The sequence below is a fragment of the Nonomuraea salmonea genome (genome assembly GCF_042428605.1).
GTDB classification, from domain to species: Bacteria; Actinomycetota; Actinomycetes; order Streptosporangiales; family Streptosporangiaceae; genus Nonomuraea; species Nonomuraea salmonea.
Genome location: NZ_JBHMCF010000036.1, coordinates 338734 through 384927, shown reverse-complemented (window position 1 = coordinate 384927; position 46194 = coordinate 338734). Strand labels below are relative to the sequence as shown.

The 46194-nt window shown below is 70.6% G+C and carries 45 protein-coding genes and 1 rRNA gene (1 of these 46 only partly in view); 35 read left to right on the top strand and 11 right to left on the bottom strand.

What is annotated here, in order from left to right:
* Positions 1 to 131: 131 nt before the first annotated feature.
* Positions 132 to 248, top strand: a 5S ribosomal RNA gene (rrf, locus tag ACFFR3_RS31425).
* 299 nt (positions 249 to 547) lie between these two features.
* Here the strand turns inward: rrf and ACFFR3_RS31420 are convergent.
* Entirely contained in the window at positions 548 to 1309 is a 762-nt protein-coding gene (locus tag ACFFR3_RS31420) for an SAM-dependent methyltransferase (protein ID WP_379484304.1), read from the bottom strand.
* An 80-nt stretch (positions 1310 to 1389) separates the two neighbouring features.
* Positions 1390 to 2958, bottom strand: coding sequence for a hypothetical protein (locus ACFFR3_RS31415; protein WP_345386197.1), 1569 nt, complete (start codon positions 2956 to 2958; stop codon positions 1390 to 1392).
* On the opposite strand from ACFFR3_RS31415, the gene ACFFR3_RS31410 reads away from it, so the two are divergent.
* On the top strand, positions 2863 to 3999 hold the full coding sequence (locus ACFFR3_RS31410; RefSeq protein WP_379484303.1) for a hypothetical protein: 1137 nt from the start codon (positions 2863 to 2865) through the stop codon (positions 3997 to 3999). The two genes, ACFFR3_RS31415 and ACFFR3_RS31410, sit on opposite strands and share 96 nt — an antisense overlap.
* A 201-nt stretch (positions 4000 to 4200) precedes the next feature.
* Here ACFFR3_RS31410 and ACFFR3_RS31405 read toward each other — a convergent pair whose 3' ends face one another.
* Complete coding sequence (locus tag ACFFR3_RS31405; RefSeq protein WP_345386193.1) at positions 4201 to 5127, bottom strand: MBL fold metallo-hydrolase; 927 nt, start codon at positions 5125 to 5127, stop codon at positions 4201 to 4203.
* A gap of 110 nt (positions 5128 to 5237) precedes the next feature.
* Here ACFFR3_RS31405 and ACFFR3_RS31400 point away from each other — a divergent pair, with 110 nt between their 5' ends.
* The gene (locus ACFFR3_RS31400; protein WP_345386190.1) at positions 5238 to 5651 is read left to right on the top strand and encodes a single-stranded DNA-binding protein; all 414 of its coding nucleotides are present in this window, start codon (positions 5238 to 5240) and stop codon (positions 5649 to 5651) included.
* Between the two features lie 1062 nt (positions 5652 to 6713).
* Positions 6714 to 7022 carry a hypothetical protein gene (locus ACFFR3_RS31395; protein WP_379484302.1) on the top strand — a complete coding sequence of 103 codons (309 nt, stop codon included), beginning with the start codon at positions 6714 to 6716 and terminating at the stop codon, positions 7020 to 7022.
* A 154-nt stretch (positions 7023 to 7176) separates the two neighbouring features.
* Here ACFFR3_RS31395 and ACFFR3_RS31390 read toward each other — a convergent pair whose 3' ends face one another.
* Positions 7177 to 8496, bottom strand: coding sequence for a DUF1015 family protein (locus tag ACFFR3_RS31390; protein WP_379484301.1), 1320 nt, complete (start codon positions 8494 to 8496; stop codon positions 7177 to 7179).
* A gap of 120 nt (positions 8497 to 8616) precedes the next feature.
* On the opposite strand from ACFFR3_RS31390, the gene ACFFR3_RS31385 reads away from it, so the two are divergent.
* Entirely contained in the window at positions 8617 to 9039 is a 423-nt protein-coding gene (locus ACFFR3_RS31385; protein ID WP_364381161.1) for a tetratricopeptide repeat protein, read from the top strand.
* Between the two features lie 72 nt (positions 9040 to 9111).
* Entirely contained in the window at positions 9112 to 10083 is a 972-nt protein-coding gene (locus tag ACFFR3_RS31380) for an HAD-IIA family hydrolase (RefSeq protein ID WP_379484300.1), read from the top strand.
* Between the two features lie 205 nt (positions 10084 to 10288).
* Here the strand turns inward: ACFFR3_RS31380 and ACFFR3_RS31375 are convergent, their stop codons facing one another.
* Complete coding sequence (locus tag ACFFR3_RS31375; RefSeq protein ID WP_355431882.1) at positions 10289 to 10636, bottom strand: SCP2 sterol-binding domain-containing protein; 348 nt, start codon at positions 10634 to 10636, stop codon at positions 10289 to 10291.
* A 126-nt stretch (positions 10637 to 10762) separates the two neighbouring features.
* On the opposite strand from ACFFR3_RS31375, the gene ACFFR3_RS31370 reads away from it, so the two are divergent.
* From ACFFR3_RS31370 to ACFFR3_RS31310, 13 genes are all read left to right on the top strand, one after another.
* Positions 10763 to 11002, top strand: a complete 240-nt coding sequence (locus tag ACFFR3_RS31370; protein WP_345386186.1) for a hypothetical protein — start codon at positions 10763 to 10765, stop codon at positions 11000 to 11002.
* Positions 10999 to 11811: a TlyA family RNA methyltransferase gene (locus ACFFR3_RS31365; protein WP_379484299.1), complete on the top strand. Its 813-nt coding sequence runs from the start codon at positions 10999 to 11001 to the stop codon at positions 11809 to 11811. The genes ACFFR3_RS31370 and ACFFR3_RS31365 overlap by 4 nt, the downstream gene beginning before the upstream one ends.
* Complete coding sequence (locus tag ACFFR3_RS31360) at positions 11808 to 12707, top strand: NAD kinase (RefSeq protein ID WP_345386184.1); 900 nt, start codon at positions 11808 to 11810, stop codon at positions 12705 to 12707. The genes ACFFR3_RS31365 and ACFFR3_RS31360 overlap by 4 nt, the downstream gene beginning before the upstream one ends.
* A gap of 102 nt (positions 12708 to 12809) precedes the next feature.
* Positions 12810 to 14519, top strand: coding sequence for a DNA repair protein RecN (recN, locus tag ACFFR3_RS31355; protein WP_364381151.1), 1710 nt, complete (start codon positions 12810 to 12812; stop codon positions 14517 to 14519).
* A 73-nt stretch (positions 14520 to 14592) separates the two neighbouring features.
* Positions 14593 to 15789 carry a putative cytokinetic ring protein SteA gene (gene steA, locus ACFFR3_RS31350; RefSeq protein WP_345386182.1) on the top strand — a complete coding sequence of 399 codons (1197 nt, stop codon included), beginning with the start codon at positions 14593 to 14595 and terminating at the stop codon, positions 15787 to 15789.
* Positions 15786 to 16763, top strand: coding sequence for a copper transporter (locus ACFFR3_RS31345; protein ID WP_364381145.1), 978 nt, complete (start codon positions 15786 to 15788; stop codon positions 16761 to 16763). The genes steA and ACFFR3_RS31345 overlap by 4 nt, the downstream gene beginning before the upstream one ends.
* Position 16764: 1 nt before the next feature.
* Positions 16765 to 17625, top strand: a complete 861-nt coding sequence (locus ACFFR3_RS31340) for a hypothetical protein (protein WP_345386181.1) — start codon at positions 16765 to 16767, stop codon at positions 17623 to 17625.
* Between the two features lie 73 nt (positions 17626 to 17698).
* Complete coding sequence (gene murJ / locus ACFFR3_RS31335) at positions 17699 to 19294, top strand: murein biosynthesis integral membrane protein MurJ (RefSeq protein WP_379484298.1); 1596 nt, start codon at positions 17699 to 17701, stop codon at positions 19292 to 19294.
* A gap of 59 nt (positions 19295 to 19353) precedes the next feature.
* Positions 19354 to 20412, top strand: coding sequence for a glycosyltransferase family 4 protein (locus tag ACFFR3_RS31330; protein WP_379484297.1), 1059 nt, complete (start codon positions 19354 to 19356; stop codon positions 20410 to 20412).
* Between the two features lie 366 nt (positions 20413 to 20778).
* On the top strand, positions 20779 to 21762 hold the full coding sequence (locus ACFFR3_RS31325) for a TerC family protein (RefSeq protein WP_364381133.1): 984 nt from the start codon (positions 20779 to 20781) through the stop codon (positions 21760 to 21762).
* 138 nt (positions 21763 to 21900) lie between these two features.
* Positions 21901 to 22512: a phosphatidylserine decarboxylase gene (locus tag ACFFR3_RS31320; RefSeq protein ID WP_379484296.1), complete on the top strand. Its 612-nt coding sequence runs from the start codon at positions 21901 to 21903 to the stop codon at positions 22510 to 22512.
* Positions 22499 to 23326 carry a CDP-diacylglycerol--serine O-phosphatidyltransferase gene (gene pssA, locus ACFFR3_RS31315; protein WP_364381129.1) on the top strand — a complete coding sequence of 276 codons (828 nt, stop codon included), beginning with the start codon at positions 22499 to 22501 and terminating at the stop codon, positions 23324 to 23326. Before ACFFR3_RS31320 ends, pssA begins: the two co-directional genes overlap by 14 nt.
* 58 nt (positions 23327 to 23384) lie before the next feature.
* Positions 23385 to 23657 (top strand): hypothetical protein, encoded by a 273-nt coding sequence (locus ACFFR3_RS31310; RefSeq protein WP_345386173.1) that lies wholly within the window; start codon positions 23385 to 23387, stop codon positions 23655 to 23657.
* 12 nt (positions 23658 to 23669) lie between these two features.
* Here ACFFR3_RS31310 and ACFFR3_RS31305 read toward each other — a convergent pair whose 3' ends face one another.
* Both ACFFR3_RS31305 and ACFFR3_RS31300 read right to left on the bottom strand, forming a co-directional pair.
* Positions 23670 to 24326 carry an MBL fold metallo-hydrolase gene (locus tag ACFFR3_RS31305; RefSeq protein WP_345386171.1) on the bottom strand — a complete coding sequence of 219 codons (657 nt, stop codon included), beginning with the start codon at positions 24324 to 24326 and terminating at the stop codon, positions 23670 to 23672.
* Positions 24323 to 25135 carry a maleylpyruvate isomerase family mycothiol-dependent enzyme gene (locus ACFFR3_RS31300; protein ID WP_379484295.1) on the bottom strand — a complete coding sequence of 271 codons (813 nt, stop codon included), beginning with the start codon at positions 25133 to 25135 and terminating at the stop codon, positions 24323 to 24325. The genes ACFFR3_RS31305 and ACFFR3_RS31300 overlap by 4 nt, the downstream gene beginning before the upstream one ends.
* Positions 25136 to 25351: 216 nt before the next feature.
* On the opposite strand from ACFFR3_RS31300, the gene uvrA reads away from it, so the two are divergent.
* Entirely contained in the window at positions 25352 to 28192 is a 2841-nt protein-coding gene (uvrA, locus tag ACFFR3_RS31295) for an excinuclease ABC subunit UvrA (protein WP_364381121.1), read from the top strand.
* 229 nt (positions 28193 to 28421) lie between these two features.
* On the opposite strand, the gene ACFFR3_RS31290 is transcribed toward uvrA, so the two are convergent.
* Entirely contained in the window at positions 28422 to 29087 is a 666-nt protein-coding gene (locus tag ACFFR3_RS31290; RefSeq protein ID WP_379484294.1) for a DUF2306 domain-containing protein, read from the bottom strand.
* A gap of 374 nt (positions 29088 to 29461) precedes the next feature.
* Between ACFFR3_RS31290 and ACFFR3_RS31285 the strand changes: the two genes are divergently transcribed.
* The 7 genes from ACFFR3_RS31285 to whiA all read left to right on the top strand — a co-directional run bounded on the left by ACFFR3_RS31285 (position 29462) and on the right by whiA (position 36011).
* Positions 29462 to 29872 carry a Rieske (2Fe-2S) protein gene (locus ACFFR3_RS31285; protein ID WP_379484293.1) on the top strand — a complete coding sequence of 137 codons (411 nt, stop codon included), beginning with the start codon at positions 29462 to 29464 and terminating at the stop codon, positions 29870 to 29872.
* Between the two features lie 132 nt (positions 29873 to 30004).
* Complete coding sequence (locus ACFFR3_RS31280; protein ID WP_364381112.1) at positions 30005 to 30463, top strand: Rieske (2Fe-2S) protein; 459 nt, start codon at positions 30005 to 30007, stop codon at positions 30461 to 30463.
* Positions 30464 to 30509: 46 nt separating this feature from the next.
* A complete protein-coding gene (locus ACFFR3_RS31275; protein WP_345386159.1) occupies positions 30510 to 30989 on the top strand; it encodes a Rieske (2Fe-2S) protein in 480 nt (159 codons plus the stop codon).
* Between the two features lie 115 nt (positions 30990 to 31104).
* The gene (gene uvrC / locus ACFFR3_RS31270; protein WP_364381109.1) at positions 31105 to 33033 is read left to right on the top strand and encodes an excinuclease ABC subunit UvrC; all 1929 of its coding nucleotides are present in this window, start codon (positions 31105 to 31107) and stop codon (positions 33031 to 33033) included.
* A gap of 64 nt (positions 33034 to 33097) precedes the next feature.
* Complete coding sequence (rapZ, locus tag ACFFR3_RS31265) at positions 33098 to 33964, top strand: RNase adapter RapZ (protein ID WP_364381106.1); 867 nt, start codon at positions 33098 to 33100, stop codon at positions 33962 to 33964.
* A gap of 23 nt (positions 33965 to 33987) precedes the next feature.
* Positions 33988 to 34959, top strand: a complete 972-nt coding sequence (locus ACFFR3_RS31260; protein ID WP_364574621.1) for a gluconeogenesis factor YvcK family protein — start codon at positions 33988 to 33990, stop codon at positions 34957 to 34959.
* Between the two features lie 71 nt (positions 34960 to 35030).
* Positions 35031 to 36011 (top strand): DNA-binding protein WhiA, encoded by a 981-nt coding sequence (gene whiA / locus ACFFR3_RS31255; protein WP_026214667.1) that lies wholly within the window; start codon positions 35031 to 35033, stop codon positions 36009 to 36011.
* A gap of 58 nt (positions 36012 to 36069) precedes the next feature.
* Here the strand turns inward: whiA and ACFFR3_RS31250 are convergent, their stop codons facing one another.
* Positions 36070 to 36711, bottom strand: coding sequence for a hypothetical protein (locus tag ACFFR3_RS31250; protein ID WP_379484292.1), 642 nt, complete (start codon positions 36709 to 36711; stop codon positions 36070 to 36072).
* A 184-nt stretch (positions 36712 to 36895) separates the two neighbouring features.
* On the opposite strand from ACFFR3_RS31250, the gene gap reads away from it, so the two are divergent.
* The 5 genes from gap (at position 36896) to ACFFR3_RS31225 (ending at position 40686) form a co-directional block, all read left to right on the top strand.
* On the top strand, positions 36896 to 37900 hold the full coding sequence (gene gap, locus ACFFR3_RS31245) for a type I glyceraldehyde-3-phosphate dehydrogenase (RefSeq protein WP_345386153.1): 1005 nt from the start codon (positions 36896 to 36898) through the stop codon (positions 37898 to 37900).
* A 67-nt stretch (positions 37901 to 37967) separates the two neighbouring features.
* Entirely contained in the window at positions 37968 to 39155 is a 1188-nt protein-coding gene (locus ACFFR3_RS31240; RefSeq protein WP_364381194.1) for a phosphoglycerate kinase, read from the top strand.
* 3 nt (positions 39156 to 39158) lie between these two features.
* Positions 39159 to 39938, top strand: coding sequence for a triose-phosphate isomerase (gene tpiA, locus ACFFR3_RS31235; RefSeq protein WP_379484291.1), 780 nt, complete (start codon positions 39159 to 39161; stop codon positions 39936 to 39938).
* Positions 39939 to 40037: 99 nt separating this feature from the next.
* Positions 40038 to 40268, top strand: a complete 231-nt coding sequence (secG, locus tag ACFFR3_RS31230) for a preprotein translocase subunit SecG (RefSeq protein ID WP_345386151.1) — start codon at positions 40038 to 40040, stop codon at positions 40266 to 40268.
* Between the two features lie 73 nt (positions 40269 to 40341).
* Positions 40342 to 40686, top strand: a complete 345-nt coding sequence (locus tag ACFFR3_RS31225; protein WP_355421780.1) for an RNA polymerase-binding protein RbpA — start codon at positions 40342 to 40344, stop codon at positions 40684 to 40686.
* A gap of 50 nt (positions 40687 to 40736) precedes the next feature.
* On the opposite strand, the gene ACFFR3_RS31220 is transcribed toward ACFFR3_RS31225, so the two are convergent.
* Positions 40737 to 42338, bottom strand: coding sequence for an amidohydrolase (locus tag ACFFR3_RS31220; RefSeq protein WP_379484290.1), 1602 nt, complete (start codon positions 42336 to 42338; stop codon positions 40737 to 40739).
* A 161-nt stretch (positions 42339 to 42499) separates the two neighbouring features.
* Here ACFFR3_RS31220 and ACFFR3_RS31215 point away from each other — a divergent pair, with 161 nt between their 5' ends.
* A complete protein-coding gene (locus ACFFR3_RS31215) occupies positions 42500 to 43522 on the top strand; it encodes a GNAT family N-acetyltransferase (RefSeq protein WP_364381090.1) in 1023 nt (340 codons plus the stop codon).
* A 53-nt stretch (positions 43523 to 43575) separates the two neighbouring features.
* The gene (locus tag ACFFR3_RS31210) at positions 43576 to 44790 is read left to right on the top strand and encodes an ROK family protein (protein WP_379484289.1); all 1215 of its coding nucleotides are present in this window, start codon (positions 43576 to 43578) and stop codon (positions 44788 to 44790) included.
* 16 nt (positions 44791 to 44806) lie between these two features.
* On the opposite strand, the gene ACFFR3_RS31205 is transcribed toward ACFFR3_RS31210, so the two are convergent.
* Positions 44807 to 45418, bottom strand: a complete 612-nt coding sequence (locus ACFFR3_RS31205) for a Clp protease N-terminal domain-containing protein (RefSeq protein WP_465263758.1) — start codon at positions 45416 to 45418, stop codon at positions 44807 to 44809.
* 73 nt (positions 45419 to 45491) lie between these two features.
* Between ACFFR3_RS31205 and ACFFR3_RS31200 the strand changes: the two genes are divergently transcribed.
* Positions 45492 to 46194 carry the 5' portion of a hypothetical protein gene (locus ACFFR3_RS31200; protein WP_345386147.1) on the top strand. Its footprint extends 89 nt past the window's final position, so 703 of the gene's 792 nt are visible here — the first part of the coding sequence; its start codon is at positions 45492 to 45494; its stop codon lies beyond the right edge, outside the window.

The window sequence follows — 46194 nt, the reverse complement described above, 5'->3', positions numbered from 1 at the left end:
CGGTAACGTGTGGAGCTGACCGGTACTAATAGGCCGAGGACTTGACCACAAAGCAAACCCCCTTGGGGGGTGTCTTGCTCGCGTCCACTAGGCAATTCTGAGACAGCAAGCAGTGTGCTGTTTCGCAGGGTTGCGGCGGTTATGGCGGGAAGGAAACACCCGGTTACATTCCGAACCCGGAAGTTAAGCTTCCCAGCGCCGATGGTACTGCACTCGGGAGGGTGTGGGAGAGTAGGTCACCGCCGCACAAACTTTCAGAGAAAGGGTCTCAACACCAGGTTCTGGTGTTGGGGCCCTTTCCGCATGTCCGGACCCCCTTTTTTCTTCCGCATGCCCCGGGGTCTTTGGGGGCTGAGGTCTTTTCGGGTGGTGTCGGCGGAGGCATCACATGATCGTCCCGATGCACATAGCGTGCCGTCAGAAGGGCGTCCGGCTCAGTCTTCATATACCGATCTTGGACGCCCTTCGCGTGTGCCTGCAGACGATCAGCGATTTTCACATCAACGCTCTAGGCCCCGGTCGGTATTCGGTCGGGGCCTTTTTGCGTTCAGGTGGGGTTTTCGTCTGTGGGGAGAGGGCGGAGGACGAAGACGCCCCAGCCGAGGTAGTGGCGGCCATACTCCAGGTGGGAGCGGCGGGAGCGGGTCAGGAAGTCGCGCATTGCCGGGACGTCCGGGTCGTCGGGGTTGTCGCGGAGCCAGTCGCTGACCGCCCACCATTGCGGGGCCACGTAACGATCCCAGCTGTCAGGGTCGGCCAGGACCATTTCCAGGAGTTCGAAGCCGGCCTCTTCGGCGCGGTCGGCCGTACCGATCAATGAGGTGAACTCGTCCGCGCCGATCTGCAGAGCGGCGCGAGCCTCGGGCGGCGGGGGAGAGGTCCAGTAGCAGTCGCCCACCAGCACGATGCCGCCAGGGCGCAACGAGCGGCGCATCAGGGACAGCGTGCCCTGGAGGCCGCCGCCGATCCAGGTGGCGCCGATGCAGGACACGACGTCGTACGAGTTGGGAACGTCCATGTACGTACTCGCGTCGGCCTCCACGAAGTTGACCCGGTCGGCGACAGACAGTTCTTCCGCGCGGTTTTTGGCGGCGTCGAGAAACACCTTGCTGATGTCGACGCCCAGGCCCTCGATTGCGTATTCGGCCGCCCAGCGGGAAAGGAGTTCGCCCTTTCCGCAGGCCAGGTCGAGGATGCGGGTGCCGGGGGTGAAACCGCAGATCTCGCCGAGCAGGCGGAGTTTGTCGTCCGTCAGGGGGTTCAGAATTTGGTTGCGGGATCCAGCGATTTCGTGGAAGCGCAGTGACATGCCGAGCAGTCTCGCTGACGGTGTGCTCGCGAGCCACTCATTATCGGATTGCGGCAGGCTCGTGGACGTTCCGAGGCTTGCTAGGCTGGGAGGACACCGGGCCACCCCAGGGGTGGCCTTCGTCGCGTAAGGCCCGCAGGCGGGCGGCGACCAGCCACGGTGGACCGTCGTTGAGAGTCCGCTGGGTGAGCCAACGAAATGGACCAGAAGTGAACAGAGATAACGGATCGGACGGCGGACAGCGCGAGCGCGGCGACTACGGGGACAGGCGCTCCGGCGGAGGGGGCAGAAGCGGCGGGTACGGATCCCGCGGGCGTGACTCCGGCGGCGACCGTCCGTTCCGTTCCGACGACAGGTCGCGCTACGGCAACCGCGGTGACCGTGGGCCGAGGCGCGACGACTCCCGAGACGACCGCGGTGGACGCCGCGACGGCGACGATCGTCGTTCCTACCAGGACCGTGATGATCGGGGTCCGCGTCGTGAGTACGGGTCCCGGGATGACCGCGGTCCTCGCCGCGAGGGCGGGTTCCGCGACGATCGTGGTCCTCGGCGTGAAGGGGACGATCGTCGTTCCTACCGGGATCGGGATGATCGTGGGCCGCGTCGTGAGGGTGGTTACCGGGATGACCGGGGTCCGCGTCGCGAAGATGGCAGCCGGGATGATCGGGGTCCGCGCCGTGAGGGTGGGTTCCGGGATGATCGGGGTCCGCGCCGTGAGGGTGGGTTCCGGGATGATCGGGGTCCGCGTCGTGAGTACGGGTCCCGGGACGATCGAGGTCCTCGCCGTGAGGGTGGGTTCCGGGATGACCGGGGTCCGCGTCGGGATGATCGTGGTCCTCGGCGTGAAGGGGAAGATCGTCGTCCCTTCCGGGATCGGGATGATCGTGGGCCGCGCCGCGAGGGCGGTTACGGGGATCGGCGTGAGGGCGGTTACTCGCCGCGTCGTGAGGGTGGCTTCCGGGATGATCGGGGGCCGCGCCGTGAAGGCGGCTACCGCGATGACCGTGGTCCTCGCCGTGAGGGTGGTTACCGGGATGACCGTGGTCCGCGTCGCGAAGGTGGGTTCCGGGATGATCGGGGTCCGCGTCGCGAAGGTGGGTTCCGTGATGATCGGGGTCCTCGCCGTGAGGGTGGGTTCCGGGATGACCGGGGTCCGCGTCGGGATGATCGTGGTCCTCGGCGTGAAGGGGAAGATCGTCGTCCCTTCCGGGATCGGGATGATCGTGGGCCGCGTCGCGAGGGCGGTTACGGGGATCGGCGTGAGGGCGGGTTCCGAGATGATCGCGGTCCTCGGCGTGAAGGGGACGATCGTCGTCCCTCCCGGGACCGGGACGATCGTGGGCCGCGTCGCGAGGGCGGCTACGGCGGCCGGCGCGAAGGTGGTTACGGCGACCGCCGCGAAGGCCCGCAGCGTGACCGAGGACGTGGCGACTCCCGTCCGTTCTCGCGTGACAGCCGTCGTGACGACGGCCCCGCAGGCACTCGCGCCCGCTACGGCAGGAGCGACCGCGACGCCGCCCCTGAGGCGCCGCAGCGGGAGAGGCTGCCCGAGGTGGCGCCCGACATCACCGTCGACGAGCTCGACAAGGAGGTGCTGGAGGAGCTGGGTTCGCTCCCCGGCGACCTCGCCGACCTGGTCGGACGGCACCTCGTCGCGGCCGAGCGGGCCCTCGAGGAGGACGACCCCGACAGGGCGCACGAGCACACCAAGGTGGCGCGCCGGTTCGCGGCGCGCATCGGCGTCGTACGCGAGGCGGCGGGCATCGTCGCCTATCGTGCCGGGCACTACTCCGAGGCGCTGAGCGACCTGCGGGCGGCCAGGAGGATGACGGGGTCGGAGGCGTACCTGCCGGTCATGGCCGACTGCGAGCGCGGTCTCGGTCGTCCCGAGCGGGCCATCGACCTCGTACGCTCCCCTGAAGCCGAACGCCTCGACCGGGCCGGGCGCATCGAGCTGACCATCGTCGAGTCCGGCGCCCGCCGTGACCTCGGCCAGCACGACGCCGCGGTCATCACGCTGCAGCGGCTGCCCGAGCTGCGTGACCCGCAGCCGCGGCCGTGGTCGGCACGGCTGGCGTTCGCATACGCGGACGCACTGGCCGAAGCCGGGCACCAGGAGGCGGCGACCGACTGGTTCGGGCGGGCGATGGCGTTCGACGAGGACGGCGAGACGGACGCGGCCGAGCGGTACGCGGAGCTGACCGGGTCCGTCATCGAGGACGTCGAAGAGGACTACGACTACGAGGACGACTTCGACGACGCCGGCGCCGTCGAGACCGGGACCGCTGCGGAGGCGGACGAGGACACGGACGACGACGCGGCGCTCGCCGAGGCCGGTGACCTGCTGGGTGCGGAGGCCGTGGCCGAGGAGGGCGCGGAGGACGTACCGGAGGAGACCGTGTTCGAGGCTCCTGAAGCGGTCGGATCGGCTGAGGTCGAAGAGGACTCCGTGAATGAGGACTCTGGAGATGAGGACTCCGGAGACGAGGACGACTCCGCGGTCGGCGAGGTCGCCGGAAGCGGCGAGGACTCAGCCGCCTCGGCCGCCTCGGGCTCCGAGGCGGGCGGTGAGCCTGAGCCTGTGGTTGAGGCTAAGGCCGGTGAGGTGCCCGGCATCACGCCGGCGTTCATCGAGCCCCACTTCGATGAGGAGCCGGGCAAGGAGAAGCCGGGCAAGTCGGACGACTGACCGGCACTGCCGCTGACATAGGTGCGGCGGGCGCGCGCGTTATCGCGTGTGCCCGCCGCACGTCTGTTTCGGCGCTTAGCAGCCCGTTCACCTGCTGCGCCGCTACTTGGGACATACCGGCGCGGGCCGGGGGCTGGTTCGGACGCACCGCTGGCCCTCCCAGGGGCCGTCCCTGATCTGCGTGCGTGTGGCGAGGGAGCGTCAGGGTGAGACGCGGTTGAGCCAGTGCAGGATTCCCGCCACGTTGGACGGCGCCCCGCTCAGCAGCTCGAACTGCTCGGCTCGTTCCTCATCGGACGTCAGCGCGGTGTAGCGCTCCTTCGTCCGGTCCCTGACCATGGCGACGGCATGGTCGAGGTCCATGCCCTCGGAATGGGCCTGCCGCGTCAGGTCCACCCATACCCGGAGCTCTTCGGCAGACCGTTCAAGTGTCTCCTTGACGGCGTCGACCGGCCCGTAGTGGCTGAACAGCAGCCGTTGCGGCTCAAGGGCCTCGAACAGCGCGATCGAGTCGAGTGCCGTCTGCAGGTCGAAGTCCGGGGGCGGGGTGGCGGGGCGCAGATCGCCCGTTTCCGGCAGGTAGACGCCGGCCGCGTCGCCGACGTACAGGTCGCCGGTGGCCGAGTCGACCAGGCCCACGTGGTGTTTGGCGTGACCGGGGGAGTAGTGGCTGCTCAGCGTACGTCCGTTGCCCAGGTCGATGGCGCCGGTGTCGCCGAGGGCGACGATGCGTTCGGCCTCGGTGGGGGACAGCTCGCCGAAGAGCGTGTCGAGCTTGTCGCCCCAAACCATGCGCGCGCTGGCCATCAGCCGCGAGGGCTCAGCGAGGTGACGTGCGCCCTTCTCGTGGACGACGACCTGCGCGGACGGGAAGAACCTGGCGATGTCGCCCACCCCGCCGGCGTGGTCGAGGTGGATGTGGGTGACGACGACCGTGGCGAGGTCCTCGGGTCCGACGCCGAGCGAGGCGATCGCGTCGCGCACCACGGGCGCCGAGGTCGACGTACCCGTTTCCACCAGGCACGGCCGGTCGCTCATGATGAGATAACCGGCCGTGATGCCGGAGTATCCGGCCATCTTGGTGTCGATCTCATAGACGTCGCCGCCCAGCGCGGTGATGTTGTCCACAGGCACTCCCGATCGTCCAGCCGCTGTCCCCAGAACGGCATTCCAGCCGATCCGGCCTCCTCCACATCGTAGAGAGTGATCTCCACCAGAGCACCGATAGGAGGACGACCGTGGACCGAAACGAAGTCTTGCTGGTGGGGAGGCTGTCAGGGCCGGTCGAGGAGCACCCCTTGCCGAGCGGCGACACGGCGACGAAGTGGCGCATCATCGTCCGCCGCCGCCGAAGCCGCCGGGGTGCGGCCCTGACCGACAGCATTCCGTGCGTCACGTTCGACCCGGAGACGGCTGCGGTGGTCCGCGCCCTCAAGCCCCGCGACTACGTCGAGGTGACGGGGTCGTTCCGCTGCCGCGTCTTCGGGCCGTCGGCGGCCAAGATCTGGCGGTACGAGGTGGAGGTGAGCGGTGCCAAACCGTACGAGGCCGACCTCCCTGCCCCGGGTTCCGGACCCGAGGACGACACCGACGGAAGCCAGGTGGCGACCCTGATCCCCCGGCAGGTGCAGTACTTGGCCCCCACAGGCTGACCGTGCGCCTGACGGGCGCAGCCGAACAACCACATCGGGCATACCGCCCACAACCCGCCGTCCGCCGTCCGCCGTCCGCCGTCCGCCGTCCGCGGTTCGGGGTTCGCGGTTCGCGGTTCGCGCTCATCGGTTCGCGTCCTGGCGCCTCGGCGGCGGGGCGGTGCGGGGCGGCGGGGCTGCTCGGCGGCGGAGGCTGGGCGATAGGCGGTGGTGAGGGCTCGCGGGGGACCGTTCGCTTGACAGGGGCATGCGAACGGCCGCAGCGGGCACCCCACTCGCTGCCCGCTGCCCGATTCCTGCTGCCTGCTGCCTGCTGCTCGTGCCCCCGCTCGCTGCCTGCCCTGTACGAGCCTGCGCTCGTTGCCCGCTCCAGTTGCTTGCTGCTTCGGCGGCGAGGCTGGGGTCCTGAGGGCTGCGGACGGCCACGCCGTTGGCGGCGGAGGCTGGGCCGTCTTGTGGCGGCGAGGGCTGGGCGGGAGGTCAACTGCTTCTCATCAGAGTCCCTTGTGGACGCCTCTAGGCGCGTTCAGGAGCGCCTCTTGGCCTTGCTGGCTTAACTGGGTCCGAAGGCTTGCCGGTTGAGGGTTCCTGGGGCTCTACGGCTGCGGGTTTGGCACGTACCGCGACGGCTTAGCTACGACGGAGGCCGGGAGTGATCGATTGAAGGGGACGTGGAATGTGGGCTCTGGGGGCGGATCCTGCGATTGAGACTGTTGTGGGTGGGGTGGTGGCTGGTGTTTGTATTCGTGGCTTAGGTCGGGGTGGCGGCAGAGACGTCGTGCGGGAGTGAATTGACGGTTGTTGGTTTTGTGTGTTGGTTGCTGGGGGCAAGGTGGAAAGTTGCGGTGGTGGCCGGGGGGTGTTTTTCTCTACCGGCAAGTGAGGGCAGGGTGGGACTCATCCCGTCATTTCTCCTGGTCAGGCGGATCGGCGGGGAGAAGGAATCACACCGGAGCTGTAGATCGACACCACGTTCGCGTCCGTCTGCTGTCACCATAGGCCGCAGTTAGCAGGCCCGGCAGTCCTGCCTGGCCACGGCACTATCGCAACAGGGTAGGTCGGATGGACGTAGAGGTAGAGATCACCATCCTCAAGCAGCGCCTCGAGGTGCTGGAGGCCGCGGCGTCCGCTGGTGCGGACGAGGTCGCGACATCGGGTGATGCCGGCGCTCCTGTCGTTGTCCAGTTCTCTCAGGAAGTGGCCGACGAGCTGGAGGCCCTCAACGTGGAGATCACCGGGCTCCGCTGGCATATGAGGGACTACCACGCGTCCAGCCAGGCCCAGCTCCAGCAGCAGCTCGACGATCTCCGTATCGGTATGTGTCTGCTCGACTGCAAACTCGATGAGTTGCTCAAGAGGAGCACGGCTTAGGGGGAGCAAGGCCGGAGTAAGTGGGTAGGGGCTTCGCAGTTCTCTGCGAAGCCCCTTTTCATTCCCTTGGCGGACTGACGACCCCAGTAGCCATACCAGGCGAGGCGGCGACCGCATATCTCTGCTCCGGCATGGCCGGCGCCCCGGGTTGTTGTCAGTCGATGGCGAAGGTGCGGAGGAGCAGGCCGGTGCGGGGTTTGGGGCCGAAGGAGGTGGATTTGCGGGGGACGCGTTCGCCTGCTGCGGCGACGGTCAAGACGTCCTCTACCGCCAGGGGGTTCAGCAGAACCGCGGTGCCGCCCGTGCGGGTGGCCAGGTCGGTGGCCGCTTGGGCGTCGTGGTGGACGATGCGTACGTCCTGGTCGCTGTCGTGCATGCCCCACACCAACGGGAGGATGAACTCCGTGAGGATCGAGGTGTTGAGGGTGTTCCAGCGGTCGGAGTGGTCGGCGGGCATGGCGCGGGCCAGCTGTACGGGATCGGGGTTGGTGAGCAGGTGGGCGCTGTGCGCGTCGGCCAGCAGGAAGGCGGGCTCGGCGGCCTCCTGGAGTGCGGCGAGGCCGTCGGACAGGGTCTCGTAGTCCTGGACCCGCCAGGCGCCCTTGGCCTTGGCGGTGGCCTCGGCGAGGGGGAGTCCGGGGATGACGCGGTGGATGGCCTTGAGGTCGGGCGGGTACGCGCCGGAGTCCACCAGCAGGGCGAGGCCGAAGTCCCAGGGGCCGGCGGCGGGCGCCTCGCGGGTTGCGCGTTCCTGCCGCTGGAGTACGCGGTACGTCGCGTACCGGTGGTGGCCGTCGGCGATGAGGGCCTGTCGGGGGTGGAGGTCGGCGTTGACGGCGGCTATTTCGGACTCGTCGGTGATGGCCCACAGGCGGTGGGTGAGTCCGTCCTCGGTGTGCGCGGTGACCAGGGGGCGGCGGGTCGTCGCGACCTCGTCCACCAGGCCGGTGGCGGTGCCGCCGGAGCCGTCGTACAGGAGGAAGATCGGCTCCAGGTTGGCCTGCGTCGTGCTCATGAGGGCCAAGCGGTCGGCGATGGGACCGGGCATGACGTCCTCGTGCGGCAGGATGACGCGCTGGGCGGGGTCGGCGAGTGCGACGTCGCCGATGAGGCCGCGCTGCAGAACGCCGGGGCCGCTCTGCTCGTAGACGTAGAGGGCGGGCTGCGCGTCGGCGACCAGGACGCCCGACTCGAGCCAGGCGCGCAGGGTCTCCCTGGCGTCGGCGTACCGGCCGGGTGACGGCTGGGACGCCGCTGCGTTGGTGGTGTTTGAGGAGTCGGCTGAAGGCGGACAGGGAAGGATGAGACGGACGACGTTGTTCGGGTGAGAGTCAAGGAGGACCTCGACGTCGGCGTCGGAGATCAGGTCGTACGGCGGGGAGGTCACCTTGGCGGGATCCTCGACAGCGAAACGTACGCCGCGGAAGGGCCGTAGCGCCAGTCCACCTGGTATCGGCAGTTCAGGAGTCCCCATACCGGGCATGCTGCCATAAATGCCTGTGCCTTCCGAAAACCGGCCCATCGATGGCAGTCGTGCCCGTACCGCGGCGCAGCGGAGCGGGGTCGCCGTACAGCGATGAAGGAGTTCTCACCCATGGCTCACGAGGGAAACGGACATGACGAGAAACCGGGTGCTCCCAGGGGTGGTGTTTACGACTGGTACCAGCGCGGGGTCAAGCTGCTGAAGGAGGGCAGCCCCGCGGCCGCGGCGGCGTTGCTGGAACGCGCCGCCGAGGCGGAGCCCGAGTCGCGCAGCATCCTGGAGGCGCTGGCGCGGGCCCAGTTCAACTCGCGGCAGTACGCCGAGGCCGCGGCGCGGTTCCGGCAGATCGTGGACGCCAACCCGACCGAGGACTATGCCTACTTCGGCCTGGGATTGGCGTTGTGGCGGACGGGGGACGTGGAAGGCGCCCAGGAACCGCTGGCTATCGCGGTGGCCATGCGGCCCGACGACAGGAATTACGTGAAGGCGTTGCGGAGCGTGCGTGCGACCTTGAAGGCCCGCAGGGAGATGTGACCGCCCGCGGGGCCGGTGGGAGGGCGGCGCTAGAGTCGCACGCGGCGTGACAGGCGAACGGGAAGAGGCGCTGTGCTGATCGACGGCTTTGACACCCTGCTGCTCGACCTCGACGGCGTGGTCTATCTGGGCAGGCAGGCGATCCCCGGCGCCGGCGAGGCGCTGCAGGAGGCGCGGGCGCGCGGGGCGCGGCTCGCGTACGTCACCAACAACGCCTCACGCACCCCCTCCGCGATCGCCGCCCACCTGCGCGCGCTCGGGGCGCCCGCCACCGCGGCCGACGTCGTGACCTCGGCGCAGGCCGCCGCCCGGCTGGTGGCCGAGCGGGCTGCGCCCGGCGCGAACGTGCTCGTCGTCGGCGGTTCCGGGCTGCGGCTGGCCGTACGCGACCGCGGGCTCAGGCCGGTCTCGACCGCTGCGGAGTCGCCGGTGGCGGTGGTGCAGGGGTTCACGTACGAGCTGTCGTACGGTCTGATCGCCGAAGGGGCGCTGGCGGTGCGGCAGGGAGCGCTGTTCGTGGCCTCCAACAGCGACAGCACGCTGCCGAGCCCGCGCGGCGAGCTGCCGGGCAACGGCGCGCTGGTACGCGTGATCGCCACGGCCACCGGAGTCGAGCCCATCTACGCCGGCAAGCCGGACCCGCCGCTGCACCGCGAGTCGATGATCAGGACGAACGCGCGGCGTCCCCTGGTCGTGGGCGACCGGCTCGACACCGACATCGAGGGGGCCACCAACGCGGGGGTCGAGAGCCTGCTCGTGCTGACCGGGGTCGCGACGCCGGCCGACGTGTTGACGGCCGAGCCCCGCCACCGGCCGACGTACGTGGGCGAGGACCTGCGGGCGCTGCTGGAGCCCTATCCCGAGGTACGCGACGGCGCCTGCGGCGGCTGGCGGGCCCGGTGGGAGGACGGGGCCCTGCGCCTGGAAGGGGGCGGCAGCAGGATCGACGGACTGCGCGCGGCCTGCGACGCCGCCTGGGCGGCCGCCGGCGAGGGCCGCCTGGAGGAGGACGCCGTGAAGCCCGCTCTCGACCGGCTCACGTAACAGGAGGAAAGGGGCTGGACGGGAAGAAAGGGGCCGGGCGCCCCGAGGAGGACGCCGGATCCGGCACATGCCTGATCAGCTGGGTCGGTGGGTGGAGGGTGCGGGTTCGGCACACGCCTGATCGGCCGGGTCGGTGGGTGGAGGGTGCGGGTTCGGCACACGCCTGATCGCCTGGCGGGCCGGTGGAGGGTGTCCTTGAGCGGGGTCAGAGGAGGCGGCGCAGGCGCAGCAAGTCGCCGAAGCTGGCGTCGACCTTCACCCGGCCCCCGAGCAGCGCCCGCGCCAGGTCGAGCTCCCCGTCCACCAGCGCCACCAGGTCATCGCTCACGATCGTGAGTTTGACGTCGGCGGGCTTGCCGTCGGCCGGCGGCGACTCCGCGAACGGGTCGAGCCCTCCGTGATGCAGCCGGCCGTAGAACGTCACGTCGAGGTCGGACACCCGGCAGCTGACCGTACGCTCGACCACGTGCTTGGCGCGATCCGCCTCATCGATCTCGTCGAACTGGGTGACGAGCTTGGCCAGTGCCGCCCGGCACTCCTCGACGCTTGCCATGGTGCGTATCCTTTCATCCCTTTGCGGACGGTAGCGTTCCACATCAGTAGCACCCCCGTACGAGCTTCAACGAGTGACACGCCTGCCAAGGTCCCGGCCGCTCGCGGGAGGCGTTACGGTCGAGTCATGAGTGAGCTGCCGGAGGAGAGCGGCGACGCGCGGGTCGACGCCATCGTGGCGGGCCTCGCCCGGCTGGGCGAGCTGCCCGTGGCCGAGCACGTCGCGGTCTTCGACGAGGCGTTCTCGGGGCTGGAGAGCACGCTGGCCGCCGTGGAAGAGCACGTGGAAGAGCACGTGGACGAGCCGGCCGGGCCGAGCTTTCCTCGACCGCCCGTCCCCGGACCGCCCGCCGTGGGACGCCCGTGAGCCGCAGGATCCGCCTCGACAGCGAGCTGGTCCGCCGCGGCATGGCCAGATCGCGTGAGCAGGCCGTCCAGCTGATCGAGGCGGGGCGGGTCAGCGTCGGCGGCCAGCGGGCGCGCAAGCCCGCCACCCAGGTCGACACGGCCGCCGCCATCGTCGTGGCAGCCTCGGACGAGGGCCCCGACTACGTTTCGCGCGGAGCGCACAAGCTGCTCGGCGCGCTCGGCGCGTTCACCGCCTTGAAGGTGGAGGGGCGCCGCTGCCTCGACGCGGGCGCCTCCACCGGCGGGTTCACCGACGTGCTGCTGCGCCACGGCGCGGCCCACGTGCTGGCGGTCGACGTCGGCTACGGCCAGCTCGCCTGGTCGCTGCGCTCCGACGAGCGGGTGACGGTCATGGAGCGGGTGAACGTCCGCGACCTCACCCCCGAGATGGTCGGCGAGCCGCCCACGCTGGTGGTCGGCGACCTGTCGTTCATCTCGCTGCGGCTGGTGCTGCCCGCGCTCGCCGCGGTCGCCGCCCCTGAGGCCGACTTCGTCATGCTGGTGAAGCCGCAGTTCGAGGTGGGCAAGGAGCGCGTGGGGGCGGGCGGCGTCGTCCGCGATCCCGAGCTGCGGGCCGGCGCGGTGCGCGATGCCGCGGTCAAGGCGCTGGAGCTGGGGCTGAGCGTGCGCGGCGTGACGGCGAGCCCGCTGCCGGGCCCGTCGGGGAATGTGGAATACCTGCTCTGGCTGGGCAAGGGGCAGGGCGAGCCGGGGGTCGCCGACCTCGAGGCCGAGATCCAGCGTGCCGTCGCGGAAGGGCCGCAATGAATCGCACCGTGCTGGTCGCCGTGCACACCGGGCGCGACGCCGCCATCGACAGTGCCCGGCTGGTCATCAACCGGCTGGTCGAGGCCGGCATCACGGTCAGGGTGCTCGACACCGAGGCCGCCGAGCTGGGCTGCGGCGGCATCGAGGCGGTGCCGGGCGACCCCGGCGCGGCCAAGGACGCCGAAGTGATGATCGTGCTGGGCGGCGACGGTTCGCTGCTGCGCGCCGCCGAGCTGGCCAAGCCGGCGGGCACGCCGCTGCTCGGCGTCAACCTCGGGCACGTCGGGTTCCTCGCCGAGGCGGAGGTCGCCGACCTGGCCGCCGCCGTCGACAGCGTCGTGGCGGGCCGCTACGACGTCGAGGAGCGCATGACGATCGACGTTCTCGCCAGGCAGAACGGCCGTGTGCTCGCCGACACCTGGGCGCTCAACGAGATCACCGTCGAGAAGCAGGAACGCATGCTGGAGGTGGTCGCCGAGATCGACGGCCGCCCGCTGTCGCGCTGGGGCTGCGACGGCGTGATCTGCGCCACCCCGACCGGCTCCACCGCTTACGCCTTCTCCGCCGGCGGGCCGGTCGTCTGGCCGGAGGTCGAGGCGCTTCTCATGGTGCCCATCAGCGCCCACGCGCTGTTCGCCAAGCCGCTGGTCGTCTCGCCGCGCTCGACGCTGGCCGTGGAGATTCTGCCCGACACCCCGGGGGGCGTCATGTGGTGTGACGGGCGCCGCAAGTTCGAGGTGCCGTCGGGCACCCGCATCGAGGTGCGCAGGGGCGCCGAGCCCGTACGACTGGCCCGCCTGCACGGCGTCGAGAGCACCGGCGCCCCCTTCACCGACCGGCTGGTCGCCAAGTTCGAACTGCCCGTCCAGGGGTGGCGCGGAAGGGCGCGACCCTGAGTGAATGGAGTACGGAGCGCGTAGGATCACGTGGTCAGGACGATCGACCGCGGACAGCGGCGTCAGACACGGCAGAGACACGGCAGTGAACGGGAGTGGGCAGTGCGACCCAGGGTCGAGGAGGTCCGCATCCAGGGGCTCGGCGTCATCGACGAGGCCGTGCTCGAGCTTTCGCCTGGCTTCAACGTGGTCACCGGCGAGACCGGCGCGGGCAAGACGATGGTCGTGACCGGGCTCGGGCTGCTGTTCGGCGGCCGGGCCGATCCCGCGCGGGTGCGGCCGGGCGCCGATCGCGCGAGCGTGGAGGGCACCCTGGTCATCGAGCCAGGCGGGCGAGTCGCGCAGCAGGTCGAGGACATCGGGGGCGAGATCGAGGACGGCGAGCTGATCATCTCGCGCACCGTCTCGGCCGAGGGCAGGTCCAGGGCCTGGCTCGGCGGGCGCACGGTGCCGGTGGGCACGCTGACGTACCTCGCCGACGACCTGGTGGCGGTGCACGGGCAGATGGACCAGCAACGGTTGCTGCAGCCGGCCAGGCAGCGCGCCGCGCTCGACCGCTACGCCGGTGACGAGCTGGTCAAGCCGCTACGGGCGTACACGCAGGCGTACAAACGGCACAAGCAGGTCGCCGCGCAGCTGGAGGAGCTGACGACCAGGGCGCGCGAGCGGGCGCAGGAGGCCGACCTGCTGCGCTTCGGCCTGGAGGAGGTCGAGAAGGTCGATCCCAAGCCGGGCGAGGACGACGAGCTGCGCGGCGAGGAGGAGCGGCTCTCCCACGCCGACGCGCTGCGCAGCGCCGCGACGACCGCCCACACCGCGCTGCTCGGCGACCCGATGGAGGCCGCGGGCGGGGCTCGCGACGTGATCTCGCTGCTGGGGGAGGCGCGGGCGGCCGTGGAGGCCGTACGCGACTTCGACAGCCAGCTCGCGGGCATGGCCGACCGGCTGGCCGAGGCCGGCTACCTGATCTCCGACGTGGCCACCGACCTCGCGGCCTACGCGGAGTCCGTCGAGGCCGACCCGGCGCGGCTGGCGGCGGTGCAGGAGCGGCGTTCCGTCCTGTCCAGTCTGATCAGGAAGTACGCCGCCGACAGCTCGGGCGTCCTGGCGTGGGCCCAGGAGGCCGCCGCCCGCCTGGGCGAGCTGGAGGGCGACGACGAGCGCATCGACGAGCTGACCCGCGAACACGACGAGCTGACCGTCCGGCTCACCGAGCTGGCCGACCGGCTGACCAAGGTGCGCGAGTCCGCGGCGGAGCGGTTCGGCAAGGCGGTCACGGAAGAGCTGACCGCGCTCGCCATGCCGCACGCCAGGGTCGTGGTCGAGCTCACCCAGAGCGCGGAGTTCGGGCCCGAGGGCCGCGACGAGGTGGAGCTGCGGATGGCCGCCCATCCCGCCGCGCCGCCGCTGCCGCTCACCAAGGGCGCGTCCGGCGGTGAGCTGAGCCGTGTGATGCTGGCCATCGAGGTGGTGTTCGCGGGCGCCGACCCGGTGCCGACGTTCGTGTTCGACGAGGTCGACGCGGGGGTCGGCGGGAAGGCCGCGGTCGAGATCGGCCGCCGGCTGGCCAGGCTCGCCCGCACCGCGCAGGTGATCGTGGTCACCCACCTGCCGCAGGTCGCCGCCTTCGCCGACCAGCACCTCGTGGTGGAGAAGGCGAGCGACGGCAGCATCGTGCGCAGCGGCGTGGTGACGCTCGATCATGAAGGACGTGTACGCGAACTGTCGCGCATGCTGGCCGGCATGGAGGACTCCGAGCTGGGCAGAGCCCACGCTGAGGAGTTGCTCGGCCTGGCCGCGGCGGACAGGTGATGCTGGGTGACATAGCGGACACGCCGCGTCATGCGTGGCCCCCGCGCTGTTTCACTCTGGCAGGATGGTCTTGATGAAGGTTCCGGGAAGCAAGAGGCCGGGCCTCCGTGGCAGGAAGGTCGGCGACCTTCCCGGTATAACGGCAGTGGCGAGGATCGACCGGCGCACCAAGAGGCTGACAAAACGCCTCCAGCCCGGGGAAATCGCGATCATCGACCACGTCGACGTTGACCGGGTCAGCGCGGAGGCGCTTGTCGCGTGCGGTGCTTCCGCCGTGGTCAACGTCGCGAGCGGCATCAGCGGCCGCTACCCCAACCTGGGGCCGCAGATCCTGCTCGAAGCCGGTGTCCCGTTCATCGACAACGCCAACCAGGAGCTGTTCGAGCGGGTCAAGGACGGCGATCTCGTACGCGTCTGCGACGGTGTCGTCTACCTCGACGACGACGTGGTGGGCAAGGGCGAGGAGCAGACTTCCGAGACGGTCGAGGCCGCCATGGCCGAGGCCCGCGCCGGGCTGTCGGTGCAGATCGAGGCCTTCGCCGTCAACACCATGGAATACGTGCGCGGTGAGGGCAAGCTCCTCATCGACGGGGTCGGCGTGCCCGAGATCCGCACGTCCATGGAGGGCCGGCACGTCCTCATCGTGGTGCGCGGCTACCACTACAAAGAGGACATCGCAACCCTCCGCCCCTACATCCGCGAATACCGTCCCGTCCTCGTCGGCGTCGACGGCGGCGCCGACGCGCTGCTGGAGGCCGGCTACCTCCCCGACGTCATCGTGGGCGACTTCGACTCCGTCTCCACCAAGGCCCTGACCTGCGGCGCCGAGCTGGTCGTGCATGCCTACCGCGACGGCAGGGCGCCCGGGCTCGAGCGCGTGCACCAGCTCGGCAGGGAGGCGGTGATCTTCCCCGCCACCGGCACCAGCGAAGACATCGCCATGCTGCTGGCCGACGACAAGGGCGCCGAGCTGATCGTCGCCGTCGGCACCCACGGCACGCTGGAGGAGTTCCTCGACAAGGGCCGCTCCGGCATGGCCAGCACCTTCCTCACCCGTCTCATCATCGGCAGCAAGCTCATCGACGCCAAGGGCGTCAGCAGGCTCTACCGCAGTCGCATCACCACCTCGCAACTGCTCCTGCTGGTGATCACCGCGCTGATCACCATGGGGCTCGCGCTCTTCCTGTCGCCGCTCGGCCAGACCTGGCTGAACGGTCTTCAGGACGTCTGGAACGCGTTCATCTTCTGGCTGGTCGGACTCTTCTCGTGATCGATTTTCGCTACCACCTCGTCTCCATCGTCGCCATCTTCCTGGCGCTCGCGGTCGGCATCGTGCTCGGCACCACGCTGCTGCAGGAACCGGCGGTGAAGTCCGCCCAGGAGCTCACCGCGCAGCTCACCAAGACGAAGGAGGAGCTGCGCGCCCAGATCGACACGCTGCAGGGCCGCGAGGCCGGCAACGACGCCTTCATCAGCGCCGTGACGCCCGAGCTCGTCGCCGGCGACCTGGCCGGCCAGCGCGTGCTGCTGATCGAGACGCCGGGCTCCAACACCGCCTGGCGCGAGGCCGCCCAGCAGGTGCTCGACCAGGCGGGCGCGGAGGTCACCGGGCGCGTGACGTTCACCGAGAAGTTCCTCGACCCCAAGGGCACCGGCGTGCTCGACGGCCTGGTCAACCAGCTCAAGCCGGTCAACATGGTCTTCCCCGAGACCGCCACGAGCTGGGGCAGGGCCGCCGCGCTGCTCGGCGCCTCCCTGGTCACCAACGACACCGCCCAGGCCGGCACGCCCAACACCACCACCGCCGACGTCGTCGGCGCGTTCGAGGCGGGCGGGCTGCTCACCGTCGACGGCGACCCCGCCAAGCGGGCCACGCTCGCCGTCATGTTCGCGCCCGAGCGGCCGTACGAAGGGGGGAGCGCCGAGACCCAGGCGGGCGCGCTCGTCTCCGTGGCCGACGGCTTCGACGCGGCGAGCAAGGGCACGGTGCTGGCCGGCATCGCCGCCACCACGGTCACCCCAGGAGACGTCATCACCGCCCTGCGCGACGAGGGCGAGGTCTCCAAGCGGGTCACCGGCGTCGATACGGCCGACATGCCGCTCGGGCCGGTCGCGATCGTCTACTCTCTGCAGGAGCAGCTGTCCGGGCGGGCCGGCCAATACGGCAACGGCAAGGGCGCATCCGGCCCCATCCCCGCCGAGGCGGCCCCCACCCCATCCCCCACCACCGAGTCAGGGAGCTGACATGCCCAGCCGGGCCCGTGGCCTGCTCTACGCGCTGGCCGGCGCCACCATCGGCGCCGTGGCCGCCCGCATCGCCTACTCCGCCTTCACCCGCGACAAGCCCGCCGACCTGAGCGGCCGCTGGACCAGGAAGAACCACCGCGGCGAGCCCATCACGCTGCTCGAAGGCCCCGCGTTCGTGGCCGGCGCCGGCGCCGCCGCCGCGTTCACGCCCGGCCTCACGCCGCGCGTGCGCGCCGCCGCGCTGCTCGCGGGCGCCGGCAGCGGCGCGCTCGGCGCGTACGACGACCTCTACGGCACCACGTCCTCCAAGGGCTTCAAGGGTCACCTGAGCGCGCTGGCCCGCGGTGAGGTCACCAGCGGCGCCGTCAAGATCCTCGGCATCGGCGCCACCGGGCTCGGCGCCGCCGCCCTCGTCTCCCAGGGCCCCGCCGACACCCTGGTCAACGGCGCCGCCATCGCCGGCTCCGCCAACCTCGCCAACCTCTTCGACCTGCGTCCCGGCCGCGCCTTCAAGGTCGGCCTGCTGACCGGCGGGCCGCTGCTGGCCGCCGCGCTCTTCCGCGACCAGCCCGCCGCGGGTGCGCTGGCCGCCGTTCCGCTGGGGGCCGCCGCCGCGCTGCTGCCCGACGACCTCGGCGAGCGCGCCATGCTCGGCGACGCGGGCGCCAACGCCCTGGGCGCGCTGCTCGGCCTCGCCGCCGTCACCAAGCTCGGCAGGCCGGGCCGCTACGCGCTGCTCGGCACCGTCGTGGCGCTGACGGCCGCCGCCGAGAAGGTCAGCTTCACCAAGGTCATCGCCGGCAACCCGGTGCTCAACCGCATCGACATGCTGGGCCGCCGCCCCGTCGACCCCATCTGACGCCGCTGTTGTCGGTACGGCCTGCCAGGATGTTCGCGTACGGTTGGTCGGCTGCGCGTTCGGGGGAGGCCGGGTGGGTGCGGTGACGGCGAGGGGCGTCGCGGGCGGCGCGATGCTCATCGGGGCGATCACCGTGCTGGCGCGGGTCGCCGGGTTCGCCAAGCAATACGCCTTCGCCCAGACCGTCGGCACCAACTGCCTGGCCACCGCCTACATGACGGCCAACCAGATCCCCAACATCGTCTTCGAGGTCGTCGTCGGCGGCGCTCTGGCGGGCATGGTGGTGCCGGTGCTGGCCGGGGTGTCGCGCGAGCGGGCCGGCCTCATCGGGTCGGCGCTGCTGACCTGGGTGGTCGTGGTGCTCGTCCCCGTCGGGGTGCTCACGGCGGTGCTCGCCGGGCCCGTCATGGGGCTGTTCCTCGGCGGTGACATTGAGGGGTGCGCCGATCTGTCCGCGATGGGGGAGATCGGCACCCGCATGCTGGTCGTCTTCGCCCCCCAGATCCCGCTCTACGGCGTGGCCGTGGTGCTCTACGGCGTGCTCCAGGCCAATGACCGTTTCGCGGGGCCCGCCGTCGCGCCTCTGGTGTCGAGCATCGTGGTCATCGTGGCGTACCTGCTGTTCGTGCCGTTCAGCGGTGGGCACCGCGACCTCGAAGGGCTGCCGATGGCGGGCGAGCTGGCGCTGTCGGTGGGCACGAGCCTCGGCGTGCTGTCGCTGGTGCTGACCGTGATCGGGCCCGTCGGGCGGCTGGGGCTGCGGTGGCGGCCCACTTTACGGTTCCCCGACGGGGTGGCCGGGCGGGTGCGCACGCTGGCGCTCGCGGGCATCGCGGCGCTGCTGGCGCAGCAGGCGGCCATGATCGTGGTGCTGCTGCTGGCCAACAAGGTCGTCGGCGGCGGGGCCATCGCGGCGTACAACTACGCGTGGGCGATCTACCTGGTGCCGTACGCCGTGCTGGCCGTGCCCATCGCCACCAGCGCGTTCCCCCGGCTGTCTGCGCAGGCCGGCGAGCCCGTGGCCTTCGCGGCGCTCGCGGCGCGCACCACCAGGGCCGTCGTGCTGGTGTCAGGGCTGGCGGCCGGCGTGCTGGCGGCGGCGTCGGGGCCCGGTGCCGTGGTGTTCCTCGCCGACAAGAGCGACGTGCCCGCCGGTGAGCTGGCGGCGGCCATCGCGCTGTTCGCGCCCGGCCTCGTCGGCTACGGGCTCATCGCCCACCTCAGCCGCGTCCTCTACGCGGCCGGCCAGGGCCGCGCGGTCGCCACCGGCACCGTCGCCGGATGGCTCGTCGTCATGGTGGCCCAGACCGTGCTCGTGCTCGTGGTGCCTCCCGAGTGGGGCATCGGGGCGATGGCGCTCGGCATGAGCATCGGCATGAGCGTGGGTGGCGGCTTGCTGCTGGCGTCCGTCGTACGGACGCGGGGCGGCGCGGCGGCGGCCGGTCTGCCCCGCGCGCTGGGGGCCGCGGTGGCCGGAGGGGTGGCCGGGTTCCTCGCGGGGGCCGGGGTCGTCGGTCTGCTGGGGGCCGTGTCCCTCTGGGCGAACGTGGGGGTCGCCGTGCTGGGCGCGGTGGTGGCGCTGGCGGTCGGGGGTGCGGTCGTGGCCCTGGTGGACCGGCCTGACGCCGCCTCGGTGGCCGGTCTGCTGCGCCGCGGCGGAGCCGGGTGAGGTCGGGCCGGAGTGAGGTCGGGCCGGAGTGAGGTCGGGCCGGAGTGAGGGAGGCTGGCGTGCGGGTGGCTTTTGTGCTGGGGACCACGTCGGGTGGTACCGGGCGGCACGTTCTGATGCTGGTGGAGGGGCTCGTGCGGCGGGGGCACCAGGTGCTGGTGGTCGGGCCGCGCAGCGTTGAGGAGCGGTTCTCGTTCGGGGCGGCGGGGGCGCGGTTCGTCGAGGTGGCCGTTTCCGATCGGCCCCATCCCCTGAACGATCTGCGTGCGGTGCTCGCCGTCCGGCGGCTGACCAAGGGCGCCGACGTCGTGCACGCCCATGGTCTGCGGGCCGGGGCCCTGGCCGCCTTGGGAAGCCCTGCCCGCGGGCCCGTTGTGACGTTGCACAACGCGCTGACCGCCGGTGGGTTCGTGGGGCTGGTCTATGGCGTGCTGGAGCGGATCGTCGCGCGTCGGGGCGGGCACGTGCTGGTGGTCTCGCCCGATCTCGGTGAGCGGATGACCGCGCTGGGCGCCAGGGACGTGCGGCCTGCGCTGGTGGCCGCGCCCGTGCCGGCGCCGGCCAAGCGGACACCTCAGGAGATCAGGGACGAACTCGGCGCCGGCGAGCGTCCGATCCTGCTCACCGTCGCTCGGCTGGCTCAGCAGAAGGGGCTGGAGACGCTGCTCGATGTGGCGGCCGGGCCGTGGGAGGGTGACCCGCTCTTCGTGGTGGCGGGTGAGGGGCCGTTGCGCGGGGAGTTGCAGCGGCGGATCGACGCGGAGGACCTGCCCGTACGGCTGCTGGGCAACCGGGATGACGTGGCCGACCTGATGCGTGCCGCCACGGTTCTGGTGATGCCGAGCCGGTGGGAGGGGCAGCCGCTCACCCTCAGGGAGGCGCTGATGACCGGCACCCCGGCCGTCGCCTCCGAGGTCGGCGGCATCCCGGAGATCCTGGGGGACGCGGGGATCCTGGTGCCGTACGGGGACGTGGCCGGCTTCCGCGCGGCCGTGCGACGGCTGCTCGCCGCACCCGAGGACGCGCGGGCGCTGGCCGAGGCGGCGCGGCGGCGCGGCGACGAGATGCCCGATGGCGACGACGCGGTGGAGAGCGTGCTCGCGGTCTACGAGGCGTGAGTCGGCGGGCCCAAGGGGGAGTTACGGTCTGTTGGCGTGAATCCGGGGGCTCGCCAAGGGCGGTCGTTCACCGATCGTGAATCCGCGGGCGCCCAGAGGGCGGTGGTTCACCGATCGTGAGGTCGCGGGTGTGAGGGGAAGCCGTGGTCTACGGAGGGTGAGGGGGCTTGGTTGAGGGGGAGGATGATTAGGTGCGGTCGAGGGGTTCTCGTATACTGCGTGGGTTAGGGAGGGGAGTATCCCTTCGCGACAGCCTCGTCATCACGGTGCAGCCCCACTCCACGGGGCCCCCGGGGCTGCCGGTCCGCAGGTGAGCGCGGGCGGGAGAGACCTCCGGCAATGAAGCGTGCATGCCGGAGGGTCTGAGTGACTGAACCTTTGTGGGCCTGGATCGCCGTGATCGGCGGTCTGCTGTTGGTCATCGCCATCGACCTGTGGATCGTCGACCGTGGAGAAGCACGTGAGTTCTCCATGCGCCAGGCGGGCTACTGGGTCTCTTTCTATGTCTTCCTCGCCGTGTTGTTCGGGGTGCTGCTGTGGTTCACCTCCGGCCCCGACAGAGCCGGTGAGTTCTTCGCGGGTTACATCACCGAATACAGCTTGAGCGTCGACAACCTGTTCATCTTCTTCATCATCATGAGCCGGTTCGCGGTGCCGAAGGCGTACCAGCACAAGGTGCTGCTCGTCGGCATCCTGCTGGCGCTGGTGATGCGCGGCCTCTTCATCGCGCTCGGCGCGGCCGCGCTCGAGCGTTTCAGCTGGCTGTTCTACGTGTTCGGCGCCTTCCTCGTCTACACGGCGGTCAACATCGTCCGCCAGCACCTCAAGGGCGAGGAAGAGGAGTTCAACGAGAACGTCCTGCTGCGGTGGGTGCGCAGGGCGTTCCCCACCACCGAGGGCTACGTCGGCTCCAAGGTCACCGTCAAGATCGACGGCAGGCGCATGGTCACCCCCATGCTCATCGTGATGGTCGCGATCGGCACCACCGACCTGCTGTTCGCGCTCGACTCGATTCCGGCCATCTTCGGGCTCACCAAAGACCCCTTCATCGTCTTCACCGCCAACGCGTTTGCCCTGATGGGCCTGCGTCAGCTCTACTTCCTGCTGGGCGGCCTGCTGCAGCGCCTCGTCTACATCAGCTACGGTTTGGCGTTCATCCTGGGGTTCATCGGGGTTAAGCTCGTATTGGAGGCGTTGCACTCCAGCCATGTCTCCTGGGCGCCCGAAATTCCCATCTGGGTGTCGCTCTCGGTCATCGGCACCACCATGGTCATCACCACTGTGGCCAGCCTGATCAAAGCTCGCATCGACGCGCGCAAGGGCGAGGAGACGCATCCGGAGCAGGTCTAGCGAAATGGGCTTCGAGGCGCTTTGCTTGTGTAGTTATGCCGTGTCATAGTTGCTGGTTCTGTAACATCACGGCAAAGCGCCCAGTCCAGTCACCACCAAAGGTTGTACGTGTCCGACGATTCTGCTAAGCCGAGCCGCATGAGGCTCGCGCGCGGGGTCTCCCCGTGGCTCCTCCCGACGGCCGCCGCGGCGGCCGCCACCGCTCTGCTGACGCGCCGAGACCGGCGATGGGCGCTTGCGGCGGTGCCGCTGAGCGCGCTCACCGGGGGCATGCTCTGGTTCTTCCGAGACCCGGACCGCACAATCGGCGAGGGCCGCATCCTGTCACCCGCCGACGGCGTGGTGCAGAGCATCGACCCGTGGCCCGACGGCCGCACCAGGGTCGCGATCTTCATGAACCCGCTGAACGTGCACGTCAACCGTGCCCCTCTTGCGGGAAATGCCACCTCCGTGCAGCATGTGGCAGGTGGGTTCCTGCCGGCGTTCAACAAGGACAGCGACCAGAACGAGCGTGTGGTGTGGCATTTCGAGACCACGCTGGGCGACATCGAGATGGTGCAGATCGCGGGCGCCGTGGCGCGCAGGATCGTGCCGTACCTGAGTGACGGCGCGAAGGTCGAGCAGGGTGAGCGGATCGGGCTGATCAGGTTGGGATCCCGGGTCGACATCTACCTTCCCGAAGGGATTTCTCCCGCGGTGTCCGTGGGCGACAAGACGGTTGCGGGGGTGACCAGAATTGACCACGGCTGACGCCAGTAGCTGGCGAACGGAAGAGGAAGAACCTCGCGGTCCCGTCGGCAAGGCGTTCCGCCTGTCCGCCGCCGACTCCCTGTCGCTGGGCAACGCCGTCTGCGGGTTCCTCGCGGTGTGCGTGCTGGCCTATTCCGCCATCCAGCAGCTGCAGGTCGACGGCGGCCGGTTCACGCCCGCGCCGAGCTACTTCGCCACCGCCATCGTGCTGCTGCTCATCGGCGCCACCTGCGACCTGTTCGACGGGCTCGTGGCGCGCCGCTTCCGTGCCTCCGCGATGGGGGCCGAGCTCGACAACCTCGCCGACGTCATCAGCTTCGGCTTCGCGCCGGCGTTCATGGTCGTCATCTGGGGCATCGGCGTGCCGGAGAGCGTGCCCTTCACCGCCGTGCTCGCCGCCGCGGCGGCCGTGCTGGTCGCCGGCGTCGTCCGCCTGGCCAGATTCGCCTGCGTCAAGACCAAGAGCGGCGACTTCATGGGGCTGCCCATCCCGATGGGCGCCATGACCGTGATCTCCATCGTGCTGCTGTTCCAGCCGAGCATCTGGTCGCTGCTGGCCGTGCTCGGGGTGGCGTGGCTGATGGTCAGCCGCATCGAGTACCCCAAGCCGAAGGGGCAGCTCGCCGCCGTCGTGCTGGGCTGGATCATGGTGAACGTGGCGTTCCTGACGGTCTGGGTGGCCTGGCCCGAGGGCGGCGACATGCCGATCAAGATCGGGGCCACCATGCAGATCGCGCTCGTCGCGGCCATCCCGCTGCGGGTGCTGTTCTACAAGCGCGAGCAGCGTAAGGAAGCCGCTCGTCTGAGCCGCTGACCGGCCTTCGATGAGCAACTGACGGGATTTTTCGTCTTATTTCGGCTTTGATGGAGCCATGTCGGCCACGCCGCGCGAGCACACGCGTACGTACTACCTCGGCAAGCTGGCGACGGAGCTGGAACAACGCGGGCTGACCGCCCTGCTGCGGTCGGACCCGCCCGCGTTGCGCATCAGCCACCCCGACGCGGCCCTGATGGCCGAGACCGTGGACTGCGCCGCCCTGTCGGAGGGCTGGTTCTACCGGTGGTCGTGGGGCGAGCTCGTCGGGCTCGCCGACGATCCCGCCCTGGCGGCCGAGCGCATCGCCCACGTGCTCGCCACCCGCTGACCACCCCCCCTGTTACCAGCCCCTGGCCTTCCACTCCGGGAGGGCCGGGCGCTCGGCGCCGAGCGTCGTGTCCTTGCCGTGGCCCGGGTAGACCCAGGTCTCGTCGGGCAGGCGGTCGAAGATGCGCTCGACGACATCGGTGAAGAGCTGGTTGAACCGCTCGGGGTCCTTCTGGGTGTTGCCCACGCCGCCGGGGAACAGCGAGTCGCCGGTGAACAGGTGGTGGCCCTCGGGGCCGGCGTCGTACAGCAGGGCGATCGAGCCGGGTGTGTGGCCGCGCAGGTGGATGACCTCCAGCGTGACCTCGCCGAACGTGATCGTGTCGCCGTGCTCGACCGTGCGGTCGGCCGGGAGGGGGAGCGCGGGCGCGTCGAGCGGATGGGCGATCACCTGGGCGCCGGTCACCTTCGTCACCTGCTCGAGCGCCTGCCAGTGGTCGCCGTGCTGGTGGGTGGTGATGACCGCGCCGACGGGCCGGTCGCCCATGAGGGCCAGCAGCCGGTCGGACTCGGCGGCGGCGTCGATGAGCACCGACTCGCCGGTCGCGGTGCAGCGCAGCAGATAGGCGTTGTTGTCGAACGGGCCTACGGCGAGCTTGGAGATCGTCAGCGCGGGCAGCTCGCGTACGTCGGCGGGGCCGCCGACCTGGACGTCACCGGTATAGGTCATGGGTAGTCCTCTGGGGGTGTCGTGGGCAGATCAGCGGGGGCCGGCATCGTCAGCCACGGCGGCGGATCGGGAAGACCCGCACCGACATCGCCACCGACTTCTCCGCGTCCGGGAGTGGACGATCGCCCCACGGGCACCAGACTAACCCCCTCGCCACGCGACCTGCCGGTGAGCCAGGCCAGCATGTCGTGCGGCGCGCCGCGGACGGCAGGACCGTCGCCGAGCCCGTGCGTGGCGGTGATCCGGCCGTCCTCGACGAGCTCGATCCGGCCCACCGCCTTGTGGTCGCGGGGCCAGGTGGCCAGGCAGTCGTGCAGCTCCCGGCGTACGAAGGGGGCGGGCCAGTCGCCGGGGGTGTGACCGGCGGCCAGGTCGACGTGGTGGAAGCCGATCTCGCGCAGCCGGCGGACGAGCAGGTACCAGGCGGGGTGCGGCGGCGGGCGCATGCCCTCCACCTGCGCCGGCCAGGCGTACGCGGGCAGGTCACGCACGGCGGCGGCCAGGCGGGCGGCGCCGTCCTCCAGCTCGGCGAGGTGGCGGGCCACGGGATGGGTGGCGGCGGCCTCGATCGCGGCGGACCTGGCGGCGAACGAGGCGTACTGAGGGGTGCGGACGCCGGTTCGCGCCCAGGTCAGCAGGTTGAGGTGGGAATCGGCGTTCTGGGCGAGGTGGGCGAGCACGTGGCCCCTGGTCCAGTCCGGCAGGAGCGAGGGGGCGGCGAGGTCGGCGTCGGAGAGGGACGCGGCCGTGGCCAGCAGCCGGTTGGTGGCCACGGCCAGCTCGGCCTGCAACGCGGGTAGGACGCTCATGTACGGATATTTCACCATCTGCGGCAGCCGAATCGAGGAGGGCATAAAACCGCAGGTCAGCGAGTTGACATTCCAAGGGGTCCTCCCCTGCCGGGAGATGGCCGTAACCTGGGAGAGACGGATTTTCGGGGGCCGTGGATCGGGCCGCCGAAATTGTCGGAGCCGCCGTCTACCATCCCCCGTGGACCTATCCGCCTTTCGACTTCCGGGATCGCCGTGGCTGACCGCCTGATCGTGCGTGGTGCACGAGAACACAACCTCAAAGACGTCTCGCTGGATCTGCCGCGAGACTCGCTGATCGTCTTCACCGGCCTATCCGGCTCGGGCAAGTCGAGCCTGGCCTTCGACACGATCTTCGCTGAGGGCCAGCGGCGCTACGTCGAGTCGCTGTCGGCGTACGCCCGCCAGTTCCTCGGCCAGATGGACAAGCCCGACGTCGACTTCATCGAGGGCCTGTCGCCGGCGGTCTCCATCGACCAGAAGGCCACCAGCAAGAACCCCCGCTCCACCGTCGGCACCATCACCGAGGTCTACGACTACCTGCGGCTGCTGTGGGCCCGCATCGGCAAGCCGCACTGCCCGGTGTGCGCGCGCCCGATCGCCCGCCAGTCGCCGCAGCAGATCGTCGACCGCGTGATGGACCTCGAAGAGGGCACCAGGTTCCAGGTCCTCGCGCCGGTCGTCAGGGGGCGCAAGGGCGAATACGCCGAGCTGTTCCGCGAGCTGCAGACCAAGGGCTTCGCCAGGGCGCGGGTCGACGGCACCGTCGTGCGGCTGGAGGAGCCGCCGACGCTGAAGAAGTACGAGAAGCACGACATCGAGGTCATCGTCGACCGCCTGTCGGTCAAGGAGTCGGCGCGGCGGCGGCTCAACGACTCCGTCGAGACGGCGCTGCAGCTGTCCGGCGGCACGATCACGCTGGAGTTCGTCGACCTGCCGGAAGACGACCCCAACCGCGAGCGCTTCTACTCCGAGCACCTCTACTGCCCCTACGACGACCTGTCGTTCGAGGAGATGGAGCCGCGCTCGTTCTCCTTCAACTCGCCGTTCGGCGCCTGCCCCGAGTGCACAGGTCTCGGCACCAAGATGGAGGTCGACCCCGACCTCGTCGTGCCCGACCCCGAGCGCGCGCTCGGCGACGGCGCCATCCACCCCTGGTCGGGCGGCCACACCAGCGAATACTTCACCAGGCTGATCGAGGCGCTCGGCCACGCCATGGGGTTCGGCCTCGACACGCCGTGGGAGCGGCTGCCGAAGAAGGCCCAGAAGTCGCTGCTCTACGGGCACGAAGAGCAGATCCACGTGCGCTACAGCAACCGCTTCGGCCGCCAGCGCGCCTACTACACCACCTACGACGGCGTCATCCCGTGGGTGCAGCGCAGGCACGCCGAGGCCGAGAGCGACGCGGCGCGCGAGCGCTTCGAGGGCTACATGCGCGAGATCCCGTGTCCCGCCTGTAAGGGGGCCAGGCTCAAGCCGGTCAGTCTGTCGGTCACGGTCGCCGGGAAGTCGATCGCCGAGGTCTCGTCGATGTCGATCGGCGAGTGCGCCAAGTTCCTCGCCGCGCTCAAGCTGTCCGACCGCGACATGCAGATCGCCGAGCGGGTGGTCAAGGAGATCAACGCCCGCATGGGCTTCCTGCTCGACGTCGGCCTCGACTACCTCACGATGGACCGCGCCGCCGCCACCCTCGCCGGTGGCGAGGCGCAGCGCATCAGGCTCGCCACGCAGATCGGCTCTGGCCTGGTCGGCGTGCTCTACGTGCTGGACGAGCCGTCCATCGGCCTGCACCAGCGCGACAACATGCGGCTGCTCGACACCCTGATCAGGCTGCGCGACATGGGCAACACGCTGATCGTGGTCGAGCATGACGAGGACACCATCGCCGCCGCCGACTGGGTGGTCGACATCGGGCCGGGCGCCGGCGAGCACGGCGGCCAGGTCGTCGTGTCCGGCACCGTCCAGGACCTCCTCACCAGCGAGGAGTCGATGACCGGCGCGTACCTGTCGGGGCGCAGGAGCATCGCCGTGCCCGCCAAGCGCCGCAAGCGTGACAAGAAGCGGCAGATCACCGTCAAGGGGGCGCGCGAGCACAACCTCAAGGGCGTCGACATCGAGTTCCCGCTCGGCGTGTTCACCGCGGTCACCGGGGTGTCGGGGTCCGGCAAGTCGACGCTGGTCAACGACATCCTCTACAACGCGCTGGCCAAAGAGCTCAACGGCGCCCGTACGGTGCCGGGGCGGCACTCCCGCATCAACGGCATGGACCAGGTCGACAAGGTCGTCCACGTCGACCAGTCGCCGATCGGGCGCACCCCGCGCTCCAACCCGGCCACCTACACCGGCGTCTTCGACCACGTCCGCAAGCTGTTCGCGGCCACGGCCGAGGCGAAGGTGCGCGGCTACCAGCCGGGGCGCTTCAGCTTCAACGTCAAGGGCGGGCGCTGCGAGGCGTGCGCCGGCGACGGCACCATCAAGATCGAGATGAACTTCCTGCCCGACGTCTACGTCCCCTGCGAGGTCTGCCACGGCGCCCGCTACAACAGGGAGACGCTGGAGGTCCACTACAAGGGCAAGACGATCGCCGAGGTCCTCGACATGCCGATCGAAGAGGCCCTCGGCTTCTTCGACGCGATCCCCGCCATCAAGCGGCACCTGCAGACGCTCAACGACGTGGGGCTCGGTTACGTACGCCTCGGGCAGCCGGCCACCACGCTGTCCGGCGGTGAGGCGCAGCGCGTCAAGCTGGCCTCCGAGCTGCAGCGGCGGCAGACCGGGCGGACGATCTACGTCCTCGACGAGCCCACCACCGGGCTGCACTTCGAGGACATCAGGCGGCTGCTCGGCGTGCTCGGGCGGCTGGTCGACGGCGGCAACACCGTCATCGTCATCGAGCACAACCTCGACGTCATCAAGACCGCCGACTGGATCATCGACATGGGTCCCGAGGGCGGGTCGCGCGGCGGCACGCTGGTGGCGGCGGGGACGCCGGAGGAGGTCGCGCTGGTGGACGAGAGCCACACGGGCCGCTTCCTCCGCAAGATCCTCTCCCTCTGACCCACCCGATCCGCCCCCTGACGCCTGGGGGCGGATCGCCCGGTCGTGGGTGCTGTCGGCGAGGGGGCGGGTCTCGTGGCCGATAGGTCGAGGTGGCTGGTCGGGTGCTCGGATGTGGTGGTCGGTTGTCAGGTTGTGTGGTGTGGTCGGTTGTCAGGTTGTGTGGTGTGGCCGGGTGTGGTGGTCGGTCGTCAGGTTGTGTGGTGGAGTCAGGTGTGGTGGTCGGTCGTCAGGTTGAGCGGTGGGTGCGGGTGCGGGTGCGGGCGCGGCGCTTGGCGGCGTCGGTGCGTTCCAGCCACCACTCGGCCACCAGCAGGGGCAGCACCCAGCCGAGCCAGGCGCTCAGGGCCGCGATCGTCTGCATCAGCTGCGTCTCGTCGCCGTTGAAGGTCGTGTCGAGCTGGGGGAAGAACAGGATTCCGAACAGCACGCCGTAGATGCGGTTGGTGACGATCGACATGGTCAGGGCGAAGCTCCGCACCATCCAGCGGCGGTGGTCAGCGAAGCGGCGCTGCCTGGCCATCCGCCAGCCGGCCAGCGTGCAGCCCAGCCACAGCAGGGCCAGCAGGACGTTGCTGACCATCGTGACCGGGCCCCATGGTGTCGCCACGCCCACGGTCAGTCCGAGGAGACCGCTCGGGAGGCAGCCGGCGAAGACGTACACGCGGCCGATCCGGCGGTGTGCGCGGGGGTAACGGGCGCGGAACCACGGCCAGATCTGCAGGCAGCACGTGATCATCGCGATCGAGCCGAACACCACGTGCAGGGAGAGCACCGCGAAGTGCGGCGGGAAGAAGTCAGGGGCCGGCACTCGTGACTGTGCGGGGTCCAGCGACAGGTACGGCGGCAGCGAGAACGCCACGAACGCCGCCGCCACCACCATCAACGGCGCCACCCACGGCCTCCGCCACCATCGAGGACGCACGCCCGAGGCGGGAGCGCCCCGACCCGAGGTGGCTCGGTCGAGGGGGAGCGGGTCCGCCGGCGTGGGGTCGAAGGGGCCAGGGCTGGAGGCGTCTGAGCCGGACGTGGCTCGGTCAGAGGTGAGCGGGCCGGTGGGGGTTGGACCGGTGGGGAGGGTCATGGTCCGAGGGTGGGGGGTGGCGCTGACCGTGGGCGTACCACCCGCTGACCGGACCGAGGGGTGTCGTCAATAAGCTGTTTTCACGATGATGGCCGCATCGGGGCGACACCGGCGGCCGGCAGATACGGCACGCGCATTCGTACGCGCGAAAGACATCAGGCGACGGGACAGATCGGGGCGGAGCCATGTCCGGAAACGGGTTGGGGCGGCGGGAGATGCTGGGTGCGGCGGGGGTGGCGGCCTGTGGGCTGGCGGCGCTGACCGCGTGCGGATCAGGGGGCGCGCAGGCCCAGCCGAGCCTCCAGGGGAAGGTGCTGGCCAAGACGGCGGACGTGCCGGTGGGCGGGGGGAAGCTCATCGAGGACCTGAAGGTCGTGGTGACGCAGCCCGAGCCGGGAGTCTTCAAGGCGTTCAGCTCGCTGTGCACGCACAAGGGGTGCCAGGTCGGTACGCCCAAGGACAACGTCATCAGGTGCGCGTGCCACGGCAGCGAGTTCACCGCGGACACCGGTAAGGCGACGAAGGGTCCGGCCACCGGGTCGCTGCCCTCCTTCCCGGTCAAGGTGGAAGGCGACGGCATCGTGATCGTCGGCTGAGCTCCGGCCGCCGGAAGGCGTTTCGCCAATCGGTAATTGTGCGTAGTCGGCTCGATTGGGGTGCGGCACGCTGAACCCCTGCCAGGGCGCGGGCCGTACCTGGGAGTGAAAGCCGATCTGGGAGGACGCACGATGACGGAAACGACGCGGCGGACGGTTGTCTTCGGGGCCGGCACCGCCGGCCTGGCGGCCGTGCTGACGGCCTGCGCGAGCTACGGCACGCCGGAGACCGAGGCGGACGTGGAGGCGCCGGTTGAGGAGGAGGCGTCGTCCGCACCCAAGAAGGGCGAGGCGAAGGCCAAGGCGAAGGCGCTGGCCGACACCGGCGACATCCCCGAGGGCGGGGGGAAGGTCTTCAAGAACCAGCAGGTCGTCGTGACGCAGCCGACGGCCGGCGAGTTCAAGGCGTTCAGCGCGGTCTGCACCCACCAGGGCTGTACGGTCGCCTCCGTCTCGAACCAGACGATCAACTGCCCCTGCCACGGCAGCAAGTTCAGCATCGCCGACGGCTCGGTGACGGACGGACCGGCGGGCAGCCCGCTGGAGGAGAAGCAGATCGAGGTGGACGGCGAGAAGATCAGACTTGCCTGAGACTCATCTCATGAATTTCTAAGCTGGGTGCGCTTGGGTGAGGCGCATGGCAGATGACCTTCAGAGCCGCAGAGCGGTGTTCGCGAGTGTCGGCGTGGGTGGCCTGGCGCTGGCGATCAGCGCGTGCAGCGGCGACTCCGGTACCGACACGGCGCAGACCGCGCCATCCCCAGCCGAGTCGAGCGCCCCGCAGTCGGGTGCCCCCGAGGCGAGCGCGACGGCGTCCGAGGCCCCGGCCGGCGGCGCGCTGGCCAAGACCGCCGACATCCCGGTGGGCGGCGGCACGGTCTTCAAGGAGCAGAAGATCGTGGTGACGCAGCCCACCGAGGGCGAGTTCAAGGCGTTCAGCGCGTTGTGCACGCACAAGGGCTGCCCGGTCACCAGCGTCGAGAACGGCGCGATCGTGTGCCCGTGCCACAACAGCATGTTCGCCATCGCCGACGGATCCGTGTCCGGCGGGCCGGCGCAGAAGCCCCTGCCGGCGCAGGAGATCAAGGTCGAGGGCGACAGCATCATGCTGGCCTGACCATGCCGGCCTGACCATGCTGACCTGACCATGCTGATTTGATGGGGTGCCCGCCGTACGAGCGCGAAGAGTACGGCGGGCAACTCTGTCGGTATGGGCTACTAGGCTGACAGGCGTGGCGAGATCAGCGGCTAACACCTTGAGTTTCCGGCCCAGGCCGGGTTCGATCCCGGAGTCCCCGGGGGTCTACAGGTTCAGGGACGCGCACGGCCGGGTGATCTACGTCGGCAAGGCCAAGAGCCTGCGCCAGCGGCTCAACTCCTATTTCGCCGACTTCTCCGCGCTGCATCCCCGCACGCAGTCGATGCTGACCACGGCCGCCGACGTCGACTGGACGGTCGTCGGCACCGAGGTCGAGGCGCTGCAGCTCGAATACTCCTGGATCAAGGAGTTCGACCCCCGCTTCAACGTCAAGTACCGCGACGACAAGTCCTACCCCTACCTCGCGGTCACCATGGGCGACGACTTCCCGCGCGTGCAGGTCATGCGCGGAGCCAAGCGCAAGGGCACCCGTTATTTCGGCCCCTACTCCCACGCCTGGGCCATCCGCGAGACCGTCGACCTGCTGCTGCGGGTCTTCCCTGTGCGCACGTGCAGCGCCGGGGTGTTCAAGCGGGCGGGGCAGATCGGGCGGCCGTGCCTGCTCGGCTACATCGACAAGTGCTCGGCGCCGTGCGTCGGCCGGGTGACTCCTGAGGAGCACCGCGACCTGGCCGAGGACTTCTGCGACTTCATGGCGGGCAACACCAGCCGCTTCATCAGGCGTCTCGAGAAGGAGATGCGCGAGGCGGCCGCCGAGCAGGAGTACGAACGCGCCGCCCGGCTGCGCGACGACATCCAGGCGTTGCAGCGGGCGCTGGAGAAGCAGGCCGTCGTGCTCGGCGAGGGCACCGACGCCGACGTGATCGCGCTGGCCGAAGACCCGCTCGAAGCGGCCGTGCAGGTGTTCTACGTGCGCGGCGGGCGCATCAGGGGCCAGCGCGGCTGGGTGGTCGACAAGGTCGAGGAGACCTCGCCCGGCGAGCTGGTCGAGCAGTTCCTGCTGCAGATGTACGCCGAGGCGGGCGCCGAGTCGATGCCCCGTGAGGTGCTGGTGCCCGCGCTGCCGCCCGACACCGAGGCGGTGGCCGAGCTGCTGACCGAGCAGCGCCGGGCCCGCGTCGAGGTGCGGGTGCCGCAGCGCGGCGACAAGAAGTCGCTGATGGAGACCGTCGAGCGCAACGCGAAGGAGTCGCTGGCCCAGCACAAGATCCGCCGCGCCAGCGACCTGACCACGCGCAGCAAGGCGCTGCAGGAGATCGCCGACGCGCTCGACCTCGACCAGGCGCCGCTGCGCGTCGAGTGCTACGACGTCTCCCACCTGCAGGGCGAGAACGTCGTGGCCTCCATGGTGGTCTTCGAGGACGGCCTGGCCCGCAAGAGCGAATACCGGCGCTTCGCGGTCAAGACCAAGGAGGGCGACGTCGCCTCGATCTACGAGGTGATCACCCGCCGCTTCCGCCGCTATCTGGAGGAGCGTTCGGCCACCGGCGAGCTGGCGGCCGACGACGACGCGGGCGGCGGCCCCATCGACCCGGAGACCGGCAAGCCGCGCAAGTTCGCCTACCCGCCCAACCTCGTCGTGGTCGACGGCGCCGGCCCTCAGGCGGCGGCCGCGCAGCGGGCGCTCGACGAGCTCGGCATCGACGACGTGTCGGTGTGCGGCCTGGCCAAGCGGCTGGAGGAGGTGTGGCTGCCGGGCGACGACCAGCCGGTGATCATGCCTCGTTCAAGTGAGGGTCTCTACCTGCTGCAACGGGTGCGGGACGAAGCGCACAGGTTCGCCATCACCTACCATCGATCCAAGAGGTCCAAGACGGTGAAGGAGAGCGCGCTCGACGGCGTGCCCGGCCTCGGGCCGGCGCGAAGGCAGGCGCTGCTCAGACACTTCGGCTCCGTGAAAAAGCTACGCGAGGCCACTGCCGCCGAAATCTGCGAGGTTCCCGGCATCGGCCCGTCCATCGCCGAGGTCATCGTGTCGACGCTGAAGGGAGAGTCACCTTGATCTCGCCAGGATGCCAGGGTGCGCACGCCGTACGTTCCTGTCCGCCCGCGGATGAGGTGAGACGATGAGCACCGAGCCGGCGTTCGTCATCGTCACCGGCATGTCCGGGGCGGGGCGCAGCACCGCCGCCAAGGCGCTCGAGGATCTGGGCTGGTTCGTCATCGACAACCTGCCGCCCGGGCTGCTGTTCGCCATGGCCGAGGAGGCCGGCAAGGTCAAGCTGGCCGCCGACAAGGTGGCCGCCGTCGTCGACGTGCGCAGCCTTGCCTTCACCACCGACCTCAACGCCGCCATCGAGGAGCTCGAAGGGCGCGGGGTCCGCGTGCGGGTGGTCTTCCTCGAGGCCAGCGACGAGGAGCTGGTGCGCAGGTTCGAGAACGTCCGCAGGCCCCACCCGCTGCAGGGTGAGGGGCGGCTGGTCGACGGCATCACCAGGGAGCGCGGCATCCTGCGCGAGGTGCGCGCCAACGCCGACCTGGTGATCGACACCTCCACCCACAACGTGCACGACCTGCGCGGCAAGATCGTCGACTTCTTCGGCGGCGAAGACCGGCCGGGGCTGCGGCTCAACGTCGTGTCGTTCGGCTTCAAGTACGGCCTGCCGGTCGACGCCGACCTCGTGGTCGACTGCCGGTTCCTGCCCAACCCGCACTGGGTGCCCGAGCTGCGGCCGATGAACGGGCTCGATCCCGCGGTCAGCGACTACGTGCTCGGCCAGCCGGGGGCCAAGGAGTTCCTCGACGCCTACGAGGAGGTCCTGCAGGTGGTCGCGGCCGGCTACGCGCGCGAGGGCAAGAGCTACGCGACGCTCGCGGTGGGCTGCACCGGCGGCAAGCACCGCAGCGTGGCCATGGCCGAGCAGGTCGCCGCCCGGCTGCGTGACCGCGGCATGGAGGTCCAGGTGAGCCACCGGGATGTGGGGCGGGAGTGACCGATGAAGGCGTTCCGTCACCGATGACGGGCGCACCCGACGTCCTGGGCGTCGGCAGGACCGGCATCGGGCCGGCGGTCGTCGCGCTGGGCGGCGGCCACGGGCTCTACGCGTCCCTGTCGGCCTTACGGATGGTGACCGACCGGTTGACCGCCGTGGTGACGGTCGCCGACGACGGCGGCTCCAGCGGGCGGCTGCGCCGTGAGCTGGGCGTGCTGCCGCCCGGTGACCTGCGCATGGCGCTGGCCGCGCTGTGCGGCGACGACGAGTGGGGCAGCACCTGGAGCGAGGTCGTCCAGCATCGCTTCCGCAGTGAGGGCGAGCTGCACGGTCACGCGGTCGGCAACCTGCTGATCGTGGCGCTGTGGGAGCTGCTCGGCGACCCGGTGGCCGGGCTCGACTGGGTCGGGCGGCTGCTGGGCGCACACGGGCGGGTGCTGCCGATGGCCTCGGTGCCGCTCGACATCGTGGCCGAGGTGGAGCTCGACGGCGTCATCTCGCCCGTGCGCGGCCAGGTGGCCTGCGCCTCGACGCCCGGCCGCGTGCAGGCCATCTCGCTGGTGCCGGAGGACCCGCCGGCCAGGCCGGAGGCGGTCGCGGCGGTGCTGGAGGCCGACTGGGTGGTGTTCGGGCCAGGGTCGTGGTTCACCAGCGTGCTGCCGCACCTCAAGGTGCCGGCGCTGGCCAGGGCGCTGCACGCCACCCGCGCGAAGAGGCTGGTCACGCTCAACCTCGCCCCCCAGCCGGGCGAGACCGACGACTTCTCCCCCCAGCAGCACCTGGAGGTGCTCAGGCAGCACGCTCCCGGCCTGTCGATCGACGTGGTGCTGGCCGACACCGGGGTCGTCGACGATCCCGACGCCCTCGACAAGGCGGCGGGCGCGCTCGGCGCCAGGCTCGTCATGGCCGACGTGGCCGCCTCCGACGGCTCGCCCCGGCATGACCCACGACGTCTTGCCTCCGTCCTGGACGAGATTTTCCTCCAGAAGCGTTGATCCTGGTCGGCGTGGCGCGAAGGTGCGAGAGACTCAAGAGAGCCGGTCTGAATGGGGGAGAGGACTAACGCATGGCGATGACAGGTGTGGTGAAGGACGAGCTGAGCCGCCTGCCGGTGCTGAAGCCGTGCTGCCGCAAGGCGGAGGTTTCGACGCTGCTGCGGTTCGCCAGCGGCCTGCACCTGGTGGGCGGGCGGATCGTGATCGAGGCCGAGCTCGACACCAACGCCACCGCGCGGCGGCTGATCAAGGACATCGGCGAGGTGTTCGGGCACAAGGCCGAGGTGCTGGTGCTGGCTCCCGCCGGGCTGCGCAAGGGCTCGCGCTACGTCGTACGCGTCTACCGCGACGGTGAGGCGCTGGCCAGGCAGACGGGTCTCATCGACAACCACGGCCGCCCCGTGCGGGGGCTGCCGCGTCAGGTCGTGGCGGGCGCGGCCTGCGACGCCGAGGCCGCCTGGCGCGGCGCGTTCCTGGCTCACGGCTCGCTGACCGAGCCAGGCCGGTCGATGTCGCTGGAGGTCACCTGCCCCGGGCCGGAGGCGGCGCTGGCGCTGGTGGGCTCGGCGCGGCGGCTGAAGATCCACGCCAAGGCGCGCGAGGTGCGCGGGGTGGACCGCGTGGTGGTCCGCGACGGCGACGCCATCAGCGCGCTGCTGACCCGGCTCGGGGCGCACGACAGCGTGCTGGCCTGGGAGGAGCGGCGGATGCGCCGCGAGGTGCGGGCCACCGCCAACCGGCTGGCCAACTTCGACGACGCCAACCTGCGGCGCTCGGCGCGGGCCGCGGTGGCGGCGGGCGCGCGGGTGCAGCGGGCGCTGGAGATCCTCGGCGACGAGGCGCCCGAGCACCTGGTGGTGGCCGGGCGGCTGCGGGTGGAACACAAGCAGGCGTCGCTGGAGGAGCTGGGGCAGATCGCCGACCCGCCGCTGACGAAGGACGCCATCGCGGGGCGCATCAGGCGGTTGCTGGCGATGGCCGACAAGAGGGCGTCCGACCTGGGCATCCCCAACACTGAGGCCAATCTCACAGTGGACATGCTGGCCCCGTGACCGGACTCGCCGGCGACCAGGGACGGGGTGCTGCCCGTCCCTCGCCGGGGGCGGCGGGCTAGTCGCGGGCGGGCTTGCGCGGGGTGAACAGGTCCGTGGTGGGCTTGGGGGCGGGCTGCTGGGCGGGCTCGAACGGGGCTCGATACTCCGGCTCGCCGGAGGAGTCCTCCGGCTGGTCGGGCGTCTCGGCGCGCTGCGCCCGGCGCACACGCAGGACCCGCAGGGTGAGCAGGACGAGCGCGGCCAGCGCGGCCACGGCGATGTAGAGCCAGGCCGGCCAGGTCTCGGCCAGCGGCTCGCGGTAGACGCGCAGCGCGTACGGCAGACCCTGGTTGAAGACGGGCAGGCTGACGTCGGACAGGTCGGCGGGCGTGCGCTCGCCCGGCGTGCGCAGGCCCGCGCCGATCAGCACGGACGAGCCGGTGATCTGGCCGGCCGCGACGGCGCCGCCCGCGTACACGGCGGCGAGGGGGACGAGCAGGAGGCTGCGCGGGCGTACGGCGCCCATGGCGAGCGTGACGAGGAGGGCGATGAGCAGCGACAGTGCCAGTGAGATGGGCACTCCGCCCCCGAGGCTCATCACCGCCTCCGGCAGGCTCTCCTGGTACAGCACGGCCGCCCCCAGTCCCGCCGCGCAGACGAGCGCGGCGAGCAGGCCGATGAAGAGCCCGGGTAGTAGGCCGGACCGCTTATGTGACATCTCAGCCCCCAGAGAATGCACGAATTTACTCCGACGAGTCGGGCACTTTACTCGAACCTCGCAAAACGTGTCGTAGGAACGCCGATTCACATGCCGGTACCTGCAGTGGTCTAAACCAATTTGGGTCCGATAAGGTTCGTGATTGAGGTTTCCAGCCCGCATCTGTTCGAGGAGATCGGTTCCCGTGAGCATCCGCGTAGGCGTCAACGGCTTCGGCCGCATCGGTCGCAACTTCTGGCGCGCTGTCGCCGCCAGCGGCAAGGACATCGAGATCGTCGCGGTCAACGACCTGACCGACGTTGCGACGCTCGCGCACCTGCTGAAGTACGACAGCATCCTGGGCCGCCTGCCCTACGAGGTGAAGGCCGGCGGCGACGAGATCACGGTCGACGGCAAGTCGATCAAGGTCTTCGCCGAGCGCGACCCGGGCAAGCTGCCGTGGGGCGACCTCGGGGTCGACGTCGTCGTCGAGTCGACCGGCCTGTTCACCGACGCCACCAAGGCCAGGGTGCACGCCGACAACGGCGCCAAGAAGGTCATCATCTCCGCCCCGGCGAAGAACGAGGACGTCACCCTCGTGCTGGGCGTCAACGACGGCGCGTACGACCCGGCCCAGCACACGATCATCTCCAACGCCTCCTGCACCACCAACTGCCTGGCCCCGATGGCCAAGGTCATCCACGACTCCTTCACCATCGAGAAGGGTCTGATGACCACCATCCACGCTTACACGCAGGACCAGAACCTGCAGGACGGCCCGCACAAGGACCTGCGCCGCGCCCGCGCCGCCGCGCTCAACGTGGTGCCCACCTCCACCGGCGCCGCCAAGGCCATCGGCCTGGTCCTGCCCGAGCTCAAGGGCAAGCTCGACGGCTTCGCCATGCGCGTGCCGATCCCCACCGGCTCGGCCACCGACCTGACCGTCGAGGTCGGCCGCGACGTCACGGTCGAGGAGGTCAACGCCGCGGTCAAGGCCGCCGCCGAGGGCCCGCTCAAGGGCATCCTCACCTACACCGAGGACCAGATCGTGTCCTCCGACATCGTCACCGACCCGGCCTCCTGCATCTTCGACGCCGGGCTCACCAAGGTGATCGGCAACCAGGTCAAGGTCGTCGGCTGGTACGACAACGAGTGGGGCTACTCCAACCGCCTGGCCGACCTGGTCGAGCTGGTGGGCCGCGGGCTCTGATGCCGGAGCGGTCGCGTACACACCGGGGCGCGCCGTCCGCGTGCCCCGCAGGAACGGGAGCATGAGCATGCGCACGCTCGACGATCTCGACGTGAAGGGGCGGCGCGTGCTCGTGCGCGCCGACCTCAACGTCCCCCTCGACGGGGAGACGATCACCGACGACGGCCGCATCCGCGCGTCGGTCCCGACGATCAGGGCCCTGCTGGAGCGGGGCGCCAAGGTCGTCGTCTGCGCCCACCTGGGCAGGCCCAAGGGCAAGGCCGAGCCGAAATACTCGCTGCGGCCCGTCGCGGCCCGCCTGGGCGAGCTGCTCGGCCAGGACGTCGCCTTCGCCACCGACGTGGTCGGCGACAGCGCCGCGAGCACGGTGGAGGCGCTCCAGGACGGCCAGGTGGCCCTGCTGGAGAACCTCCGCTACGAGCCGGGCGAGGAGTCCAAGGACGACGCCGAGCGCGGCGCGTTCGCGGAGAGGCTGGCCGGCCTCGCCGAGCTCTACGTCGGCGACGGCTTCGGCGCCGTGCACCGCAAGCACGCCAGCGTCTACGACGTGCCCAGGCTGCTGCCGCACGCGGCGGGCGGGCTGATCGAGGCCGAGGTCGGGGTGCTGCGCAGGCTCACCGAGGACACCGAGCGCCCCTACGTGGTCGTGCTCGGCGGCGCCAAGGTCTCCGACAAGCTGGGGGTCATCGCCAACCTGCTGACCAAGGTCGACAGGCTGCTCATCGGCGGCGGCATGGCGTACACGTTCCTCAAGGCCCAGGGCCACGAGGTCGGCAACTCGCTGCTGCAGGAGGACCAGCTCGACCAGGTGCGCGGCTTCCTCGACGAGGCCGGGCGGCGCGGCGTCGAGCTGGTGCTGCCCGTCGACGTGCTCGCGGCGGTCACCTACGCCCCCGACGCCGAGCACGACGTGGTCGAGGCCACCGCGATCCCGGCCGACCGCGAGGGGCTCGACATCGGGCCGAAGACGCGCGAGCTGTTCGCGAGCAAGGTCGCCGACGCCAGGACCGTGTTCTGGAACGGGCCGATGGGCGTGTTCGAGTTCGACGCGTTCTCCGGCGGCACCAAGGCCGTGGCCGAGGCGCTCATCGGCGCCGACGCGTTCACCGTGGTGGGCGGCGGCGACTCCGCGGCCGCCGTACGCAGGCTCGGCCTGCCCGAGGACGGCTTCTCGCACATCTCCACGGGTGGCGGGGCCAGCCTCGAATATCTCGAGGGCAAGACCCTCCCCGGACTCGCGGCCCTGGAGGACTGAGAGTTGCAGCGCAAGCCGCTCATCGCCGGCAACTGGAAGATGAACCTCAACCATCTCGAGGCCATCGCGCTGGTCCAGAAGCTGGCCTTCGCGCTCAACGACAAGGACTTCGACAAGGTCGAGGTCGCCGTCCTGCCTCCCTACACCGACCTGCGCAGCGTCCAGACCCTGGTCGACGGCGACAAGCTCAGGATCGTGTACGGCGCCCAGGACCTGTCCAGGCACGACGGGGGCGCCTACACCGGTGAGGTGTCGGGCGTCATGCTGGCCAAGCTCGGCTGCACCTACGTGACGATCGGCCACTCCGAGCGCCGCCAATACCACGGCGAGGACGACGACCTCGTCAACGCCAAGGTGCAGGCGGCCTACCGCCACTCGCTGACGCCCATCCTGTGCGTGGGCGAGGGCCTGGAGGTGCGTCAAGAGGGGCACCACATCGCGTACAGTCTCGGCCAACTCGACGGCGCGCTGCGCAAAATCGACGCCGAGCAGGCAAAATCGATAGTGGTGGCCTACGAACCGGTGTGGGCGATCGGCACCGGCGAGGTGGCCACCCCTGAGGACGCGCAGGAGGTCTGCGGGGCGTTGCGAGTGAGACTCGCGGAGCTCTACGACACCGAAGTGGCCTCGGGGGTCCGTATCCTTTACGGTGGCTCGGTCAAGTCAGGGAACATCGCGGGGATCATGGCTCAGCCGGATGTCGACGGCGCGCTCGTGGGCGGTGCCAGCATCGACGCCGGGGAGTTCGCGAAGATCTGCCGATTCTCTGATATACCCGGCTAACTCGGCCGTTCTGGGGGTGCGACTTGACATCAGGTCGTACCCTCAAGAGGCAAGTTTGAATCGTCACGCGTAACAGAGCATCGAAGGAACAGGCATACCGTGGAACTCGGAATCTCCATCGCCCTCATCCTGGCGAGCCTTCTCATGATCCTGCTCGTCCTGCTCCACAAGGGCAAGGGTGGTGGCCTGTCTGACATGTTCGGCGGCGGTTTCTCGTCGAACTTCGGTGGTTCCTCGGTGGTGGAGCGCAACCTCGACCGGCTGACCGTCATCACGGGCGTGGTCTGGTTCGTCTGCATCATCGCTCTGGGCCTGCTTCTGCGGTCCTGAGCAATCAGTTAACGCGTGACAGTGATTCTCCCCCCGTGTCCGCACACGGGGCGATCGAGCGAGGAGTTCATCCGTGGGTAGTGGCAACGCGATCCGTGGCAGCCGTGTCGGCGCCGGCCCGATGGGGGAGGCCGAGCGCGGCGAGGCAGCTCCGAGAGTGCGGGTCTCGTTCTGGTGCGCCAACATGCACGAGACGCGCCCCAGTTTCGCCAGCGACGCGGCGGTCCCCGAGCTGTGGGACTGCCCCCGTTGTGGCCTCCCAGCCGGCCAGGACGAGGAGGCCCCGCCTGCCCCGCCGAAGAACGAGCCGTACAAGACGCACCTGGCTTACGTGAAGGAGCGCAGGAGCGACAAGGACGGCAAGGCGATCCTCGAGGAGGCACTGGAACGCCTGCGCAGCAGCAAGTCCCCCTGGTAGCGGTGGTAGAAGAAGGGGCCCCGGCGACGCCGGGGCCCCTTCGGCCTGTCTCAGGCCCTCTCGTGCACGATCTCGCCGTCCACGAACGTCATCCGCACCCGCGTCGTCCAGATGTCGCCGGGCGGCAGCGCGAACGGGTCGCGGTCGAGCACCACCAGGTCGGCGGGCCGGCCCGGCTCGATGCGCCCCGCCGGTGAGCGGTTGATCCAGGCCGAGCCCTCGGTGTAGGCCCGCATCGCCGTCGCCAGGCCGATGCGCTGGCCGGGCAGGAACGGCGTCTGCGCGGTCGGGTAGCCGGCGTGCACCGAGCCGCCTGGTTCCGTACGGTTGACCGCCACGTGCATGCCCTGCAGCGGGTCGGCGCTGGAGACCGGCCAGTCGCTGCCGGCGCACAGCCGGGTGCCGCAGGCCACCAGGTCGGCGAACGGATATTGCCACGACGAGCGCGGCTCGCCCAGGTAGGGCAGGGTCAGCTCGTCCATCTGCGCGTGGTGGGTGGCCCACAGCGGCTGCAGGTTGGCCGTGACACCGAGCGCGGCGAAGCGCGGCACGTCGGACGGCTCGATGATCTGCAGGTGGGCGATGTGGTGGCGGTTGGCCGGGTCGGAGCCCTCCAGGCTGTCGAGCGCCTCGCGCACCGCGCGCTCGCCGATGGCGTGGAAGTGCACCTGGAAGCCGCGCCTGTCCAGCTCGGCGACGTACTCCTTGAGCTTGACGGGGTCCACGTACGACAGGCCCGTGCCCCCGCACAGGCAGTACGGCTCCAGCGTGGCGGCGGTGAAGTTCTCCGTGATGCCGTCCTGCATGATCTTCACCGAGCCGGCCGTGAACCGCTCCAGGCCCGCCGCCGACGCGCGCCTCGCCTCCAGGTCCTCGACCTGGTCCGATCCCCGGGTGCGGTCCCACCACAGGGCGCCCGTCACGCGGGCCCGGAGGCGCCCTGAGCGGGCCGCGGACAGGTAGGTGGGCAACGGGTCGTCGGAGCCCGCGTACGAGCCCACGATGGCGTCCTGCCAGCCGGTGACGCCCAGCGAGAACAGGTGCCGCTCGGAGTCCGCCAGCGCGTCCTGGAGGTCCTGGGCGGTCGGGCGGGGGGTGAGCAGGCCGACGAGGTCCATCGCGCCCTCGTGCAGGACGCCCGTCGGCACGCCGCTCGCGTCGCGCTCGATGCGGCCGTCGGCGGGGTCGGGGGTGTCGCGGGTGATGCCGGCGCGTTCGAGTGCCCGGGTGTTGACCCAGGCGGCGTGGTGGTCGCGCTGGATCAGATAGGCGGGGCGGTCGAGAAAGTCGATCTCGTCCCGGTGGGGAAGACCGCCGGGGAATGCCGACATGTCCCATCCGCCGCCATCGATCCACTCTTTATCCGGATTTTTCGCGGCATAGTCCGCGATCTTTTCTTTGTACGCCTCAAGGCCGAAAACTTCGGACAAGTCGCACTTTGCGCGTTCGAGGCCCGCCTGAATCGGGTGCATGTGCGCGTCCGTGAAACCCGGCACCAGCAGGCCGCCGCCGAGATCGACCGTCTCGTGCGGCTCGCGCGCCAGCTCCCCCTCCGGCCCCACGGCGGCGATCACGCCGCCCCGTACCAGCACGGCCGCGGTCACGACGCCCTCGGGGGTGAAGACCCGGCCGCCGCGGAAGAGGATGTCCATCGCGTGTGTCCTTTCTCGCAGTCGCTCCATCTTGCCGTGCCCGCTGGCCTCCAGGGTCCCGAGGTGACATAGGGCGATATAAGCGGACATCTGGCGATGAATCACGCGATGTAAACACGTCGGTAGCGGCCGCGTAACAGCCGCGCGGCAGGCTCTGACGCATGGGATTCCTGCGCATCCGCACCACGGTGGACGAGCGGCCCGGCCGGCTGGCCTCGCTGGCCGCGGCCCTGGCCGACAGGGGCGGCAACATCCTCGGCCTGAGCGTACAGTCCGACACGGAAGGCACCGTCGACGAGTTCGTCGCCGAGATCCCCGCCGCGCCCGAGACCGTGCGCGAGGCCCTGGAGGCGGCCGGCGGCCGCCGCGTCCAGGTGGTGCCGGCCACCGCCCACGAGCTGACCGACGAGCCCACCAGGGCGCTGCTGCTGGCCTCCAGGCTGCGCACGATGCCGTGGCGGCTGCCCGAGCTGCTGGCCGAGCTGCTGCGCGCGGACGACGCCAGGTGGATCTATGGTGAGGCCGTGAGTGATCTTCCCGACCCGACCCAGCTCCTAGTGCCGGTCGCGCCCAAGCGGGCGGTCCGGCTGCGCCGCGCGGAGCTGCCTTTCACCCTGACCGAGGCGGCCAGGGCGGCCGCCTTCGCCAGGCTCGCCCAGCCCGCCACCGAGCAGCCCGCCGCCGAGCGCGCGATCAAGCTCGCCGACGGAGTGGAGGTGACCGTGCGGCCGCTCACCTCGATCTACCGCGAGGCCGTACGCGACCTGCACGACCGCTGCTCGCCCGAATCGCGCAGGTTCCGCTACTTCACCGCGATGCCGACGCTGCCGCCGCGCATGTTCGACCGGCTCTGCGACAGGAACAAGGGCCACTCGCTGGTCGCCGGGCACGACGGGCAGGTCGTGGGCATGGCCAACCTGCTGTTCACCCCCGACCCCGGCATCGCGGAGATGGCCTTCCTGGTCGAGGACCGCTGGCAGGGGCGCGGTCTCGGCACGGCGATGGCGCGGATGCTCGTCCGCACGGCCCGCGACCTGGGCTACGCCGAGGTCAAGGCGTCCATGCTGTCCGACAACGCACGGATGCGCCGGCTGCTCGTCTCGCTGGGCGCCACGCTCGGCTACACCGACGACCCCGGAGTGGTCGAGGCGCGGCTGCCGGTGGGCGCGGTGGTGCCGGCCTAGATCGGGAGCCGCCTCGCTGGGCTCGTACGGGAACTCGTTCTAAGCTGGCGAGGGTGACGGCGACGGCGGCGGGCGCGCGGACGCAGGAGCAGCTGCGGCAGCGGAACCTGAGCGAGGTGCTGCGGCGCGTGCACAAAGAGGGGGCGGTGTCGCGGGCCGCGCTGAGCCGCCGCATGGGACTCAACCGCAGCACGATCATGGACCTGACGGCCGAGCTGGCCGCGGCCGGGCTCGTCCGCGAGGGGGTGCCCGGCAGCCGGGGGCGTGCGGGGCGGCCGTCCATCGTGGTCGTGCCCGAGCAGGAGGGGCTGTACGGGCTCGCGTTCGACGTCGCCGTGGACCGGTTGCTCGCGGCCCGGGTGGGGCTCGGCGGGCGGGTGCTCGACCGGCGTGAGGCCGTGCGCACGCGGGCCGGGGTCGATCTGGAGGACGTCGTCGGCGTCCTCGCCGCCTTCGGCCGCGAACTGGTCGCCGAAGCCGCTCCCGGGTCGGTGTGCGTGGGGGTCGGGGCGTCGTACTGCGGGCTGATCAGGCGGGCCGACGGCACCGTACGCTACGGGCCGCATCTCGGCTGGGTGGACCAGGCGTTCGGCGCCGAGCTGGCCGCCGGGCTCGGGCTCGGGCTGCCGGTCGAGGTGGGCAACGAGGCGCACCTGGGCGCGGTCGCCGAGCACGTACGAGGGGCGGGCCGCGACGTCGACAACCTCATCTACCTGCACGGCGACGTCGGCGTCGGCGGCGGCATCATCGTCGGCGGCAAGCTGCTCGACGGCGACGGAGGCTACGGCTGCGAGCTCGGCCACATGCTGGTCAACCCCTTCGACGGGCGGCCCTGCCTGTGCGGATCGCGCGGCTGCCTGGAGGCGGAGGCGGGGGAGGAGGCGCTGCTCGGGTACGCGGGGCGGACCGGCGAGCTCGTCGGCCGCGAGGGCATCAGGACCGTCGTCGCCCTCGCCGCCACCGGCGACGCCCGCGCCCGCCACGCGCTCGACCGCGTCGGCGACTGGCTCGGCGTCGGCATCGTCAACCTCATCAACCTGTTCAACCCGGCGCTCGTGGTCTTCGGCGGCATGCTGCGCGACGTCTACCCGGGCGCCGCGCCACGGGTGCGCACCCGCGTGGACGCGCACGTGCTGCCGGTCTCGCGCGAACGCGTCCGGCTGGCCGTGACCGCGCTCGGCGACGACACCACGCTCGCCGGGGCGGCCGAGCTCGCCTTCGCCGGCCTCCTGGACAACCCACTCGACACGGTGGCCGCCCTGCGCTGACCTCCGCGAACCGGCGTCAGCCCGTGCCGGTCTCGTCCTCGCTCGCGTCGTTCTGGCGCCGGTCCGTGGCGGGTTCTTCGCGCTGGATGCCGAGGTGGCGTTCGATGCGGTCGAGGCTCTCCTGGATCCTGGTGAGGCGGTCGATCAATGAGGGGTCGTTGGAGAAGAGCATCTCGCCGGAGCGCTCCTTGGAGCCGCGGCCGACGCGGTTGAGCACGCGCTGGCGTACGTCCGTCAGGTCCGCGCCCGCGTCGGCGAGCGCCTGGGCGGCCGGGCCCTCGCCCTCCCTGATGAGCCCGAGCAGGATGTGCTCGGTGCCGATGTAGTTGTGGCGCAGTTGCAGGGCCTCGCGCAGCGACAGCTCCAGGACCTTCTTGGCGCGCGGCGTGAACGGGATGTGCCCGCCGGGCGGTTTGTCGCCGTGGCCGACCTCCCGCTCCACGAAGGCGCGTACGCGCTCCAGCTGCACGCCGCACCCGTCGAGCACGAGGGAGGCGAGCCCTTCGCGCTCGTGGATGAGGCCGAGCAATATGTGCTCCGTGCCGATGTAGTTGTGGTTCATCATCCGCGCCTCCTCCTGGGCGAGGACGACGACCCTGCGCGCACGGTCGGTGAAGCGTTCGAACACCGGGGGCCTCCGTTCGGCTGGGGCTGCCTCCACTATGCGCTAGAAAACCGGCCGTGAGGGGTATTTGTCCTGTGTGGATCTCGACGAGGTGGCGGACCGCCTGTACGGGGTGCCGCCGCCGGAGTTCACCGCCGCCCGCGCGGAGGCGGCCCGCGCGGCCAAGGAGGCGGGCGACGCCGGGCTCGCCAAGGAGATCGCGAAGCTGGGCAAGCCCACGGTGTCGGCCTGGGCGGTGAACCGGCTCTCCCGCGAGCATTCCGCCGAGCTGGACGAGCTGCTGGAGGTGGGGGAGCGGCTGCGCGCTGCCTGGCAGGAGCAGGACGCGGACGAGCTGGCCGAGCTGACCCGGCTCAGGGGCGAGGTGAGCGCCAAGGTGGGCCGCCTGGCCAGGCAGGCCGGCGACCTGTCGGCCGCCGCCGCCACCGAGGTGGACCAGACGCTGGACGCGGCGCTCGTGGACGAGGAGGCGGCCGCCGAGGTGCGGCGGGGCCGCCTGGCCAAGCCCCTGCGGTACAGCGGCTTCGCCCCCGCGCCCGTCACCCGGCCGCGGCCGTCGCGCGCCAAGAAGAAGGGCGCCGCTGAGGAGGCCGACGAGACCGGCGAGGCCGGCGAGGCCGCCGAGGCGCGCAGGCGCGAGGAGGAGGCGGCCAGGAAGGTCAAGGAGCGCGAGGAGGCCGAGGCGGCGCACCGTGAGTGGCTGGCGACGCTGGAGAGCGCTCAGCGGGAGTACGACGAGCGCGCGGAGAAGGTGGAGCGTCTGGAGAAGAAGCTCGCCA

What these genes read in the sequence shown, in the direction of transcription:
- ACFFR3_RS31420 (WP_379484304.1), bottom strand. Translation starts at nt 1,309, where the DNA reads ATGTCACTGCGCTTCCACGAAATCGCTGGATCCCGCAACCAAATTCTG.
- ACFFR3_RS31395 (WP_379484302.1), top strand. Translation starts at nt 6,714, where the DNA reads ATGGACGTAGAGGTAGAGATCACCATCCTCAAGCAGCGCCTCGAGGTG.
- ACFFR3_RS31390 (WP_379484301.1), bottom strand. Translation starts at nt 8,496, where the DNA reads ATGGGGACTCCTGAACTGCCGATACCAGGTGGACTGGCGCTACGGCCC.
- ACFFR3_RS31385 (WP_364381161.1), top strand. Translation starts at nt 8,617, where the DNA reads ATGGCTCACGAGGGAAACGGACATGACGAGAAACCGGGTGCTCCCAGG.
- ACFFR3_RS31375 (WP_355431882.1), bottom strand. Translation starts at nt 10,636, where the DNA reads ATGGCAAGCGTCGAGGAGTGCCGGGCGGCACTGGCCAAGCTCGTCACC.
- ACFFR3_RS31370 (WP_345386186.1), top strand. Translation starts at nt 10,763, where the DNA reads ATGAGTGAGCTGCCGGAGGAGAGCGGCGACGCGCGGGTCGACGCCATC.
- ACFFR3_RS31360 (WP_345386184.1), top strand. Translation starts at nt 11,808, where the DNA reads ATGAATCGCACCGTGCTGGTCGCCGTGCACACCGGGCGCGACGCCGCC.
- steA (WP_345386182.1), top strand. Translation starts at nt 14,593, where the DNA reads ATGAAGGTTCCGGGAAGCAAGAGGCCGGGCCTCCGTGGCAGGAAGGTC.
- ACFFR3_RS31340 (WP_345386181.1), top strand. Translation starts at nt 16,765, where the DNA reads ATGCCCAGCCGGGCCCGTGGCCTGCTCTACGCGCTGGCCGGCGCCACC.
- ACFFR3_RS31320 (WP_379484296.1), top strand. Translation starts at nt 21,901, where the DNA reads ATGAGGCTCGCGCGCGGGGTCTCCCCGTGGCTCCTCCCGACGGCCGCC.
- ACFFR3_RS31310 (WP_345386173.1), top strand. Translation starts at nt 23,385, where the DNA reads ATGTCGGCCACGCCGCGCGAGCACACGCGTACGTACTACCTCGGCAAG.
- ACFFR3_RS31305 (WP_345386171.1), bottom strand. Translation starts at nt 24,326, where the DNA reads ATGACCTATACCGGTGACGTCCAGGTCGGCGGCCCCGCCGACGTACGC.
- ACFFR3_RS31300 (WP_379484295.1), bottom strand. Translation starts at nt 25,135, where the DNA reads ATGAGCGTCCTACCCGCGTTGCAGGCCGAGCTGGCCGTGGCCACCAAC.
- ACFFR3_RS31285 (WP_379484293.1), top strand. Translation starts at nt 29,462, where the DNA reads ATGTCCGGAAACGGGTTGGGGCGGCGGGAGATGCTGGGTGCGGCGGGG.
- ACFFR3_RS31280 (WP_364381112.1), top strand. Translation starts at nt 30,005, where the DNA reads ATGACGGAAACGACGCGGCGGACGGTTGTCTTCGGGGCCGGCACCGCC.
- ACFFR3_RS31275 (WP_345386159.1), top strand. Translation starts at nt 30,510, where the DNA reads ATGGCAGATGACCTTCAGAGCCGCAGAGCGGTGTTCGCGAGTGTCGGC.
- rapZ (WP_364381106.1), top strand. Translation starts at nt 33,098, where the DNA reads ATGAGCACCGAGCCGGCGTTCGTCATCGTCACCGGCATGTCCGGGGCG.
- ACFFR3_RS31260 (WP_364574621.1), top strand. Translation starts at nt 33,988, where the DNA reads ATGACGGGCGCACCCGACGTCCTGGGCGTCGGCAGGACCGGCATCGGG.
- whiA (WP_026214667.1), top strand. Translation starts at nt 35,031, where the DNA reads ATGGCGATGACAGGTGTGGTGAAGGACGAGCTGAGCCGCCTGCCGGTG.
- ACFFR3_RS31250 (WP_379484292.1), bottom strand. Translation starts at nt 36,711, where the DNA reads ATGTCACATAAGCGGTCCGGCCTACTACCCGGGCTCTTCATCGGCCTG.
- ACFFR3_RS31240 (WP_364381194.1), top strand. Translation starts at nt 37,968, where the DNA reads ATGCGCACGCTCGACGATCTCGACGTGAAGGGGCGGCGCGTGCTCGTG.
- ACFFR3_RS31220 (WP_379484290.1), bottom strand. Translation starts at nt 42,338, where the DNA reads ATGGACATCCTCTTCCGCGGCGGCCGGGTCTTCACCCCCGAGGGCGTC.
- ACFFR3_RS31215 (WP_364381090.1), top strand. Translation starts at nt 42,500, where the DNA reads ATGGGATTCCTGCGCATCCGCACCACGGTGGACGAGCGGCCCGGCCGG.